This is a genomic window from Pseudomonas sp. Leaf127 (assembly GCF_001423155.1).
Lineage (GTDB): Bacteria > Pseudomonadota > Gammaproteobacteria > Pseudomonadales > Pseudomonadaceae > Aquipseudomonas > Aquipseudomonas ovata.
On sequence record NZ_LMOA01000012.1, the window covers coordinates 117843 to 175513 of the forward strand.

Consider the following 57671-nt stretch of genomic DNA (forward strand, 5'->3'; position numbering starts at 1 on the left):
CTGGGGACCGACGTGCGTGACAACCCCGGCAGCGGCGCAGCCGGCGGCATGGGCTTTGCGGCCAAGGCCTTCTTGCACGCCACCTTCCGCCCCGGCGTCGAAGTGGTCGCGGAACTGACCGGGCTTGAACAGGCGCTGGTTGGTGCGGACCTGGTGATCACCGGCGAAGGCCGCTTCGATGCCCAGACCCTGCGCGGCAAGACGCCGTTGGGTGTGGCCCGTTTTGCCGCCCGTCGCAAGGTGCCGGTGATCGTCCTGGCCGGCACCTTGGGCGAAGGCTACGAGCAGTTGTACGCACACGGTATCCACGCCGCTTTCGCATTGGCCAACGGTCCGCTGACCCTGGACGAGGCCTGCCGACACGCCGCTGCCTTGTTGCATGACCGCGCCCGTGACCTGGCCCGGCTGTGGGACCTGGCGGCCGGTAGGACCGACTTCAGTCGCGAACCAGGCACCGCCGATTCATGACCCTTCGCGGCTGAAGCGGATCGCCGCCCGGCCGCTACAGCAAAAGCGCATGCGGGTGGATAAATGAGGGCTATGGCCCTCAAGAAGTCTGAGCAGAGGCCGATAGGGTGGTGGGGTTGTACGACAACCTCGTTTCGATCCGCCACCTTATAAGAAAGAGCCGTAGCCATGAACCTACGCAACCTGACCATCGCCCGCCGTGCGGGTCTGGGCTTTACCTTGATCTCCCTGCTTGTGGCTGTACTGGGCTGGTTTGCGCTGGCTCAGATGCAGACCATCCGTGAAAGCGAAGTCGCCGTTGAAACCAACTGGGTGCCGAGCATGCGCGTGATCAGCGACATCCGTGAACTCATGCTGCGCATCCGCACCATTTCCCTGCGCATGGCCCTGGACCCGGATCCGGCCAACGTGGCCACCTACAAGGGGCAGATGGACACCCGTCTCAAGGACCTGGATGGCAAGCTGGTCATCCTCGACAAGTTCGATGACACCCCCGAAGAAAAGATACTGTCCGATCAGTTCCGCACCACCCTGGCCGAGTACCGCAGTGGTCTGGAGCGCTCGTTTGTGCTGGCGGCACAGAAGGACAACGCCGCGCTGATCAAACTGCTGCTGGTCGACATGAAGCAGATCGTCGATGGCTCGGGCAAGCAACTGTCCGACCTGGGTGATTTCTATGCCAAGCGCATCGAGGCCGAAGGCCTGGCGGCCGCCACCCAATACGATCATTCGCGCTTGATTGTGATGGCATTTGTACTCTTGGCCGCGCTGGCCACCATCGGGCTGGCACTGTGGCTGACCCGCAGCATTGTGCGCCCGCTTGAAAGTGCCGTGCGCGCCGCCGAGCATGTGGCCAGTGGCGACCTGACCCATGACATTCATGTCCAGGGCGAAGATGAAGTCACCCGCCTGCAACGGGCTTTGCAACAGATGCAGAACAACCTGCGCGAAGCCATGCGTCATATCGGCAGCTCGGCCACGCAACTGGCCTCGGCGGCCACCGAGCTCAATTCGGTCACCGAAGACAGCTACCGCGGACTGCACCAGCAGAATGCCGAGATCGACCAGGCGGCCACGGCCGTCAACGAGATGACTTCAGCGGTCGAAGAAGTGGCGCGCAACGCCGTATCGACCTCTGACGCCTCCAACCATTCCAGCACCTCGGCCAAGGCCGGTCAGCAGCGTGTGCTGGACACCGTGCAGTCGATCCAGACGTTGACCGATAACGTGCAGGCCACCTCGACGTTGGTGCAGAGCCTGGCCAACCAGTCCCAGGACATTGGCAAGGTACTGGATGTCATCCGTTCGATCGCCGAACAGACCAACCTGCTGGCGCTCAACGCCGCCATCGAGGCGGCGCGGGCGGGTGAGTCGGGGCGTGGCTTTGCCGTGGTCGCCGACGAAGTGCGGGCCCTGGCGCACCGCACCCAGCAGTCGACCCTGGAGATCGACGCCATGGTCAATGCCATGCGCAACGGCTCGGCCCAGGCCCTGGAGTCGATGCAGACCAGCCGCGACCGCGCCGGCTCCACCCTGGAAATGGCCCGTGGCGCCGGTGAATCGCTGAGCGAGATCACCCGCTCTATCAATCAGATCTCTGAGCGCAATCTGGTCATTGCCAGCGCCGCCGAAGAGCAGGCCCAGGTGGCGCGGGAAGTGGACCGCAACATTGTCAATATTCGCGACCTGTCGATGCAGTCGACCCAGGGCGCTAACCAGATCAGCGCCTCCAGCAACGAGCTGTCGCGCCTGGCGGGCGATCTGAATCAGGTGGTGGCGCGCTTCAAGGTCTGACCGATACACCGCTTGCCCATGGCCGGCCTTGGCGCGCATTATCGCCACGGTCGGTCAGGACGGCCTTGGGCAGCCTGATCATGGTCAGGTTCAAGAGGGCAGTGCGTCATGGACAAGCATCTTACCCCGCAGGTCACCCGCAGCTGGCTGCATGCACCGCGCCATCGCCAGTGGCTTGACCAGGAAGGCGCACGCCTGCTGGCGTTCGCCAGGGCCGCCAGGCTGGAACAGGGGTTCGGCGACCTGGACACCTATGGCCGGCTGCGCGTGGGTGCGCGGGCCCAGACCCTCAATACCTCCCGCCTGGTGCATTGCTTTGCCCTGGCGCATATCCAGGGCATTCCGGGGTTTTCCGAACTGATCGACCATGGCCTGGCCGCCCTGTCGGGGCCGCTGCGTGATGCCGAGCATGGCGGCTGGTTCGATGCGCCGCTGGACGAAGGCGGTGGCACCGACAAGCAGGCGTACCTGCATGCCTTCGTGGCACTGGCGGCCAGCTCTGCCGTGGTGGCCGGACGGCCGGCGGCCAGGGCGCTGCTCGAAGAAGCGACAAGCGTCATGCTTGAGCGGTTCTGGAGTGAAGAAGAGGGCGTGCTGCGCGAGTCGTTCTCCCGTGACTGGCAGATCGAAGAGGCGTATCGCGGCGCCAACAGCAACATGCATGGCCTTGAAGCCTTTCTGGCGCTGGCCGATGTCAGCGGCGACAGTCGTTGGCTGGAGCGCGGGCTGCGCATCACCGAGCGGCTGATCCACCAGCACGCGGCGGCCAATGACTTTCAGGTGGTGGAGCATTTCAGCCAGCACTGGGAGCCACTGCCGGACTACAACCTTGATAACCCCGCCGACCCGTTTCGTCCCTATGGCACCACCCCAGGCCACGGCTTCGAGTGGGCACGGCTGCTGTTGCACCTGGAAGCGGCGCTGCTGGAGTCTCGCTGCAATGCGCCGGGCTGGCTGCTCAAACAGGCCGGTGAACTGTTCGACAGCGCCTGCCGGCATGCTTGGGAGGTCGATGGGGCGCCGGGCATCGTCTATACCCTGGACAACGAGCGCCAGCCGGTGATTCGCCAGCGCTTGCACTGGACCCACTGCGAAGCGGTGGCGGCGGCCGGCGCGCTGTTGCAGCGCACCGGCGAGCCGGTCTATGAAACCTGGTATCGACGCTTCTGGGATTTCAATGACACCTGTTTCATCGACCGCGAGCACGGCAGCTGGCGCCATGAACTCGACGCGAGCAACCGCCCCAGCGCCGAGATCTGGCCCGGCAAGCCGGACCTGTACCACGCCTATCAGGCCGTGTTGCTGCCTATGCTGCCCCTGGCGCCCAGCCTGGCCTGCGCACTGGCCAGGCAGACCCAGGGTTGACGCAACCGGTCTGCAGCGTGGCGCGGCCGTGATGAAACGGCAACAGACCCTAGGCGGCGATCTCGACCCACTCGCCATTCAAGCGCACCGGCCACACCTCCAGCTTTTGCTCGGGGTATTCCAGGCAGCTGCCGTCGTGCAAACGGAAATGCTGCTTATACAGCGGCGAGGCAATCACCAGGTCGTCGCCCAGCTTGCCCAGCAGGCCACGGCCGATCACATTGGCGCCTGACTTCGGGTCACGGTTGTCCATCGCATACAGGGCCTGTTCCTGACCTGGCAGGTAGAACAGCGCCACCTGGCGGTCGTTGAACCAGGCCACCACGCCGGAGTTGGCGACCAGATCCTGGCGCTCGCACAGGGTTTGCCAGTGCAGGGCGGCGGTCTGGGCGTGTTGGGCATACGCTTCGTGGGTCTGGTTCATTACACCACCTCCTTGAACAGGGGAATCAGGTTGAGTTCATCGGCGCGTGCCGGGCGACGCTGCTCGCGCTCACGCACAAAGTGCACGTCCGGGTCCTGGCGCTTGTCGTTGACGAAGGTGCGGAAGCGCTTGAGTTTTTCCGGGTCCTTCAGGGCGTTGGCCCATTCGCATTCATAGCGGTCGACCACCAGTTGCATTTGCGACTCAAGCTCGGCGGCCAGGCCCAGGCTGTCGTCGATGATCACCGCCTTGAGGTAATCCAGGCCGCCTTCGAGCGACTCGCGCCATACCGAGGTGCGTTGCAGTTTGTCGGCGGTGCGGATGTAAAGCATCAGGAAACGGTCGATGTAGCGGATCAGCGTCTCGTCATCCAGGTCGGTGGCGAACAGCTCGGCGTGGCGCGGGCGCATGCCGCCGTTGCCGGAGACGTACAGGTTCCAGCCGTTCTCGGTGGCGATGATGCCCACGTCCTTGCTCTGCGCCTCGGCGCACTCGCGGGTGCAGCCGCTGACCGCGAACTTGAGCTTGTGCGGTGAGCGCAGGCCCTTGTAGCGATCCTCGATGCGCAAGGCCATGGCCACGCTGTCCTGTACGCCATAGCGGCACCAGGTGCTGCCCACGCAGGATTTCACCGTGCGGGTCGACTTGCCGTAGGCATGGCCGGTCTCGAAGCCGGCGGCGATCAGTTCGCTCCAGATGTCCGGCAACTCGTGCAGTTGCGCGCCGAACAGGTCGATGCGCTGGCCGCCGGTGATCTTGGTGTACAGGTCATATTTCTTGGCCACCGCGCCGATGGCGATCAAGCCGTCTGGCGTCACTTCACCGCCGGGAATGCGCGGCACCACCGAGTAGGTGCCGTTCTTCTGCATATTGGCCATGAAGGTGTCATTGGTGTCCTGCAACGGGATCAGCAACGGGTCGGTGATCGGCCGGTTCCAGCACGACGCCAGGATCGAACCCACCGCCGGCTTGCAGATGTCGCAGCCCTGTTCGCCCTTGCCATGGTGATGCAGCAGTTCGTCGAAGCTTTCGATGTTCTCGACCCGCACGATCGAATACAGCTCCTGGCGGGTGTAGGCGAAGTGCTCGCACAGGCTCTTGTCGACGCTCACCCCACGGGCGATCAGTTCATGTTCGAACACCTGCTTGAGCAGGGCCGCGCAGCCGCCGCATCCGGTGGCCGCCTTGGTGCAGGCCTTGATACCGGCCAGGTCCGTGCAGCCGCCGTCGATGGCCGCGCAGATCGAGCCCTTGCTGACGTTATGGCACGAGCAGATGGTTGCCGTGGCCGGCAGGGCATCGGCGCCCAGCGCCGGAGCGCCATCACTGTGCGGCAGGATCAGGCTGGCCGGGTCGGCGGGCAGGGCGATGCCGTTCTGGGCATATTGCAGCAGGGTGTCGTAGTAGCTATTGTCACCCACCAGCACCGCGCCCAGCACCTGCTTGCCATCGGCCGAAACGACAAGACGACGGTAGCTGGCAGTGGCTTCGTCGATGTAGCGGTAGCTGACCGCGCCAGCCAGGGCGCCGTGGGCGTCGCCGATGGAGCCGACATCCACGCCCAGCAGCTTGAGCTTGGTCGACATGTCAGCGCCGAAGAACGACTCGGCATCCTGTTCGCATAATTGCGCCGCCACGCTGCGGGCCATCTGGTAGCCGGGTGCGACCAGGCCGAACATGCTGCCATTCCAGGCCGCACACTCACCGATGGCGAAGATATCGGCATCGCTGGTGAGACAGTGTTCATTGATGTTGACCCCGCCACGCGGGCCCAGCTCCAGCTCGCACTGGCGCGCCAGGGCGTCTTGCGGGCGAATGCCGGCAGAGAAGACGATCAGGTCGGTTTCCAGGAATTCGTCGCCGGCAAAGTTCATGCGGTAACGGTATTCGCTGCCGGCGCTGATCGACTGAGTGGCGCGCGACAGGTGCACGCCGACGCCCAGGGCTTCGATACGGGCCTTGAGGGCTGCGCCGCCGAGTTCATCGAGCTGCACCGGCATCAGGCGTGGGGCGAACTCCACCACATGGGCTTCCAGCCCCAGGGACTTGAGCGCATTGGCCGCTTCCAGGCCCAGCAGGCCGCCGCCGACCACCACGCCACGGCGCGCCTTGGCGGCGGCAGCGCGGATGGTGTCCAGGTCGGCCAGGGTGCGGTACACCAGGCGCGAGTCGCCCTCGGCGCCTTCGATGGGCGGCACGAACGGGTAGGAACCGGTGGCCAGCACCAGCTTGTCGTAGGCAAAGCTGCCGTGGGCGGTGATGACTTCGCGACGGCTGCGGTCGATCTCCAGCACCGGCACGCCCAGGTGCAGGCTCAGGCCGGGCTGCTCGTAGAGCGCTGCGGCACTCATGGCCAGGGATTCGGCATCGCGGCCGCCAAAGTATTCCGACAAGTGCACGCGGTCATAGGCCCGCTGCGCTTCTTCGCCGAAGACATGGATGCGATAGCGTTCAAGTGCGCCGCCCGCAATCAACTGCTCGACGCAATGATGACCGACCATGCCATTGCCGATGACGATCAGTGTTTTTACATCGTTGTGAGTCAAGACTGTGGAGTTCATAGCACGTCCCGGCCTAGGCCAATCAGGTTTTGTGAAGCAAAAAAAAGGCGCCCGGAACCTTTCGGTTCCAGGCGCCTTTGCCTGTTCTGGTTATAGGGTGTCATCGGGGCGTCGTTGCCGGATGCACCTGGTGCCCTTTGACCTCTGCCGGCACATGCCTGGGCAAGAGTGGCGATCAGCGTCGATCGGCCGGGGCAGCCCGGCCACACGAAGGGCGGGGTTGGCAACAGCAATGCAGAGCTTGTGCCAGCTTGCGCAAAGCCTTGTAAACCGGGCATTTGCAGGTTTTGGTCAAGGTTTCAGGTTGATGCAAGGTTGCCTTTAAATGGTGCGCAACGGTCCATAAGGCTGTAAATCTGTGCATGAACAGGTCTATTAATCTTGTGTTTCAGACTGGTGAACTCAATCAATGCCCGAATCGATCCCGCAGATTAACCCTGCACGTCCCGCGGACATCGCCGCGATTCTTGCGTTCGTGATGCACGCCCGGGCGCAGATCTTTCCCATGCTCGACCCCGATGCACTGCCCGCCGACCTGGCCGGTTTCGAGCAGGTCTACCTCAATGATGCCGATGGCCATTTCCTGATTGCCAAAGTGCACGGGCAGATTGTCGCCGCCATCGGCTACCTGCCGTACGATCATCGTTTTGCGCAGCTCGATTACCAGGGCCGCAAGACCGTGGAAATCGTGCGCCTGTTCGTCGACCCTGCGTGGCGCAGCGCCGGGCTGGCCGGCCGGCTGTTTGAGGTCATCTGCGAGCAGGCGCGGGCCGATGCGGTCGACGTGCTGTACCTGCACACTCACCCGTTTCTGCCGGGCGCCATTCGCTTCTGGGAAAAGCACGGTTTTGTAACCGTGGACGTCGAAAGCGACCCGGTGTGGCAGACCACCCATATGGAGAAAGTGCTGGATGAACAGTGAACTGCAACACGAGCGCTGGCAGCGTCTATGGACGGCATTGGGCGCGCCACCGGCACCTGAGCGTTTCGAGCAACTGTGTACGCTGTACGCTGAGCCGGGTCGGCATTACCACAACGCCACGCATATCCTGGCCTGCCTGCAAGGCTTCGATGAACTGCGCGACCTGGCCGAAGCGCCGCTGCAAGTGGAATTGGCCATCTGGTACCACGACGCGATCTACGACCCGAGCCGCCAGGACAACGAAGCGCGCAGCGCCGATCTGGCAGGCGAGGTGCTGGCCTGCGCAGGACTCGATCACTGCCGCCAGGCAGTGATCGACCTGATCATGGCCACTGATCACCGGCAGCCGGCCAGCACCCATGATCAGCGGCTGCTGGTGGACATCGACCTGTCGATCCTGGGCGCCGACGCGTCGGCTTACCGGACCTACACCGAAGCGGTGCGGCGTGAATACGGGCGTTTTCCAGACGCGCTTTACCGCCCCGGCCGAGCTGCAGTGTTGAAGAAATTTCTCGAACGTCCGGTGATCTTCACCACCGAGCCGGGCAGGGCGCGCTGGGAGGCCCCGGCGCGGCGCAATATCGAAGCCGAGATTCGTGAACTTGAAGCGTAGGGCCGAGGCCTTTTCGCGACCGTTGGTCGCTCCTACGTAAAATCGCGGTAGCGCGCACATAACTTCGTAGGAGCGACCATCGGTCGCAAAGGCTGCACACCTGTTGCGTCACTGCGACCGCCATCGCTGGCAAGCGGGCACGGGCAAGCGGGCACCGGCAAGCCGCCTCCCACGGGGCTGAGATGCGTGCTTGCCGGCACCGATGAGTCCGTAGGAGCGACCACCGGTCGCGAAGGCTGGCTACATCAATGCGGGGCGTGGCGCTTGACGGTCTTGAGCAGGTCTTCAGGGCTGATATGCCCGACGATCCCGGCCTTGTCACTGCCCGGCAGCGGCAGGTCGAGGATATGGCCCTTCATCTTGCCCACCACATGCATCTCGCATGGCTTGCAATCGAAGGTCAGGGTCAGCACTTCATCGCCATGCACCAGTTGCATCGGGGCCACCTTGGTGCGTACGCCGGTCACGCCCTTGGCCTGCTTGGGGCACAGGTTGAACGAGAAGCGCAGGCAATGCTTGGTGATCATCACCGGCACGTCACCGGTTTCTTCGTGGGCCTCGTAGGCCGCATCGATCAACTGCACGCCATGACGATGATAGAAATCACGCGCCTTCTGGTTGTACACGTTGGCCAGGAACGACAGGTGCGACTCAGGGTAGACCGGTGGCGGGCTGGTCTCGGCCTTGCGTCCACCCCGTGGATGGGCTGCAAGGCGCGCGGTTTCCAGGGCCTCGATGGCTTCGCGGCGCAGGGCCTTGAGCTGCGAGTTGGGGATGAAGAATGCTTGTGGGGCGTCAAGCTTCACGTCCTGGGCATGGTAGATCGTGGTGCCCAGCTGGGTCAGCAGGTCACGCAACTGTTCCAGCGCCTGCTCGGGTTTGTTGGCCGTGCCGAACGGGCCTTCCAGCGTGACCGTGGCACTGACGCCTTCCTCGCTGATGGCACACAGGCTCAGACGCTCTTCACGCAGCTGCGCCTTCCACTGGATGCCGATGCGGCGCTCGGCCGAGGTGCGGGCCAGCGCTTGCTGCCAGTTATGGTCCAGGTTGCGGCTCAGCGGCTGGTTGGGGCGCACGCTGGCCAGGGCAGCCGGCATCTCGTTGGGTTCGACCCGGTAGCGCCAGCGCTTCTCGCCGTCCTCCTCGAACTCGCCCTTGAGCTCGGCGATGTTGGCGCGAAAGCCGACCACTTCACGCTTTACCTGCACGTTGAGGCCGTCGCCGTTGGACAGGGGCTCATGGGTCACGGCGATCAGGTCGCGCTTGTTGACCTTCTCGACGATGCCCACCGGCAGGCCGGTGAAGGTCGGGGTGTCGAAGGCACCGATGTCGATCTTGCGGTCGGACACGAAATAGTCAGTGCTGCCACGGTGAAAGGTCTTTTCCGGATCGGGCACGAAAAAGTGCGCGGTGTGGCCGCTGGAAGCGCGGGCCAGGTCCGGGCGATCGTTGAGGATTTCGTCCAGGCGCTGACGGTAGTAAGCGGTGATGTTCTTCACATAGCTCACATCCTTGTAGCGCCCCTCGATCTTGAACGAACGCACACCGGCCTCGACCAGCGCCCGCAGGTTGGCACTCTGGTTGTTGTCCTTCATCGACAGCAGGTGCTTTTCGAACGCCACCACACGGCCCTGGTCGTCCTTGAGCGTGTAGGGCAGGCGGCAGGCCTGGGAGCAGTCGCCGCGGTTGGCGCTGCGCCCGGTGTGCGCATGGGAAATGTTGCACTGCCCGGAGAAAGCCACGCACAGCGCGCCATGAATGAAGAACTCGACAGCGGCGTCGGTGCCGTCGGCGATCTCGCGGATCTGCTCAAGGTTCAGCTCGCGAGCCAGGACCAGTTGCGAGAAGCCGGCCTGGTCGAGAAACTGCGCCCGCGCCAGGGTGCGGATGTCGGTCTGGGTGCTGGCATGCAGCTCGATGGGCGGAATGTCCAGTTCCATGACCCCCAGGTCCTGCACGATCAGGGCATCGACACCGGCATCGTAGAGCTGGTGAATCATCTTGCGCGCCGGCTCCAGCTCATCATCGTGCAGGATGGTGTTGAGGGTGGTGAAGATCCGCGCATGGTAGCGGCGGGCGAACTTCACCAGCTCGGCAATCTCGCTGACCTCGTTACTGGCGTTGTGCCGTGCGCCAAAGCTCGGCCCGCCGATGTACACGGCATCGGCGCCATGCAAAATGGCCTCGCGGGCAATACTGACGTCGCGGGCAGGGCTGAGCAGTTCGAGGTGGTGCTTGGGTAAGGACATGACGAGCGAGATCCGGCGCAGGGCAAAGCGCGCATTGTAGAGGTACTGGCCGTGCACCGCACCCTTTGCCGGTCAGATGGACGTGGATCGACACCAATCACGTCTTTATGCGAGTGATTATCAACAATTTTAGGCTTGGTCATTTCTGCGAGTGTGCGTATTCATTGTTGTCCTCCAACTATCCGGATAGTCATGCACGCCCTGGTGGATAGCCGTGGCCCGCTGGTTGCGGCCTAATCGATACCGGGATTCACAGGGAGACGACCATGGCCACGCTCGACGACTATTACGATGTGCAGTACAACGCCCGCGCCAGCGTGGCCGACTATGAGCACTATCCCCGGCTGTACCGCAGCCTGAGCGAGGCCGCGCACGCCAGTTTGCCGGTGATCAGAGACGTGGCCTACGGCCCGGGCAGCGGCGAGCGGCTGGATGTTTTTCCGGCCGCGCAGCCTGATGCGCCGGTGCTGTTGTTCATTCACGGCGGGTACTGGCGCGCCTTGTCCAAGGCCGACTCGGCCTTCATGGCACCGGCGCTGACCCAGGCGGGCGCCTGTGTAGTGGTCATCGATTACGACCTGGCGCCGGCGGTGACGCTGGATCACATCGTCGACCAGACCCGGCGCGCCCTGGCCTGGGTCCATCGCCATATTGCCGAATTCGGCGGCGACCCTGCGCGCATCGTGGCCAGTGGCAGTTCGGCCGGCGGGCATCTGGTGGGCATGCTGCTGGCGGGCGGCTGGCATCAAGACTACGGCGTACCGCCCTCGGTGCTGCACGGCGCCTTGCCGATCAGTGGACTGTTCGACCTGCAGCCCTTGCTGGCCACCCATATCAATGCCTGGATGCACCTGGATGAAGTGTCGGCCCGGCGCAACAGCCCGCAGTTTCACCTGCCAGCACACGACACACCGCTGAAAATCAGCTACGGCGCGCTTGAAAGCGAAGCGTTTGCTCGCCAGTCCCATGACTATCTCGACGCCTGGTGTAGCGAGGGTTTGTCAGGGCAAGGGGTCGAGGCGCCGGGCCGCAATCATTTCGATGTGGTGCTGCAACTGGGCGAGCCCGGCACACCGTTGTACCTGGCGGCCAGGCAACTGCTGGGCCTCTGAGCGGTAACAGGGCTGTGTCGAGACTACCCAGCTTCTGGGCCGTACAGCCGCTAGACACGGTTTTCAGGCGTTTTTGTCAAGCGCTCGCCATGCGGCACGGCGTTGCCATGCCTTGAGGCAAGGACTGCTCTGTTCCGGGGCATTGCGCGGTGGCGGCGACGAGTGGGTCAACGCCGGTTCAAGGCATTGGCGCCCGCACTATCCGGATAGTGCGCGATTGCTATCCGCAAAGTGCGGGTTTGTTTGCGCGGGGGCGGCGTGGCCTGGCGCTTGCATCGAGGTCAGGCAGATGCGCCGCAGAGCGCACACCTGATAACCGCGAAACAGCCTTGATGACGAGTGCCATGATCAATTCCAAGCCTGAATCTCACCTGCGTGATATCCATGCCGACCATTTCGACCTGGCCGGTGCCTGCTCCTGGATGTCGCATATCTGCGGCCCTCACCAGCTCAAGGCCAGCAGCCCGGGGCGCATCCAGTTTCGCCACAGCGCCAACGTGCTCAAGTCGATGTCCACCACGCTGGGCATTGTCGAGTACGGCACCGATGTCACCGTGGGCATCGCCGATCTCGACAGCTTCAACAGCTACAGCGTCAGCCTGCCGCTGTGCGGCGAGCAGGAGCTGAACAAGGGCGGTGAACGCTTGCGCTCCGACGCCGAGCACGGGGTGATCATTGCCCCCAACGAAACCCAGGAGCTGAGCATCGCCGGCGACTGCCGCAAGTTGCAGGTGGTGATCAGCCGGGTGGCGATGAACCAGACCCTGGAAGACTTGCTCCAGCGCCCGATCGGCGAGCCCTTGCGCTTCGCCGCCGGCATGGACGCGGTCAACGGGGCCGCAGCTTCCTGGTGGCGCATGGCCCGGCACTTTATCGAGGAGATGGAACGCGGCGAGCTGTACGACCACCTGCTGTTCAGTCGCGACCTGGAAAACGCTCTGGTCAAGGGCCTGATCCTGGCCCAGCCCAATAACTATTCCGACGCCTTGCGTGACACCCTCGGGGTGCGCATGCCGCATTACCTGGTGCGCGCCAGGGACTACATTCACGCTCACGCCCGCGAAGACCTGTGTGTCGAGGACATCGAGGCCGCCAGCGGCGTATCACGCTTCAAGCTGTTCGAAGGCTTTCGCAAGTACATCGAACTCTCGCCGATGGCCTACCTGAAAAAATACCGCCTTACCGGCGTGCGCCAGGAAATCCTCGAGCGCCGGGGCACGCGCAATATCTCGGCGATTGCCATGGAGTGGGGCTTCACCCACTTGGGGCGCTTTTCCAGCGAATACCGCAAGCAGTTCGACGAAAGCCCGAGCACGACCTTGCAGCGGGCCGAAGTCCGGCGTTCGCGGTCGCATTGAGGCACGGTCGTTACTGTGCGATTTTGATGACGACCTTGCCGAAGGCACCCCTGGCCAGGTGTTCGTACGCCTCGCGTGCCTGATCGAACGGGTACACATGATCGATGATCGGACGAATCTTGTGCTCATTGAGGAATTCGTTCATTCGATCAAATGACGAGCGTGGAGCAACGGCTATGCCGCGAATCGTCGTTTGCCGGAAAATCATGGGCATCAGGTTCAAGGCGGAGGTCTGGCCTGTCAGGAAGCCGATCTGGGCAATACGCCCACCTGCCTTTGTTGCAGCAATCGATTGATTGATGCCGTCACCGCCTGCCACATCCAGCAGCAGATCCACGCCCTTGCCATCAGTGAGCTTCAGGACTTCCTCTTCCCACTCAGGGGTGGTGCGATAATTCACGCCGGCCACAGCGCCCAGTTTTTTTACCGCTTCCAGATTGGCATCACGGCTGGAGGTGACGATAACCCTGGCTCCCAGAGCGGTAGCAATCTGTGCCGCAAAAACAGAAACACCTCCAGTTCCCTGAACCAGAACTGTCTGGCCGGCTTCGATCTGACCATAGTCGACGAGCGCATACCACGCGGTCAGCGCGGCAATTGGAAGGGTCGCGGCTTCCTCATCCGACATGTTGTCGGGGGCCCGTACCGCGCTGTCTTCATGGATGATCATGTACTGCGCCAGACCACCAGGCAATGGCGAGCCAAAGCAGTAGTCGGGTTCATCCGGCCCGGGCATGCCGTCCAGCCAGCGTGAATAAAGATGTGAGTTGACCCGATCGCCAATAGCGAATCGGCTGACACCCTCACCCACGGCCACGACAGTCCCCGCCGCATCGCTGACAGGAATCAGCGGCTTGGGCACCTTGTGAGGTTCGTAGATACCGTCAACGATGGCTTTGTCCCGGAAATTGAGCGACACCGCGCCTACTTTTACCAGCAGTTCACCGGCTTGGGGTACGGGTGTTTCTGTCTCTTCCTGTACCAGATTATCCAGGCCGAAATCTTTCAACAGCCACGCTTTCATTTTCCGTCTCCAGTCGTTTTGAGGTGCAGAGCAGAAACGCTCCGTCAGGGCGCATTGTTCTGTGTTGCCGCACCGGGATAAATGCGCAGGAACCGACAGGATTGTTATGCTGGCAAGCAACAATCATCGCAGTGACAGGTTTCTTGGAGGAGAACTGATGGAGCTTCTACAGGCGATGCAGGTATTCGCCAGGCTGGCGGAACTGGAGAGCTTCACCAAAGTTGCAGAAGCCATGCAGACAGGGCGCCCGCACGTCACTCGTACCATTCAGGACCTTGAAGCTTCGCTGGGGGTTCGGCTCTTTCAGCGCACGACTCGCAAGGTAAAACTGACTGCGCAGGGCGCGCGATTTTACGAACGCGTCAAAGAAATCCTGGCGAACATCGCAGAGACGACGACCATGTTTGATCGCAATGGATCAGCATTACGTGGACGGCTTCGAATCGATATCCCCACTGCCTTTTCCCAGCACCGCTTCATGGAAAGCCTCAGGCGATTTACAGAGGCTTTTCCCGAAATCGAGCTGGCGCTGGGGGTGACCGACCGCAGGGTGGATCTCGTAGCCGAGGGCATCGACTGTGTCGTAAGAATTGGTGACCTTCCAGATTCAAGCATGGTCGCCAGAAAAATTGGCACCGTCATCATGGTGACCTGTGCGTCCCCGGTTTATCTTCGGGCCTGTGGGGCACCCAAGACCCTGCACGACCTGATGGATCACCGCTGTGTCAGCTTCCTTTCCGGTCAAAGCAACAGGCCGCTTCCCTGGCATTTCTCGGTGGACGGCGAGGATCATCCCTACACGCCCCACGGTGGCATCACTGTGAATGAGTCAAATGCCTACGTTCAATGTGGTGTTGCAGGCTTCGGTATTGTCCAGGCACCAGGAATCGCCGTTGAGACCTTCCTGGCAAATGGAGAACTGGTTGAGGTGCTCAGTTCCCATCGCCCACAGCCGCGCCTGGTGTCGGTGCTTTATCCAAGCAGAACGCATCTTGCTCCTCAGGTAGAAGCCTTTGTGGGTTGGCTGAAAGAACATTTTCCTGTGCTGCACCCTGACTGGTTCATTGCGCCATCACCTTCGATTGCAGGCTGACGGCGCAACGGCCGGATTTCGCGAACACGTTGCAAGTCGTGTTACAAGGCGCGCAAGCGCAGCAGCCGCGTGCCGTCGAGCGGGTCGGTCAGCCAGTGGCCGTGTACGCCAAAGGCACTGAGCAGGCGTTCGGGGGTCAGCACGTCGTGAGGCAGGCCCAAGGCAATCAGGCGCCCACCGTGGAGCAGGGCCAAACGGTCACATTCCAGCGCCTGGTTGAGGTCGTGCAGGGCGATCACGCAGGTGACCGGCAAGGCCTTGACCAGGCCGAGAATACTCAACTGATGCTGAATGTCGAGGTGGTTGGTGGGTTCGTCCAGCAGCAGGATCTGCGGCCGTTGCGCCAGGGCGCGGGCAATATGCGCGCGTTGGCGTTCGCCGCCGGACAGGGTCTGCCAGTGACGCTCGCGCAGGTGCAGCAGGTCGACGTCCACCAGGGCCTGGCGCACGATCTCATCGTCTTCGCCGCTCCAGGGTGCCAGCGCCGACAGCCAGGGCGTGCGACCCAGCTCCACGGCGTCGCGCACGGTGATGCTGTCGCTGGTGTCGGCCTGCTGCTCGACCACCGCCAGTTGCCGGGCCACGTCACGGCGCTTCATCTGTGCCAGCGGCTGGCCGGCCAGGTGCACGCTGCCGGCGCTGGGTGCCAGAATGCCTGACAGCAGCTTGAGCAGGGTGGATTTGCCCGAACCGTTAGGGCCGACAATGCCCAGGGTTTCGCCGGGCCGCACGCTGAGGCTGACGTCCTGCAGCAAGGCCTGGCCCTTGACGATATGGGTCAGCCCGATGCAGCCGAGCGCTGCGGTATCGAGCAAGGGAGAAAAGGCATTCATCGCGGGCTTTTTCCCCGGATCAGGATCAGGGCGAACACCGGCGCGCCGATCAGCGCGGTGATCACCCCGACCGGCAGGGTCTGGCCCTTGATCAATGTGCGCGACAGCACGTCAGCGGCAATCAGAAACAGCGCGCCGCACAAGGCGCTGACCGGCACCAGCCGGGTATGGCGCACGCCGACCAGCATGCGCACGGCATGCGGGATCACCAGACCGACAAAACCGATGGAGCCGACAATCGACACCATCACGGCGGTGATCAGCGCTGCGCAGGTGATCAGCAGTACTTGCACACGGCGTACCGCAATGCCCAGCGAGGCGGCCGAGTCGCTGCCGAACATGAACGCATCCAGCGCCCGGCGATGCCACATGCACACCAGCAGGCCGGCCAGCACCACCGGCACCGCCAGCCACACCGAATGCCAGCGCACGCCGCTGAGGTTGCCCAGCAGCCAGAACATGATCCCGCGTGCCTGCTCGGAGCTGGCCGACTTGGTGATCAGAAACGACGTCAGGGCATTGAACAGTTGTGAGCCGGCAATGCCCGCCAGAATGATATGCCCGGCCGCGCTTGAGCCTTGGGAAGAGCGGGCGAGCAGGGCGACCATGGCAAACGCGGCCATGGCGCCGGCGAATGCGCCGGCCGACAGCGAAATCGCCCCGGCACCGATGCCCAGCAGGGCGACCAGCACCGCACCGGTCGAGGCTCCGGCAGAAATACCCAGCAAATACGGCTCGGCCAGCGGGTTGCGCAGCAGCGATTGCAGCACCACCCCTGACAGCGCAAGGCCGGCACCGCAGGCGGCGGCGACGATGGCACGGGTCAGGCGGTAGTTCCAGATGATGCCTTCGTCGATGGGGTCAACCGGGAAACCGGCGCCCCATAGCTTGTTGGCCAGGATCTGCCCGACCACCTCCATGCTGATGTAGGTTTCGCCGATGGCGGCGCCGGCGATCACGGCCAGTACCAGCACAACGCTGACCCACAGGGCATGGCCCACCAACACCCAGGCTCTCATGGGGCCTTGTTGAACCGGTCAGCAGCGTCGGCCAGCTCTTCGATACCTGTGAACATGCGCAGGCTGGCCTGCATGGCGTCGGCGTCGATGATGACGATGCGGTCGTTCTTGACCGCGTCCATGTTGCGCGTCACCGGGTCCGACTTGAGGAAGGCCAGTTTGCGCGTGTAGTCGTCAGCCGGAAAGCGGCGGCGGTCCATGCGGGCGATGACCAGGATGTTCGGGTTGGCCTTGGCAATGGTTTCCCAGCCCACGGTCGGCCACTCTTCATCGGAGGCGACGATGTTGCGCAGCCCCAGGCTGTTGAGCATGAAATCCGGAATGCCTTTGCGCCCGGCCACATACGGGTCGATGTCGAGGTCGGCACTGGAGAACCAGAACACTGCCGAGACGTCTTTGGCCTTGTTGCGGTCGACGTTGGCCAGCGCCTTGGCCAGCCGCGCCTTCAGTTCGTCGACCACCTGACGGCCACGGTCCTGGACGTCGAAGATCTGTGCCAGTTGCTCGACGCTTTTATAGAGGGTGTCGATGCGAAACGGCTCCAGCCGCGTACCGTCGGCGCCGACCAGGTTGTCCTTGCCTTCACAGTCCGAAGGCAAGATGTAGGTCGGGATCTTCAGGTCATGAAACTGCTCGCGGGTGCCGACCACCCCCTGTTTGCCCACCATCCACTCCAGTTGCACGGCCACCAGCCCTGGGCGCTTGCCGATCACTGCTTCGAAACTGGGGTCGTTGTCGGCCAGGCGCTCGACCTTGTCGTTCTGGGCCTTGAAGCGCGGCAGTACGTCGTTGAACCACAGTGAAGTGCCGGCCAGGCGTTCACCCAGGCCCAGTTCATAGAGCATCTCGGTGCCGGCCTGGCCGATGGTCACCGCCTTGTCCGGGGCCTTGGCGAAGGTCAGCGGCAGGCCGCAGTTCTCGAGCGTCAGCGGATACCGGGTGGGGGCGGCAAGGCTCTGGGCGCAAAAGCCCAGGGTGACCATCAGCAGGGTCAGGCGCGGCAGCGACAGCAGGGGCGGCATGAAAGGGCGATCTCCATTTCGTACGAAAGCGGGACGCAGTGTACAGGCAGGAAATACATCGCGGTCGCGACCCGACAGGCAGGCCTCGGCAGAACACACGACAGCAAGGCGTGCGCGGATGTCCTTCCCGGACACCCCGCCGGTCAGTAAAAATTCAGGTCGGCAGGTCTCCTGACTGGCACGTCTGCGCCTTGCTCCAGCCTTCCCGGGGATGAAACCCAGTGGCGCCTATGAAGCGGCTCGATGCCTACAGTTGCGGGGGCAGTTTCGTTTGCTTTTACCTGAGCGGTGACTGCGCATCGGTGGTGCTGCGTTACAAACCGGATCGCAATGCTCATTTACTTGAGTAAACTCCGCTTGCTCGCCGCTTTGCGCCTTGCCTCACCTTCGCTCGTCGACTTCTCAGGCAAAACCAGGCGTTTCACGGCCTGCGAATTCCCTGTTAGTTCCTCTCGGAAACCGACGGCGGCGATGGTAAACCATCGACACACGAGTCGCTAACGGTTTGTGTCCAGCCGCTGCAGGCAGTTGATCAGGTGCAGGCGCATGGCCGCGCGGGCCGCGTCGCCGTCCTGATGGACGATGGCCGTGAAGATCTGCGCCTGCTCGCGGGCCTGGGCCTCGGGGTCTTCGGCATGCGCCAGCACGGGCTGGTTGCCGAACCCGGTGCCGATGCGTGGCAGGATGCTGCTGCCCAACTGGTTCATCACGTCGGTGAAAAAGCCATTGGCGGTGCACAGGGCAATATGGCGATGGAACTGGTAGTCGGCCTGTACCGTATCGACGCCTTGCCGGGCGCAATCCTGCAGATGCTGCAACGCCTGGGCGATGGCCTCCAGTTGTTCCGGGGTGCGGCGCCGGGCGGCGAGGGCGGCGGCTTCCGGCTCCAGGCTCAGGCGCAGTTCGAGCACCGCCACGGCGTCGTGGCGCGTGCCGACCGCTGGCTCGTCGGGCGTTGCGCTGCGTGCTTGTGCGGCATCGACCACGAAGGTGCCGATGCCGTGGCGGGTTTCCACCAGGCCCTCGGCCTGCAGGCGCGACATGGCTTCACGCACCACGGTACGGCTGACACCGGTTTCAAGGATGATGGCCTGCTCGGTGGGCAGTTTTTCACCGCTTTTGATCTCGCCTTCACGAATCCTGCGGGAAAACTCGGCGACCAGCTGCTGGGTCAGGTTCGAGCGACGGCCCGAGGCTGCGGATGGTTGGTCCATATCGATGGGTCAGGTCCTGTGGGGCGCTGAGTATAACCTCGTGACGCGCCGGGATGCGGGTGTGTTTGTCGTTCTGTGCGGCCTATAATCGGGTATCCGACAAGAACGAGGCTGTAATGTCCGACAACGCCGCTCCCGCGCAGAAAAACCATCGACGCCTGGCCGAAACCCTGGTCGACCGCTTTGCCCAGCGCATGCGCGACGGCGTGCTGCAGCGCGGCGAAAAGCTGCCCTCGGAAGTGCACATCATGGAAGCCGAAGGTGTCAGTCGCACCGTTGTGCGTGATGCCCTGTCGCGGCTGCAGGCTGCCGGTCTGGTCGAGACCCGGCACGGGGTCGGCACCTTCGTGCTCGACATGCCGGCGCCGGAAGGCTTCAGCGTGGGGCCGGCGACCATCGCCACCTTGTCCGATGTACTCAATCTGCTGGAGTTTCGCCTGAGCGTGGAAGTGGAAGCCGCCGGCATGGCCGCCCAGCGGCGCAGCCCCGAGGCGTTGCTGGAACTGAAGCGGGCCTTCGAGGCGCTGCTCGAAGGCCCGCAAAAATCCGGTACCACCATCAATGCCGACTTTCAGTTCCATCTGAAGATTGCCAAGGCCAGCGGCAATGCCTACCTGATCGACATCATGAAGCACTTGGGCACCAAGCTGATCCCGCGCACCCGCATGAACTCGGCCTACACCGGTCAGAGCGACCGTACCGCCTACCTCAAGGGCATCGATGCCGAACACCGGCAGATCTACGAAGCCATCGCCCAGGGCAACGTCGACGCCGCGCGTGCCGCCATGTACCTGCACCTCAACGGCAGCCGCATGCGCCTGCGCCGCACCCAGTCGCTATACGGCGACTGACCCCCCGTAGGAGCGCGCTTGCCGGAATGCCGGACCACCGCGACCGGCTGCGTTAGCAGTCGTAAATTTTCAGCGTTTCCAAAAATTTGCGAGCGCTACGCACTCGGTCGCCGGCAAGCGGGCTCCTACCGGACGGTGCCTGTCCGAATAGCCCACTCTGCCGGAATGCCGCGACCGGCTGCGCCAGCAGTCGTAAAATTTCAGCGTTTCCGAGAATTTGCGAGCGCTGCGCACTCGGTCGCCGGCAAGCGGGCTCCTACCGGACGGTGCCTGTCCCAATAGCCTGCTGGCCCGCACCTCAACGGCAGCCGCATGCGCCTGCGCCGCACCCAGTCGCTGTACGGCGACTGGGCCCCGGTAGGAGCGCGCTTGCCCGCGACCGGCTGCGTAGCAGTCGTAAAAATAGTGGCGTTTCCAAGATTTCTGCGAGCGCTACGCACTCGGTCGCCGGCAAGCGGGCTCCTACCGAACCGTGCCTGTCCGAATAGCCCACTCTGCCGGACCACCGCGACCGGCTGCGCCAGCAGTCGTAAAATTTCAGCGTTTCCGAGAATTTGCGAGCGCTGCGCACTCGGTCGCGGGCAAGCGCGCTCCTACCGGGCCGCAATCGCACGATCAGAGAAAGTTGTACTGCACCCCGACCCGCAACCGCAGCTGGCGTTCATCGTCGGTGGCGTTGACCTTGATGTCACCCACCTCGAAGAACGGTGTCCAGTTCTTGTCCCACTTGTACTTGAACGCTGCGTTCTGCTCGTAGTCGCTGGTGTCGTTGTCGTAGCGGATGTAGTCGGCATCGAAGTAGATGAACTGGTACTCGTACGCCCAGGCACTGCCCTTGGGCGCGTAGTTGAGCCACACGTCATAGCGGTTGACCGTCTGGTCGTCCGAGGCGTTGTAGGCCATGTTCTTGTTGACCTTGTCGCGGTCGAGTTTGATCGAGTCGAAGCGATAGCGGCCCGACAGGCTCAGCTCGTCGGTCAGCTTGTAGCCGACCTTCAGGCCGGTCTTGTACGCCGTCGATTTCTCGATACTTTCCAGCTGGAAGGACGGGGTGAAGGTCCACTTGCTGTCGAGCTTGTACTGGTAACTGACGGTCAGCTCATGGCCGCTGCCCACGGTGTTGTCGAATGCCACGTCCTGGCGGTCACCGGCGGTCTTGTACTTGAGCTCGCCTTCGAAGCCCCAGCCGCTTTCCAGGCGCGTGCCGAACTTGACCCGGTCCGAGTGCATGCGCGACTCCTCCGTGTACTGGTGCCGGTAGTTGACGTAACCGGTATTGCCGGCCTGAACCCAGGCACTGGTCAGCAGGGTGGTGGAAGTCAGCGCGATCAGAGAGATGATTTTTTTCATTTTTTTATTCTTGTGATTGAGTTGATTTTCAGGGTTTTTCAGCAAATCGCAGGCAGCCGGATCCCGTGGCCGTAAAGGCCGCAAATCAAACTGACAGCGGGAGAGGCAGCGGCAAGCGGTGAGCTTCAAGCGGCAAGAAGCGATGCAGCGTCCTCGCGTGGTTCTTGCGGCTTGTCACCTGCAGCTTGTCGCTCGGTATTCAACCAGTGGGGCGGGCGTCCAGGTCGCGGCTGGCCTGGATCAGCAGCCTCGAGTAGTCGTGATGCACCTGGTTGCCCAGCAATTGGTCGCTGTCCAGGGTCTCGACCACCCGGCCCTGTTGCATCACCGCCAGGCGATCACACAGGTGGGCGACCACCCCCAGGTCATGGGTGACCATCAGGTAGGTCAGGCCGCGCTGGCGGCGCAGGTCAGCCAGCAGGTTGAGAATCTCGGCCTGCACCGACACATCCAGCGCTGAGGTGGGCTCGTCGAGCAGCAGCACCTTCGGTTGCAGGATCAGCGCCCGGGCTATCGCCACGCGCTGGCGCTGCCCACCTGAAAGCTGGTGCGGGTAGCGGTAGCGGAAGCTGTCGTTGAGGCCGACCTGGCCCAGCACTTCACTGACCCGCTCGTTACGCTCGCCGATGCGGTGCACGCTCAGCGGTTCCTTGAGCGCGGTGTCGACAGTGTGCCGTGGGTGCAGCGAGGCGTAGGGGTCTTGGAACACCATCTGCACCGTGCGGTAGTGCTCGGCATCAAGCTTGCGCTGTACCCCTTGGCCGGCGACCTTCAGGTGGCCGCTCCAGTGGTGATACTGGCCGGCCAGGCAGCGCAGGACAGTGGTCTTGCCCGAGCCGGACTCGCCGACCAGGCCGAACGACTGGCCTTGCTCGACCTGCAGGTTGACATCGTGTAGCACCTGGTTGACGGCCGCGCCCGTGCCAAAGCTCAGGTTCAGTGAATCGACTTCGATCATCGCCATGGGATCAACCTCAGTGTGTGAGCCAGAGTGGGTCGCGTTGCAGCACCGGCAGGCTGGCGCGAGGGCGGTCCAGGCTGGGCAGGGCGGCGAGCAGGCCTTGGGTGTAGGGATGACGGGCGTGGTCCAGGTCCTTGGCGGCCAGCGACTCGACCACCCGTCCGGCGTACATCACCAGCACGCGGTCGCAGAAGTGGCGCACCAGGTTCAGGTCGTGGCTGATGAACAGCAGGCCCAGGTCGCGTTCGCTGACCAGTTCTTCAAGCACATTGAGCACCTGGCGGCGCACCGAGACGTCCAGCGCCGAGGTCGGCTCGTCGGCGATGATCACCTGCGGGTCGGTGATCACCATCATGGCGATCATGATCCGCTGGCCCATGCCGCCGGACACCTCATGCGGGTACAGCTCGAACACCCGCGCCGGGTCGCGGATCTGTACCTTGGCCAGCATGTCCAGGGTGCGCTCGCGGGCTTCGGCCTTCGAGACCTTGTGGTGCGCCAGGTAGGCTTCGGCGATCTGGTCACCGACCTTGATCACCGGGTTCAGCGAGTACTTGGGGTCCTGCATGATCATCGACATGCGCCGGCCGCGAATGCCCTGGATCTGCTTTTCATTGCAGCTCAGCAGGTCAGTGTCGCCAAAGCGCAGGGTCTTGGCGGTGATGCGGGCGCTGGCCGGGTGCAGGCGCAACAGGCTGCGGCCCACGGTCGACTTGCCCGAGCCGGACTCGCCGACGATGGCCAGCTTTTCCCGGCCCAGGGTGAACGACACATCGTGCACCGCGGTGGTGGTCTTGCCGGCGCTGGTGAAGTCGACGCGCAAATCTTCTACTGCAAGCTTGATCTGTGACATGGCGCTGTACCTTATTGTTGTTCTTTGAGCTTCGCGGCCCAAGCCGCTTTTACGGTCCGACCGTCAGGCATTGCGCGGGTCCAGCACATCGCGCAGGCCGTCGCCCAGCAGGTTGAAGGCCAGGCTGACCAGCATGATGGTCGCGCCCGGTGCCGCCACCAGCCACCAGCTTTCGAGCATGTAGCGTCGACCGCTGGAAATCATCGCGCCCCATTCCGGCAGCGGTGCCTGGGCGCCCAGGCCGAGAAAGCCCAGGGCGGCGGCGGTGAGAATGATGCTGGCCATGTTCATGGTCAGGCGGATGATCACCGACGACAGGCACATGGGGATGATGTGCCGGCCGATGATGCGCGTGGCCGACGCCCCTTGCAGTTTCACCGCCACCACGAAATCGGCGTTGCGCAGCGACAGGGTCTCGGCACGGGCCAGGCGGGCGATCGGTGGCCAGGCGGTGAGGGCGATGGCGATCACCGCATGCTCAAGGCCAGGGCCGAGGGCGGCGATAAAGGCCAGGGCCAGGACCAGGCTGGGGAACGAGATGAAGATGTCAGTGATGCGCATGAACAGGCTGTCGACCCAGCCGCCGTAATAGCCCGAGACCGTACCGACCAGCAGGCCGATGGGGCCGACGATCACGGTCACCAGCATGACGATGTACAGGGTCACGCGTGAGCCATACACCAGCCGGCTGAACACATCGCGGCCGTATTCGTCGGTGCCGAACCAGTGCGCGGCGCCCGGGCTTTGCAGGGCTGCCGAGAGGTTCTGCGCCAGTGGATCATGGGTGGCGATCCAGGGCGCGAACAGGGCGACCACCATCAACGTGCTGATCACCACCAGGCCGGCCAGCGTCAGCGGGTTGCGCACCAGAAAGCGCAACAGGCGCTTGCTGCTGGCCGCCAGGGCCGCCAGGCTGGAATCGGGCACCGATGCCAAGGGTTTTACGCGGCTTGCAATGGACGTATTCATCAGCGGGTTCTCGGGTCGAAGACTTTGTAGAGGGCGTCACTGATCTGGTTCAGGGCCACGAAAATCAGGCCGATCAACAACACGCAGGCCATCACCGCATTCATGTCGCCCAGCAGCAGGCTGCTGGTCAGGTACTGGCCGAAGCCGGGCCAGGCAAACACCGTTTCGATCAGCACCGCGCCTTCGAGCAGACCGCCATAGGCGAGGGCGACGATGGTCAGCAGCTGCACGCGGATATTGCGAAACGCATGACCCCAGACAATGCTGCGCTGCGACAGGCCCTTGACCCGGGCAGTGATGATGTATTCCTGCGACAGCTGTTCGAGCATGAAGCTGCGGGTCATGCGGCTGATGTAGGCCACCGAGTTGACGCTGAGGATCAGTGCCGGCAGCAGGATGTGGCGCAAGGCGCTGCGAAAGGCCTCCCAGTCGCCGGCCAGCACGGTGTCGATCAGCAGCAGGCCGGTGCGGGTCTCGATCAGACCGTCATACGCCAGGCCGATACGGCCCACGCCGCCAGCCCAGCCCAGCCAGGCGTAGAACACCAGGAAGGCCATCATGCCCAGCCAGAAGATCGGCGTGGAGTAACCGAACAGCGTGATCACCCGGGCAATATGGTCTCCCACGCGGCCCTGGTGGGTGGCGGCGTACACGCCCAGTGGCAGCCCGCCCAGCACGCCGAACAGAATGGCCAGGGTCGCCAGCTCCAGCGTGGCGGGGAACACCCGGGCAATGTCCTCGATCACCGGGTGGCCGGTGAGCAGGCCCTTGCCCAGGTCGCCCTGGACCAGGTCGCCGACATAGACGCCGAACTGGCTCCACAGCGGTTTGTCCAGGCCCATCTCTTTGTAAGCCTGGGCGTAGGCGGCGGCATCGGCGTCAGGGCCGACGACCGCCAGTACCGGGTCCAATGGCATGACCCGACCGATGAAGAAAGTGAGCAACAGCAAGCCGAACAGAGTCGCCACTACTGAACCGCTGCGACGGGTGCCGTTGGCCACCCGACTGCTCCAAAAAGAAAGTGATGCACTCGACATGATGATTCCTGCCTTGGCGTGAGCGGATGAACGTCGCGATCAACGTTGCTTGTAGACGTCCCGAAGGCGCGTGGTGGCGGCGCTGTGCCCCAGGTACTGACGGACATCGGCGTGGATCACCACCTCGTCGGTCATCTGCGACACCGGCATGATGGGCCCGGCCTGCTGGTCATACAGGGTCTGGATCTGCTGATACAGCGCCAGTTGCCGGCCCGGGTCGCGCTCCTGCTCGGCCTGCTCGATCAGGCTGTTGATCTGCGGGTCGAAGAACGAGGTGCGCCAGCCCTGGAAGTTGGTCAGCTTGGCCTGCTCGCGGTTGTCCGGGTTGTACACCAGGGCGCGCAGGCTCGAGTGCGGATGCCGCTCGGCACCGCCGCCGCCACGCCCGACCAGGATGTCGAACTTGCGGTCACGCATCGCACCGTAGATCTGGTTGCCGGTGCCGGTGATGATGTTGGCCTGGATACCAGCCTGGGCCAGGGTCGACTGCAGGCTGGTGGCAATGTTGATGAACGGCGAGTCGGTCAGCGAGCGGATGGTGATTTTGAAACCCTCCGGGTATCCGGCTTCGGCCAGCAGGCGCTTGGCCTGGGCGACGTTGAGGCGATAGCCCGGATCGTCCAGGCGGGCCTGCAGGCCCAGTTGCAGGGGGCGCTGGTTGATGATGCCGTAGTGCGGCATGACCACGTTGTTGATGCCTTCGTAATCGATCAGCGAACGCACCGCCTGCCGCACCTTGATGTCCTTGAACAGCGGTTGCTCCATGCTCATGGCCACGTAGTACAGCGTGCCACGGGGGATGGTCTGCACCTCGACATCGTCGGAGCGGGTCAGGGCCTTGATGTCGGTGGCAGCCATGCCGCGGGCCACATCGAGGTCACCGCGCTCGACCATCAGGCGCAGGGCCTGGGACTCGGTCATGTTGCGCATCACCACCCGGCGCATCTTGGCCGGCCCGCGCCAGTAATTGTCGAAGCGGGTCATCAGAATCACGTCGTTGGCGCGCCAGATGTCCAGCTTGAACGCACCGGAGCCCGCCGTGTGGGTGGTCAGCCAGGCGGCACCCTGGTCATCGCCCTGGGCGTGCTGCTGCACGGTCAGGCGGTCGACCACAAAGGCGCTGGGCGAGGTGGCCAGGGTATTGAGCACCAGCATCGGGTCGGTGGGCTTGGGCAGGTCCATGACGAAGGTCAGCGGCCCTTCGGCGCGCACCAGGCGGGTCACGTTTTCGGCACTGTAGCCGTAGGCTTTCCAGGTCGAGGCCAGGGCTTTGTTGAGGGTGACGACCCGTTGCAGCGACCAGGCGACATCCTGGGCGGTCAGCGGATTGCCGGAGTGGAACGTGACACCTGCGCGCAGATGAAAGGTCAGGCGCATGCGGTCCGGGCTGATTTCCCAGCGCTCGGCCAGGGCCGGCACCAGTTGGTCGGGACGGGCGGCGTCCTGTTCCAGCAGCATGTCATAGACGTTGGAATTGACTTCGGACACCTCAAGGCCGGTGGCGGCGGCAGGGTCCAGGGACAGCAGGTTGATCATGCTCATGCCGACCACCAGTTGGTCGACCGGGGTCTCGCCACGGGCCTGCACAGTGGGGGTGTGCAGAAACGTCGCCGTCAGGGCGAGGCAGAGCAGCCAGGGCAGGCGCTTGGGCCAGAGTTTCATGGGGCGGTCCTTTTTTATATTTATAAAGACTCATGTACCGGGAACGCTCTGATCGTTCCCGGGGTGCCGCGCTGTACGCAGGGAGCGGCTTTGGCCGCGAACCCTGCTACAGCACGCCCGGCTGAAGCCGGGTTTAATAGCGCTCTACGGTATGCGTCTCGATATAGCTGAAGTTGATGTCCTCACCCAGGCCTGGCTGCTGGCTCAGGTGCACATAGCCTTCGCTGTCCATCGGGTCGACCAGGGTATTGAGGTAGGCCGGTACGTCGTCGTACTCCAGGAACGGGTGCAGCAGGCCGCGCTCGTACCAGCGGCAGTTGCTGATGGCGCCGACCACGTTGAGGTTCGCGGCGCCGTTGCCGTGAACTTCACAATCCATGCCGAACGATTCGGCCAGGTGCGCCACTTTCAGGCACGGGCCGATACCACCGACCCCGGCCACACCGGCACGCAGAATATCGCACGCCTTGTTGGTGACCCAACTGGCACGGCTGTGGTATTTGCCGGCGACGGTTTCCGGGCCCAGCACCGGGATGTCCAGATTGGCGGCCAGCCAGGCATAGGACTCGGTGGACTCTTCCATCATCGGTTCTTCGAACCAGGCGAAATCGAGCTTTTCCAGCTCCCGGCCGATGTACAGCGCATCGACCCGGCTGTACCAGTGATAGCCGTCGAGCATCAGCGCGATGTCGGGACCGACCGCTTCACGCACCGCCGCGCAGGCCTGCACGTCCATGCGCGGGTTGGGGGCGAAGGAGATCGGCGGCATCCAGGTGTGCAGCTTGATTGCCTTGTAGCCGCGCTGCACCAGTTTTTCGGCAAACTGGCCGAACTCATCCGGGGTCGACAGCCCGCCCGGCAGGTCATCGCCGCACATGGTCGAACCGTAGGCCAGCACTTTGTCGCGGTAGCCGCCGAGCAACTTGTGCACCGGCTGCTTCAGGGCGCGACCGGCCAGGTCCCAGAGCGCCTGCTCGACCAGCGCCAGGGCGCGGTCGGTGAGCTGGCTGGCGCTGCCACGCTGCCAGTGGGCCAGCTCCTGCCAGATCTTCTCGCGGTTCATGGGGTTCTGGCCGATCAGCACCTTCTTGACGAAGGACTCGATGATATGCGGACGAATCAGCTCGGGCGGGCCGAAGGCAAAGCCTTCGCTGCCATCATCGCAGCCGATGCGCAGCATGGCGTGTCTGACCGGACGCTCTTCGCCGGGGTGAGCGTGACCGGCGCTGTCGACGGCGCGTCGGGTGGGGTAGGTGAAGACCTCGACATTGATGCGGGTGATTTTCATGGGGGCCTGCAATCTTGTAATTATTCGGGCTTTATCGGTATGTCGTCATACGACTTGGTGGCGATTATTTGCCCTGTTGTACGATGATGTCAAGAGGTGGTGTGACGACTTTTTGAGGTTATTTTGTTTTTATCTGAGTGTTTACAGGGTTTTCTGGTTTTTAGGGCGAGATGAGATGAGTTTTTTTCGAGACGTCATACTTCTCAAGGTGAGGGGCCTTGATAGCTGTCTACCGATCAGGCCTGTTGTTGATATGCCGCCAGGCCGGCTGGCCTGACGGACGATTCAGAGGGCGGGGCGGGCGGGATCAGCGGCGGCCTGCAGCCTGGCCAAGGCAGCCTGCAGCTCGGCAGAGGGCTTGGCCCATTGTTCGGGCGGCAGGGGTTTGGACCATTCGATGATGTCGGGGTGGTCGAGATCGGGGAGTGGGTAGAGTTTCTTGCGTTCCAGCAGGTCGGCCAGCAATGTGTTGAAAACGAACACGCCGAAAAATCCGTCCCACAGCAGGGTCATGAACCAGCCCTTGCGTTTGGCGGCATCGCGAAGATCATCAAGATAACTGGCCAGAATGCCTTTGGTTCGAGTGAACCTGCTGGTGTTGTCAGTGATGGCATCAGGGCCGACTTCCATGTAGGTGCGTACGCACTCCCACAGGGCCATGGCGGTTTCGCCGCCGCCGCAGTTAAAGCTCAATGTGACATCCGGGGTGTTATCGACTGCCTCTGGATCAGGATTTTCCAGGCTGATGATCAGCACGCCTTGAGTGATGCGTCCGCCCTGGCTTGTGCTCGAAACCTGGGAGGCAGTCGCAATGACACTCTCCCAGGGCACGATCCAGTACGCGCCGTTTTTGTGCAGATAACAGACTTCGCGACGTTGACGGTTGAAACGCATGGGAAGCGGGGCGGGGCGTGTGAGGATAAGAATCAGGAACAGAATGAACATGCCGACCATGACGGAGCCAAGCAATAACATTGGCCAAACCGCCAGGGGGGCGAAGTGATTAAGCGTGAATGTAAGTGCAAGGAAAAACGTTATTTGAAACCAGGCAAGAGCGACCGCCGAGCCAATGCTGTAATGACTGATATCCAGAAAGGTATCGTTTTTACGCCATATGATATTGAGGCAATCACTGGGTTTTTGTCCGGTGGGCAGAGGAAGGGGGGCCAGATAATCATCTTGAGAGAACATTGTTTTCTTGGAAGATCCTGCAGGAGGCCTACTCATTTTTTGACCTTCGGTTGCAGAAAACGTGAGCATTGCTGATCACCCAATCTGTGTTCGGTTGCCTGATTCAGGCTGGGTGCCTCGGTATCGCGTAGCGCAATCACGCCGCCATTGGCTGTAATCGTGAAAGCCAGGCCGTGTTCGCCGCCGATAAACTGGTTTATCTGCAACAGGGAGGTCAGAGGGGAGCTGTATTTCACGCGCAACGAGAGTGTTTGTGGCAGCGAAGCCAGCTTGACCGTCACTGGCTCGAATTTTCCGCTTAGACGCAGACCCTGACCCTCTTCTGGAGGAATCCATTCGCAGTGGCTGTTATTCAGCCAGTGAGCACCCATGTCGCGCATCCATCTAGGCGGTGTATGCAGCCCAGGCTGGCTACGACGCAGCCTCCAGGCTTCATGGTCGATCGGGTCGCCCATCAGGGAAACGTCCAGTCTTACGTTATTGGGGGTTGCGCCGGGTAAATCGATGCTCAGCGTTTCGATAGCGTGCTGATCCTGGAAGTAAAAGATCTTGTCTGAGTCGGGGTTTTCGATTTTTTTCGTGAAGCTGATTCGCGGCGAATAAAGGAGTGTCAGTAGCTGCTGCATTTCCTGCCGTTGTGATGCCAAAGCAATGGTTGAAAGATCGCGGGCTCTCTGTTTTGACCAGCAGCAATGGTACAAAAAAATGGGCAAGGGGTTTTTTTGAAAGAACCAGACCATTAAGTAAAGGCCGCCCAGGATGGCGATAACCCAACCCAGTCTGGCCATAACTGCAAGGTAGCCTGCAGTTGCAGCGCTGGCGGACATGACGCCTGTCAAGGCTGCCGAGGTATAGCCGAATCCCGCGATGGCCTGGATCGCATAGGCGATCATCTGTCCAATGACGATATGTTTTCGGGCTTTTAACCAGGGGTCTACCGAGTTATATGGACTTTCAAGTTGTTTTTGTAATGAGGCGAACTCAGTGGCTGCCGCCCCAAATGATAAAGAGCCGATGAGGCTGCCGAATAATGGCGCAAGAGGAACTTGTGTCTTACGTAATTCAAATTGCGATAATCCAGCCCCTTTCCGTACCCCACTGTCCACCACCGCCATCAGCGCCGCTGCCGTATACAAGACCGCAGAGATAACCTCGTAGAGACGCTGTTTGTCCGCCTGTTCTACAGCCGACACCTGACTTATATACCGACTGGCATTCCAGGTATTGAGCACCAGCACAAGCAGCGGGGTAAGGCCGCCGCTGTTCTGCACCGCCTTGCTGTTGAGGATATTGGCCGTATGCCCTTTGCTGATGGCCAGGGCGGTGCTTCTCGCCCATTGTTCCAGTTCGGCAACGCCTTTGCCAAAGGCCTGGAATACGCGGAAGTTCTGGTCGGTCGTCCACTTGAAGCCGATCTGCGCATTGGTCCTCACAAAAACCATCATCCCGATCCAGGGTTTGCTCAGTCGATCCACTTTGTCTCGAAGCAGTATCACCGCCGGACTGAGCCGGTTGACCATCGCTGTCCATTGACTGTCCCTGGTCATGACCTGCATATGGGCCAGCACTGGGCTGGCGGTCTCACCCAGTGCTCTGGACAGGCCAGCCCGGGTGTTGCTCATGTTCTCGTCGCTCAGCGCCGCCAATACTTCGCCCAAGCGGGTTTCGGTATTGAGCGCTGCTTCCAGGGTCGGACTCCAGGAGTAGAACAGTTGTCGCAAGGCGCCCTTGTCGGCACTGCGTACGTAGTCGGCATATTGCTCGGCGCCCTGGCTGTACAGGCATTGGGCGGTCAGGCAGCTTTTTGCCAGTTCGTCGAGCCAGAGACGATGTGCGGCATCGTCATAATTGACGAACCAGGTGCCGCTGTCATGGCGTGGTAGAAACAGGGCGCGGTCGGCATACAGCAGAGCATGGCGGGCTTCGACATGCTGGTAATGCGCCGGTGCCGTTTCGTCCAGCCAGGTGTTCATGGCCGGCAGGTCGATGTTTTCGTCGATCCTGCCGCTGAACTTGCCTTTTCGCTGGTTGTAGTCTTTCTGTTTTCGGTAGCGACGAACCTCGATGTCCACTGCGTCATGCAGTTCGCTATCGATAAAGTCCGCCATCGGTAACTGCAACTGCCTGATCTGCTCCCTGACATCGGCCAGCTGTTTCTTGCCCTCGGGTGTGAGCTGCACGATGTCGGCATGTGCCAGTCGAGCCTCTTCAAGGCGCAGGGGTTCGACCTCGGGATTGATTTGCAGAAGGATCTCGCCCTGTTCCGGTGTAAGCCCGAGGTTGCGCTCCATATACCTGTAGTTGATCAGGTTCGCCACCTCCGCCCCGTCTTCGGTCAACAGGCTGCGAATGAACCCGCCCACCGTCAGGCGGATCTGGTTGTCACCGATCCACTGCTGATGGCTGATTTCCAGATGATCCTGTTCGTGATCAATGTCGCGCAGCACGCCCAGGTCATCGTCCAGGCAGGCGAGTACCGCCCACAGCTCTTTTGCTTCCTGCCTCGCCGCTCGCAGCCAATGGTAGGTGGTNCGCTCGAAGCCTTGGCTTACCCGATCCACTGCTGATGGCTGATTTCCAGATGATCCTGTTCGTGATCGATGTCGCGCAGCACGCCCAGGTCATCGTCCAGGCAGGCGAGTACCGCCCACAGCTCTTTTGCTTCCTGCCTCGCCGCTCGCAGCCAATGGTAGGTGGTCAGGGCATTCCAGGGGTGGGCGCTCCACTGGCCGGGGGCAGGGCGGTCTTTGTCGGCGTCGGGATACCTGGCGAGGATGTCCTCGCGTGTGCTGATCCGGTTCATGGCAGCGGTGTAGGCCCTGGCGGTTTCAACCGTGTGGTGCTTGACCATCGTGTCGTACAGTTGTTCGGCCTTGCGGCGCTCGGCCTCGCCACGACGTTGATGTTCGCTGGCCGCCCCCCGGCTGAAGGTTTCCGGCATTAGTTCAGCGATGACTTTCTCGGCGTCTCGCAGCGGCGGGCAATGGGGGGCCTGCAAATGATTGGCGACCTGCGGCAGGTCGATCAGGCGCATGCGTCTTTGCCGGGTGGCCGGTTGGGCAAGTTCCGCGCAGCGTTGCAGGTCGAGGGGGTATTCGGTGTACATCAGCCAGGCCGGCTGGTGTTTGTTCAGGACCAGACCGGTCAGGGTGCCGCGCTGGATCAGCGTGTCATCGCCATCCAGAGGGTCCGGGTCCAGCCTGCCTTCCGGGCACACGCCAAAGCGTTGCAGCGGGCCGTTGCCCTGCCACAGGTAGAGGTAGCCGGCGCGTAACCGGCGGGTGGCCATGGCGTGGGATCTGGGGTCGACGCCCGGCTGGCAGGCCGGTTGGCTGGCGGCCTGTTCGGCCAGGGCGTAACGCACCGGCACCACGAAGATTGTGTCTTGCCTGGCTGGGCAGGCGGCCACCGGGCTGTCGATGTCTTCATGGGGCTGCTCCCTGGCCGCGCGCTCGGCATTGCACAGGTTGAGCAGGGCGGTTTCGCTTGGGTCGGTGCTCATGCAGTGTTCCAGGTCAAGAATGAAGACCTGGCAGGCTAGCCCTTGACCCGGCCTGAAAAAGCCGGGCATTTCTGCTGTGCTTGTAGGAATTGCGCGTGATAGGGCAACAGAAAAAATACTCGGAAAAAGAGGAACGCGTTTTCGAGGGGTCTTACGAATTGCCGATCCGGCTTTGCAAAGGACTGTCACCATGACCCCGGAACCGCATCATGCGCGCACCTTCGACACCGATCTGCCGGCCCGTCTGGACCGCCTGCCGTGGAGTCGCTTCCATACCCTGCTGGTGTTTGCCCTGGGGATTACCTGGCTGCTCGACGGCCTGGAGGTGACCCTGGCCGGGTCTGTGTCCGGGGCGCTCAAGGACAGCCCGGTGCTGCAGATGAGCAATGCCGATATCGGCCTGGCGGGCGCGGCCTATATTGCCGGGGCGGTGCTGGGCGCGTTGTTCTTCGGCTGGCTGACCGACCGCCTGGGGCGGCGCAAGCTGTTTTTCATCACCCTGTTCGTGTACATCGCCGCCACCGCCGCCACCGCGCTTTCCTGGAACCTGTGGAGCTTTCTGCTGTTTCGCTTTCTCACGGGCGCCGGCATCGGCGGCGAGTACACGGCCATCAACTCGACCATTCAGGAGTTCACCCCGGCGCGCTTTCGCGGCTGGGTCGACCTGACCATCAACGGCACCTTCTGGGTCGGGGCCGCCTTGGGCGCGGTGGGGTCGATCGTGTTGCTGGACCCGGACTTTGTCGGCAGTGAAACCGGCTGGCGCCTGTGCTTTGGCATCGGTGCGGCGCTGGGTCTGGTGATCATGCTGATGCGCCTGTGGATCCCGGAAAGCCCGCGCTGGCTGCTGATCCACAACCAGCCCGACGAAGCCCGGCGCATCGTCGAGGGCATCGAGCGCCACTACCTTGAGCGCGGCATCGCCTTGCCGCCGGTCGAGGGACCGCCGCTGCGCCTGCAGGCCCGCGACCATACGCCACTGCGTGAGGTGTTCACCAGCCTGTTCGTGGTCCATCGCCGGCGTGCGGTGGTCGGCATGAGCCTGCTGACCGCCCAGGCGTTTTTCTACAACGCGATTTTCTTCACTTACGCGTTGGTGCTGACCGACTTCTACAATGTGCCCTCGGCGCACATCGGCTGGTACGTGTTGCCGTTCGCGCTGGGCAATTTCTGTGGCCCGTTGTTGCTGGGGCGGCTGTTCGATGTGGTCGGGCGGCGGGTCATGATCAGTGCCACATACTTTATCTCCGGTGTGCTGCTGGCCATCAGCGGCTGGCTGTTCGCTCAAGGACTGCTGGATGTGATCGAGCAAACGCTGGCCTGGATGGTGATTTTCTTCTTTGCCTCGGCGGCGGCCAGTTCGGCCTACCTGACTGTGGCCGAAACGTTCCCGCTGGAAATCCGTGCCCTGGCCATCGCCGTGTTCTACGCCTTCGGCACCGGACTGGGCGGCATCGTCGGCCCGACCCTGTTTGGCCAGTTGATCGAAAGCGGCGAGCGCTTCAACGTATTCATCGGCTACCTGATCGGCGCGGCCCTGATGATCATGGCCGCGCTGGTGCAGGCGGTGTGGGGTGTGGCGGCCGAGCGCAAGTCGCTGGAGCAAGTGGCGCGGCCGCTGTCGCAGGTGCCGTAGAGGATCTGGAGAGTGGCGACGTCAACAAGGCCGCCGGCGCCGGCAAGCCGTTTCCCACTTGCCGCGCCGAGCGAGGTAACGCCAATCAATGACTCAGTTGCCGCGGTAAGTCGAGAAGCCATAGGGGCTGAGCAGCAGCGGAATATGGTAGTGGGGCACACTGCCGTCGGCTTCGAAAATCACCGGGACTTCGGGAAAGAAGGTGGCCGATTGATGTTTCTTGAACCAGTCACCTGTCTTGAACGTGACCCGATAGATGCCTTTTTCCAGCACCTTGTCTTGCGGATAAAGTGCAGGCACACGGCCCTGTTCGTTGGTCACGGCAGTGCTCAGCTTGCTCCAGTCCTGGCCGTCCTGTTTTTCGAGTGTCACGCTCACGCCAGGCGATGGCAGGCCGTCCTGTAAATTCAGCACATGCACGCTCAGAGGGTTGGTCGCGGCAAAGACCGCAGAAGACAGCAGGCTCAACACGGCGCCGGCAACGAGGGTTTTCAATACAGTCATGATGATCTCCTGATCAGTTGAGGGAAGTGGGTAAAACCTGGGCGATCGCCTTGAGCGCGCAGCCTTCATCGATCTGCCCCCCGCCGGCCCCGGCAACGCCGACGGCCCCGATGACCTGGTCGCCTGCCTTCAGCGGTACGCCACCGCCCAGCAGCAACAGTTCAGCGAGCGTATTGAGGTTTTCAGCTTCGGGGTTGCTGCGGGCACGCTCAGCCAGCAGGCCGGTCGCGGTCTTGGTCGAAAGTGCGGTAAAGGCCTTGCGTTGTGCCGCTACGGTGTTGTGTGGCCCGACATTGTCATCGCGTTGTACGGCGACCAGATTGCCGGCGCGGTCCACCACGGCTGCGACTGCGGTACGGCCATCGGCATGGCAGGCGGCCAATGTGGCGTCCAGTAGCTGGTTGGCCATGGCCAGGGTGACATCCGCACGTTGGGCCACTTTTGCCGTGTCGGCCCACGCGGTACTTGAACCGATCGCCAGGGCAAGGAGTGAGGTGGTGAAGCTTCTTGCGATGTGCATGGATCCTCCCGTTCAAAGCTCGGTCGAGCTGTTGGCGGCCATACTGCATAAGCGTTGCGCTCAGACAGATTGCGAGAGGATTACCAATTTGTAATGGGGCGACACTGTCTATAAGCCTAGACTACGCCCCTGTGCTGGAGGACGAGATGCGTATCCTGGTTGTCGAAGATGAAGCGAAGGCGGCGGATTATCTGCGTAAAGGGTTGAGTGAGTCCGGCTATCAAGTTGAAGTCGCCTTGAATGGGCTGGATGGTCAACATTGGGTGCAGGAGTGCGAATTTGACCTGATCATCCTGGATGTCATGTTGCCTGGGCTGGACGGCTGGCAACTGCTGCAGATCATCCGCCGCAAGTGGCAGACGCCGGTGCTGTTCCTGACGGCGCGCGATGCCATCGAAGACCGGGTCAAAGGGCTCGAGCTCGGGGCGGATGACTATCTGGTCAAGCCGTTCTCTTATGCGGAGTTGCTCGCGCGCGTGCGCACGCTGCTGCGTCGCGGTCCGCCCAGAGAAGTCGAGCAGTTTCAGGTTGCCGACCTGCATGTGGATTTGCTCAAGCGCAAGGTCACCCGCAGTGGCGAGCGCCTGACCCTGACCAACAAGGAGTTTGCGTTGCTGCATCTGTTGCTCTGCCGCGAAGGTGAGGTGCTGTCACGTACGCTGATCGCATCGCATGTCTGGCAGATGAATTTCGACAGTGATACCAACGTCGTGGACGTCGCCATTCGCCGTTTGCGGGCGAAGGTCGATGACCCTTATCCGCTCAAGCTGATTCACACCGTGCGCGGCATGGGCTACAGGCTGGATGCTCAACCATGAACCTGTGGCCACGCCGGCTCAGCCTGCGCCTGGCATTGATGTTCGCCCTGGTCAGCGTGCTGCTCCTGGGGGCTGCAGGGGTCTATCTGTATCACTCCCTGCAGCGCGAAATTGCCTGGCGCGACGACCAGGCGCTGCTGGGGCGCCTGCAGCACATGCAGGCCTTGATCGGCGACAGCCCGAGTATCGATGCGCTGCGCTCGCGCCCGCGGTTGTACGAAAACATGCTGGGCAACCGCGATAACATGCTCTGGATCATCGACAGCAGCGGGCAGATGCTGATCGAAATAAACCCGCTGGCGCTGCCATTGCCAAGCCTGCCGGCATCGTCCGTGCCCAGTCTGGCAGACAGCCCCGATAATCCCGCGTTGCGTTTTGCCTGGGTCAGTCTTTCCAGTGCTGATCGTCGTCTGACCCTGATTGCCGGCAAGGACCTCACTGAACGCGAGCAGATGCTCAGCGCCTATCGCTGGAAAGTCTTGATGGCGGTGACAATCGGGACCTTGTTGGCGTTTCTGTTCGGCTGGCTGGTCAGCCAGCGCGGGCTCAAGCCTGTGCGTCAACTGGCAACACGCGCCGCCACCATTGATGTGCAGCACCTGCATGTGCGTCTGCAGCCGTCCGGGCAACTCAGCGAGCTGAGCGCTTTGAGCCATGCCCTCAATCAAATGCTTGGCCGTCTGGAGCAGGGGTTCGCCCAGCTTTCACGCTTCTGCGAAGACCTTGCGCACGAAATGCGTACGCCCCTGAGCAACTTGATGGGGCAGACCCAACAGGCGCTGGGGCGCACGCGCTCGACTGAGGACTACCAGAATCTGCTGGTGTCCAATCAGGAAGAGTACGAGCGCCTGGCTCGAATGATCGACAGCATGTTGTTTCTTGCACGCACCGAGCAGCCCAATGCGTCGATCAGGCGCGAATCTGTCGATCTGCAGGCACTGGCCGGCCAGCTCTGCGAATATTTCGAAGGCATGGGCGAGGAGCGCGGCATTGCACTGATCAACAGGGCCCGCGGCACGCTGAACGCTGACGCGCAGTTGCTGCGCCGGGCGCTGGCGAATCTGCTGGCCAATGCGCTGCGTTACGCCGCCCCTGACACGTCGGTGACGATCAGCACCCTGAGCACCGGGGGCAGGCTGGAAATCAGCGTGCACAACCAGGGTGACGAGATTGCAGGCGAACACCTGCCGCACTTGTTCGAGCGGTTTTATCGGTGTGACCCTTCCCGCAATCAGCCCGATGACTCCGGTGGGCTGGGACTGGCCATCGTTCGCTCGATCATGCAGGCCCATGGTGGAACGGTCAGTGTGACCAGCGACCCTTCAGGCACGGTCTTTACGCTGGTTTTTCCGGACTGAAGACGTTGCCGCTGTCTGTCCGTCATCGTCGGCAAGCGGGCGCCGACAAGCGGGTGCCGACAAGCGGGCACCGACAAGCCGCCTCCCACGGGGTGCGGCTGCGTTCAGGTGGTCAACGTGCTGGTACCAGCCCGCCAGGAGGCCCGATCAGGTTACCGCCCCCTGAGCGGTTCTTTCCTGGTTTGTATTCGCACGCCGGGTAGTTGGAGCAGGCCTTGAAGTCGCCATAACGCCCGGTGCGGGTGACGATTGCGCCTTGCCCGCAGGCCGGGCAGGAAATGTCATCAATGACCTGGCCCTCGATGTCGGTGATCGTCAAGACCTGGTCCCTGACCAGTTCCTGGACGAACACCGAGCGCATGCCCTGCACGGTGAACAGCGTCACGCTGCGCCGGGCGCGGGTCAGGGCCACGTAGAACAGCCGGCGTTCCTCGCCCTGCGGGAAGTCGTCGGCGCCGGGCATGGCCATGCTCAGCACCGGGTCCTCGCTGCGGGTGTTGGGAAAGCTCAGGCGGCGGGCGTGGCTGATCATGGCCGGCAGGATCACATAGTCGGCTTCGCTGCCCTTGGACCGGTGGATGGTCATGAACGACAACTCGATGCGCTGGCCGTAGCGGGCCTGCCAGTGCTCGGGCATGTACACCTGATCAGCGTTATAGCGGCCCAGGATCACCACCGAAGCCTTGTCATTGGCCGCACCAAGGTCCTGATACAGCCGTTGCAGGAACCCATTGATGGCGTCTCTCAGTTCCTCGCGGTGTTTGACTTGCAACCCTTGCAGCACCGGGCCGTGCGCGGGCGTCTCCGAGCGTACCTGCTTGTCGAGCTGCGCCGGGTTCTTGCTGACAAAACCGCTGGAAACATCACACAGCGCCTGCGGGCAACGAAAGGTGCGCTCCAGCTTCAGCACCTGGCCGTGGCCGAACCACTCGGCAAAGCCGGTCATCACCGAGACGTCGGCGCCGGCAAAGCGGTTGATCGACTGCCAGTCATCGCCCACGGCAAACAGATGCCGCCCCGGCTGTTGCACCAGGGCACGGCACAGTCGGGCGCGGGCACGGGAGGCGTCCTGGAATTCATCAGCCAGCACCAGGGTAAAGCCTGCGTCGTAGCGCTCCTGCTCCAGGTGCTCGGCGGCCAGGTTGAGCATGTCTTCGAAATCGATGCTGTGTTCGGCCGCCAGCGCCTGGTCCCAGGCCTGCAAGACCGGCTCGACCAGTTGCAGGAACAAGCGATAGCGCAGCTTGAAAAAAACGCCCGGCAGTGCGTCCAGCCGCTCGGCCATTGCCTGGGCATCAAGCCCGTTGCTCTTGGCATGACTGATGAACGTGCGCAGCAGCACCACCAGTTCGGTGCTTTGCAGCGGCGGTTGGCCGTTGGCCGGGGTGGGGCGTTCAGGGTCCGGCTTGAGCTTGATGCCGCGCTGGGTCAGGGCCAGGCTCAGGTCCGCCATCCAGTCCTGGTTGCGCAACTGCCAGGAAGTGGTTTCGATCAGGTCGGTGCCTTGCTCCTGATGCAACTGGCGCTTCCAGATCACGCCCTCCAGATAACCGTCGAAATGCGGCGGCGGCTGGCCATTGGCATCCAGCGCCAGGTGTTCGTGATACAGATCGATCGCCGGGTAATAGAAATCAGGCTTGTACTGGCGATGGTCGGCGCTGGCGGTATCGATCACATAGTTGCGTTCGTACTCATATTCAACACCGTTATAGAACAGCCAGTTGGCGATCATGCACTCTTCCTGGCTGCGCACCCGCTCGCCGTTCTGGGTGGTGATCAGGCCCTGGCCACTGGCATTCCAGGCATCGGCCGGGGCGTCATCGCCGAAGTTGGCCAGGTGCCGGCCAAACACCAGGCGGAACATGTCCCATTTGACCCGAAACAGCAGTGAATCAGACTTGAGCTGCTCGATCAGTCCGGTCAGTTTGCGCAGACCGCTTTGCGCGTCCACAGCCCAAGTCGGGATGTCCGGTTTGCGTCCGGTCGCCTGGCCGATGATGTGCAGGCCCAAGGCATGAAAGGTCGAGGCTTCGACCTGGGTATCGTCCATCCCCAAGCGTTTGAATGACTGTGCTGCGCGCATTTTCAATTCATCGGCGGCCTGCTTGTTGAAGGCCAGCAGCACGATCTGCCCAGGCAGCATCAAGCCACGATCAATGGCATAGGCCGCCTTGGCGATCATGGTCGAGGTCTTGCCGGAGCCGGCGGCGGCCACCACCTGGACCCGGTTGTCGAAGCAGATCACGGCACGCGCCTGTTCTTCGGTCAGCGGCTTTTTCTCGACGTGATCGAACAGGTGCTTGCAGGCTGCCAGTTCCTGGCGGGTATGTTGTTCGTTCAACGCGTGCCAGGTGGCCGGCCAGTCGGCTTGCCAGGCGTTCAGGTCCTGCTCGACGGTCTCGACAAGGCCATTGACGGCCCAGTGATCCTGGACGGATGACGTTCTGAACAGCGCCCACAACGTGTCGTCCGGTAACGGCAGCAGCGGTCGACTGTCCAGCAGGGTCTGCTGGTGTTCCTGAGTGATCCAGCGCCGTTCGCCGGCCGCACTGGCCAGTTGTTGGGAAACGACGGTCAACCAGTGCTTGATCTGTACATAGGCTTGATTGAAACGCTCGACGGTCTGGCGCTCGCGTTGTTTGACCACCACTTCATCAATCGCCGCCTGCAATGACCTGGCCTGGGCATTGGGTAATCCGTTCAGGGTAATTCCCGGCAGGATTACTTCACTCCAAAGCAGCCCCTTATTGATCAGCGGCGGCAAGCGTTCATCAATGACAATCGCGTAGCGTTGTTCATTGACGATCAAATCGAGTTGTTCTTCGATCAGTGTTAATTGCCAGGGCGAAGAACGAGTTATGCGCCGACCCCAAAGGGACGGGGACCATGAATGCGTCATCCGGAAATTATGCCTTGGGGGTTGAGGTGTGGGGGGCGACTGGGGTGTCTGGTACGGGGAGGGCAGAGCAGAAAGAGCCAGGAATCGGATAATGGCTTTCGGGCTTGCGGTAAGACGCAAGGATACTACCCAATAATGGCCTATTGATAAAGCGGCGGACTATTATCAATAGCTACACAGGGCGCCTGACAAAAGGCTAAAGGGCGGGCACACGATCATCGTGATGATTCGTTTATAAGAGACGGTGCCCTCACAGCCAAAACAGCCGTGCCCCTGAATAAACAGTATCAGACGACTGTTTATTCAGGGTGTGTTGATCAATAAGAGTGGAGCCGGTTGCGCGGGTAGGGCTTGGCAGGCGGTGGACGCTTTCTCAACGCTGCGGATAATCGGCCACCACCACCCGTGCGCCTGCGCCATCGACGCCGATCACCTGATAGGCGTCCTGGCGCTCGCCGTGCTCCATGCCCGGCGAGCCGACCGGCATGCCCGGCACGGCGATGCCGATCAGTTCCGGGCGCTTGTTCAGGTCGAGGATCGGCTGCACTGGCACATGGCCTTCGACGAATTGTCCGTTGATCACGCCGGTGTGGCACGAGCCCATGCCCGCCGGCACCCCCAGGCGCTGCTTGACCGCCGCCATGTCGGTCTCGACATGGTCGTTGACGGTAAAGCCATTGCTTTCCAGGTAGCTGATCCATTTGCTGCAGCAACCACAGTTCGCGTCGCGGTGCACATCGATGACCGGGGCGGCCAGGGTCTGGCTCATCCAGCCGGCGGCCAGTGCCAGCAGTACAGGACGCAGGGGCTTATTGAGGTTCGAGAATCGCATAGGTCTTGCTCGTTCGTTGGAGGGGTGACAGGCGGGCGCCGTCGTGGGGGAAGATCAGGCGGAAGGTGGTCAGGCCATCGGGTTCGCTTTCAACCGCGACCTGGCCGTCGTGCACGGTCATGATCGAGCGCACGATGGCCAGGCCCAGGCCGGTGCCGCCCTCGTGCCGGGCGCGGCTGGTGTGTACGCGGTAGAACCGGTCGAACAGCCGTGGCAGGTGCTCGCCGGCGATGCCAGGTCCCGGATTGCTCAGCGCCAGCACCGCGTGGCCGGCCTGCTGCATCAGGTCCAGCGTCACGCGGCTGCCGGGCGGAGCGTGGCGGATGGCGTTGGACAGCAGGTTGGAGATGGCCCGCTGGATCATCAGCCGGTCACCGCGGGTGCAGGCATTGCCGCTCACGGACAAAGCGATGGTCTTGTCTTCGGCTTGCAGGTCGAACAGCTCGACCACCCTGTCGGCTTCTTCGCGCAGGTTGACCGGCTCGCTGGCCAGGGGCGTCGAGGGCTGGTTGACGCTGGCCAGAAACAGCATCTGCGCGACCATGCGCGACAGCCGTTCCAGTTCTTCGGTGCACGACTCCAGCGCCTGTTTGTACTCGCCGGCCGGGCGTTCCCGGGACAGCGTCACCTGGGCCTTGCCCATCAGGTTGTTCATCGGCGAACGCAGCTCATGGGCCAGGTCGTCACTGAATTGCGCCAACTGGCGGACATCATCGTCCAGGCGTTGCAGCATGATGTTGATGGCCTGGGCCAGCTGTTGCAGCTCATCGGGCAGGCCGCTGACGACCATGCGCTGCGACAGGTCGCGCGCCGAGACTTTGCCGGCCACCTTGCCAAAGGCCTTGAGCGGGCGCAGTGCCCGCTGCACCGCCCACCAGGCACCGCCACCGACCAGCAGCAGAATCAGCGGCACCGCCAGCAGCGAGGACTGTACATAGGCCAACAGCAGCGTGGTGTCGTCCTGCCGGTCCATGGCCAGCACCGCCAGCACCTGTTGGCCGCTGGGCAGCGCTATCCGTGTGGACGTCACCAGCAGCTCATGGCCCTGGGCGGCATTGATACGCTCGAATTCGCGTTCCTGGCCGGTAAGGCTCAGGGTGGGCAGCGGCGTGTTTTCGTTCTGGCCGATGACCAGCAGGCGCGTGTGCGGGGGACTGGCATCGAGCAGGGTCAGGGTGAAGTTGTCATGGCCGACGATCTGATCGCGCAGGCTGTGCGAGTTGAACTGGCTGTCGGTGACCGACCAGGTGCTTTCGCTCAGGCTGTGGCGCACCTGCCTGAGCTTGTCGCTCAGCGCGTTTTCGGCGCGCTGGTCGAGCTGGCGCGAGATGGTCACACACGACAGCGTGGTCATGCCCAGCACCAGCAGGGCGCACAGTGCGCTGACCGTCAGGCCCAGGCGCGTTGAAAGGCGCACGGTGACCGGAAGCGACCCGCGCGGGGCACTCATGGGCGTGCTTCCAGCACATAGCCGACGCCGCGCAGGGTGTGGATCAGCTTGCACTCGAACGGATCGTCGATCTTGGCCCGCAGGCGGCGGATCGAGACCTCGACCACGTTGGTGTCGCAATCGAAGTTCATGTCCCAGACCTGGGAAATGATGCGCGTGCGTGACAGCACCTCGCCGCTGTGACGCATCAGCAGGTGCAGCAGGGCAAATTCCTTGGTGGTCAGGTCGATGCGCCGGCCGGCGCGAAAGGCCCGGTGCCGACCGTGATCCAGCTCCAGGTCGGCAATGCTCAGCACTTCGGGCGTGCCCGGTTGCTCGCTGCGCCGCAGCAGCGTGCGCACCCGGGCCAGCAGCTCGGGAAACTCGAACGGCTTGACCAGGTAATCGTCGGCGCCCATGTCCAGGCCCTTGACCCGCTCTTCGAGCCGCCCGCGTGCGGTGACCATCATCACCCGCGTCGGACGCGCCTTGCGCAGCGCCGCCAGCACTTCCCAGCCCTCCATCAGCGGCAGGTTCACATCCAGGATGACCAGTTCGTAATCCTGCGTGCAGGCCATGTGCAGGCCATCGATGCCGGTGCTGGCGATGTCCACCACATAGCCGCTTTCGGTCAGGCCCTGATGCATGTATTCGGCCGTCTTGGGCTCGTCGTCGACAACAAGAATGCGCATAGAAAGATCCAGGTTCAGGGAGTATCGCCGCCAGCAAGCGTCTCAGGCGCTGTACCGGGCGCGATTGTGAAGTCTGGAGTGGCTATAAGGTCAAGCGCTGGACGGGATCTTTATCGGGTACTCACCAGAGTTTGAAGGTGTAGTCCACGTTTACGCGGGTTTCATTGTCGTTACGAAACGTTGCAGCGCCGCTCAGGTCACTGCGATAGAACGCATGACGCACCCGAAATGCCAGCCCCTTGGCAACACCGGCTTGCACCACGTACGACAGCTCAAGGTCCTTGGACGATTCCGCCAGGCTGTTGCCGCCCAGCCTGGGCAGGTCGATATGGTGCCCGCGCAGATAACGCAGCATGCCCTTGAGGCCGGGCGCGCCGACGGCTGCAAAATCATAGTCGTAGCGTGCCACCCAGGTGCGTTCTCCGGGGTTGACGAAATCGGCGCTCAATGTGCCGTCGCTGAGCACTGCCGGTTCGCCACCGCCCAGGTAGGGCATGGCGGTGTCTCCGCTCAGGTGCATGTAGCCCAGCCCCAGCGTCTGCGCGCCCAGTTGATAGCTGAGCATGAGCCCGGCATTGAGGTTATCGACAGGGCCCGCCTCGGCCCGACCGTTCTCGCGGCTGTCGAACAGGCGCAGGTCGCTCTTCAGACGGCCCGGCCCCAAGGGCCAGGTGTGCAACGCCCCGACGAAATCCTGGGTGTAGATGTCCTGCAAGCGGGCATGGTAATAGCGCAGGGTCAGGGCATCGGTGGCTCGGTAGTCACCGCCGATGAAGTCGAACCGCTCAGACAACGCACCGGCCCTGAAGCGGCCGTTGGGCGAGGCCACCGCCATCGATTGTTCATCGGTCGAGTCACGCAGGTTGACCCGGTCCATGCGTCCGGCGTGCAGGGTCAGGCGCTCAATGGCATCGCTGGTGACCTGGGTGCCACGAAACGATTGCGGCAATAGCCGTGCCGGGCTGGCCGTGATCACCGGCAGGTTCGGGAACTGGGTGCCGTAGCTGAATCGGGTCTGGTCGAGGCGGGCCTTGAAGGTCGCCCCCAGTTCCGAGTATTCATCCCGGGCCTGGCGGGTCTGCGGGTCGAAGGGCAGCAACTGGGTGCCGGTGTGCTGCGCCGATGAGTCGAGCCGCAGGCCCAACAGGCCGGTCAGGTCGAGGCCAAAACCGGCCCGGCCTTCGGTGAACCCCGATTGCGCCTTGAAGATGAAACCCTGTGCCCATTCGCGTGCGGCCGGGTAGGGGGTGTCACCCTTGAAGTCGCGGTCCAGGTAGTAGTTGCGTGCCGTCACGCTGACACTGGACTCGTCCAGAAAGCCTGCCACGGCGCTGTACGACGCGCAGGCGGCAGCCACGCCCAGCCCATACAGGCTGGCGATTCGATAGCGAGAGATCATTGCATGTGCCCTTCTTATGGGGGTTGTCGGCTGCCGTTTACAGGTTGGTCGCGCTGCGCAGGGGCTGGGCCGGTTGGGCCTTGAGCAGGCTGACGATAAGTGCGGCGAGCACAAAGGCCAGGCCGAACAGCCCATACAGGTCGGCCGGTTGCCAGTGCGCATCGATCAGTTGGCCGGCCACCAGCGGTGAAGCAATCGCACCCGCCCGGCCGATGCCAATTCCCCAGCCCAGGCCGGTGACCCGCTGGCCGGCGGCGTAGATCGTCGGGGTCAAGGCGTAGAGGCCGGCGACGCAGCCATTGACGAAAATGCCGATCAGCACCACCAGCGCGAAGGTCACGGCCAGGTTGTCGGTGAACCTGACAAACCCGGCCACCAGCACCGCATTGATCAGCAGGTAGGCCATCAACACCCGTGACAGGCGAAAGCGCGCTGCCAGCAGGCCGACCAGGGCGGTGCCGAAGATGCCGCCCACGTTGAGCAATACGCCGCCGGTGATGCCTTGCTGGTTGGACAGCCCGGCCGCCACCAGCAGGCGCGGGGTCCAGCTCATGACGAAGTAGAAACCGAACATCACCAGAAAAAAGGCCGCCCAGATCAGCAGCGTCGAGCGCAGCAAGGGCGCCGAGAACAACCGGGCAAAGGTGGTGCGCAAGGACGGGCTGGCGCTGTGGGTGATAGTCGGCAGGTATTCGATGCCGGCCAGCTTCACCGCGCGCAACAGGCGATTGACTCGCGCCAGCGCCCCGGTCGGCTGGCGCGACAGCAGGAAGGCCAACGATTCGGGCAACCACAGCCATAGCACTGGCAAGGTCGCCAGCGTGACCAGTCCGCCGTACAGGAACACCGAGCGCCAGCCCAGCGCCGGGATCATCTGCGTGGCGATCAGCCCGCCAAGGGTCGCGCCCAGCGCATACGCGGTGCTTTGCAGGCTGATGGCCAGGCCGCGCCAGCGCTTGTTGGCGTACTCGCCGGCAATCACATAACTGCTGGCCAGGATGCCGCCGATGCCCAGCCCGGTCAGCAGCCGCCAGGCGCCCAGCACCAGCGGCGAGCCGGCCTGTGACGAGGCGACCATGCCGGCACCGGCCACGCCCACGCACAACAGGATCAAAGGGCGGCGACCGAAGCGGTCGGCCCACGGCGCGATAAACAGCGAGCCGATGGCCATGCCCACCAGGCCGGCGCTGAGCAAGTAGCCCAGGCGGGTGCCGGACAGGCTCCATTCGGCCGACACGGAGGCGGCGGTAAACGCCATGACCAGCACGTCAAAACCATCGAGCATATTGATCAGGAAGCAGAGCGCGACCACGCCCCATTGAAACCTGACCATGGGTTTTTCATCCATCTGCAGTCCGATCGATGCGGGCATGGCGTCAGGCTCCGTTCAGGGTGTGCAGGGCAACAGGCAAATGGCGGGCGGCCGAAGCCAGCCCACGGCGAATGGGGCAAATGAGGAACATGGCGATACCTTTTTGTTGTTGTGGTCAGTGGCGCATGCAGGGCGGCTCGGAATGAGCCTGTTTCAGCGGTCTACACCGGGCTCACGAGGCCAGGCGCAACCGTTCGATGATCCGTCGTGCGCGGTTGGCGCCGGCGTCGACGTGAATGTCGATCATGGGGCGTGTACCGAAGCGGCACATGTTGCGGTACTGGGCCTCGATGATCTGTTTGTCTTCGTCGAAGGTCAGGATGGTCTGCTCGATGACCTTGGCCTTGACCGCCTCGGCATCGTGTTCAGGGTTGGTGGCCATGGTCCAGAAGTAATGGCTGGTGGTGTCGGTCTCGGGCGTGACGCCATGAAAGCCGCGCATGTGAAAGCCGCCACGCTGCGGGTCATTGAGATCGTCGCTGCCAGCATCGACCGCGCCGGTCCAGATGCGCAGGTGACTGACGTGAAACTCGATTTCCTGCCAGCGATCGATCTTGTCCTTGAACGGATAGGCGGCGCTGTAGGTCGGTGGCGGCACCGAGTCCGGCATATGGCGCACCACGCGCACGACGTGGTCGTCACCTTCGACACGCATGTGCGCATTCATGTGGATGCCGGCATTGCCGCCGATGGTGCGCAGGTGCACATAGCCCAGGTGGCTGAGGTCCATCAGGTTGTCGTGGATCAGTTGATAAGGCGCGTCGTAGTGGTACACACTGCCGTCGAACAGGTATTTGCCGCTGCTGTGCACGTCATAGACCGGTGGCTCGCACAACGGCTCGGGATGCGCGGCGCTGCCAAACCAGATCCAGACGATCTGATCCTGTTCGCGCACCGGATACGCCGACACCCGCGCCTTGCCGGGAATCTTGTCCTGCCCCGGGATCTCGATGCAGCGGCCGCCTTCGTCGAACAGCAGACCGTGATAGCCACAGCGCAGGCCGCCAGCTTCAAGCGTGCCGTTGGACAACGGCAGGGCGCGATGACAGCAGCGGTCCTCCAGTGCCGCGACCTGGCCGTCGGCGGTGCGAAACAGCACCACGGGGGTGTTCAGCAAGGTACGGCCCAGCGGTTTGTCCTGCAGCTCCCAGGCCAGGGCCGCGACGTACCATTGGTCCAGGGCAAAGCGTGGCGTGGCCGGTGCGGCGGCGTCATGGGCGAGCGCTTGAGCGGTGGATGAAGTCATGAGGGTCTCCAGGGGCACGGTTGTTGTTTTGAGGGGGCGATCAAAGGTCCAGTACCAGGCGCGTGGAGTGCGCCCGTGAACAGCAGGGCAGAAAGCAGTCATTGGCGGCCTGCTCGGCGGGGGTCAGAAACTGATCCCGATGATCCGGAATGCCTGCCAGTACGCGGGTCAGGCAGGTGCCGCAGACGCCTTGCTCGCAAGAGGAGTCGATCATGACGCCGGCTTCATCGAGCACCTCGAACACCGTCCGCTCGGGCGGTACGCACAGCACCCGGCCGCTGCTGGCCAGCTCGATTTCGAACGCGGTATTGGTCGCAGGATCGGCCGCCGTGGCGGCGAAGAATTCGCGGTGCACCTGCGCTTCGGGCCAGCCGGCTGCGCGGGCGGTGTCGAGGATGTGCTGCATGAAGCCGCCCGGGCCACACACATACAGGTGGCTGCCGGCCGTCGGTGTACCCAGCAGGGCCGGCGCGTCGAGCTTTTGCAGGAGGGCACCGCTGTCATCGTGCAGACAGACATGACGGGCGAAGGCGCACTGTTCGAGCATCGGTACGAAGGCGGCGCGGTCACGGCTGCGAAAGCAGTAATGCAGCTCGAAGTCGGCGCCCCGGTGATGCAGTTCATGTGCCATCGCCAGCATCGGTGTGATGCCGATGCCACCCCCAAGCAGCAGGTGGCGCGTGCCGGTGGGCGCCAGGGCGAACAGGTTGCGTGGCGTGCCGAGGGTCAGCGTCTGGCCGACATGCAGCGTATCGTGCAGGGCGTTCGAGCCGCCGCGCGAGGCCGGGTCGCGCAGCACGCCGATCAGGTAGCGATGCCGCTCGCGCGGGTCGTTGCACAGCGAGTATTGCCGGGTCAGCCCCGGCGCGATGTGCACATCGACATGCGCACCGGCCTCGAAGGCCGGCAGCGGCCCGCCATCGATGGCCCGCAGTTCGAAACTGCAGATGCCCAAGGCTTCGACGGTCTTGCCCGTAACATGGACTTCAAGCATGACGTGCCCCTCCATACTCAAATGGCTGTTGAAAAAACAGGTTGAAAAACGCATCGGGTCCGGTCAGCGCAGGCTGGCCGGACCGGTCACTTGAGGTGCCGGGGCGGGGAGAGGGTGTGGCGGTCGGACGGACTCATGGCAGGCACCTGATCATTATTGTTGTGAGGTTGGGTATGCTGATGAGGCAGATCCTCTATCCAATTGGTTGCGGTGTCAACTAATTTTCGTGTGCTACTGACCCAAGGTATTTTCGCCATGTCCTCCGACGCCCAGCTCGACCTTGCCCGCTATGTGCCAGGCCTGCTTACTTTCCTCACCAACAAGCTCGGCACCGGTGCCTCGCAGTGCTACCGCAAGCATTTCGGCATCGGTGTGGTGGAGTGGCGGATGCTGTCCATGCTGGCGGTCGAGAGCGACATCACCGCCAACCGTATCTGCCAGGTCGTCGGCCTGGACAAGAGCGCAGCCAGTCGTTCGTTGCAGACACTGGAAGCCGCCGGGCATATTCGCAGCCAGGTCGACCCCAGGGATGCCCGGCGCTACACCATCAGCCTGACCGACAGTGGCCAGGCGCTGCATGACCGGGTGATCAAGGTGGCGCTGGAGCGCGAGCGGCGTCTGCTCGGCGATTTGTCGCCGCAAGAGGTGGACACCCTGATCGATCTGCTGGGGCGTTTGCAGCGTCAGGTGGGCCATGTGAATGACTACGATCCGGCGGTGTAACCGCATATAACGAAATTGTAATGTTCAGGCAATCCTGCCGATAACGGCAGTTCCCTACAGTCCCTCGCACTCAATATTCGGCCCGCTCAGGGCCTGGCCAGTGTGTGACGGGGAGCTGTAAACGTGCCTGCAGATCAAGACCTTTTCCTGAAAACCGGCTGCCGCAGGCGTCTGGTCCGGTTTGGCGTGCTGTGTGTGATGCTCGTGTCCGCCGGCTACCTGCAAGCCGCCGACCTGACGCTGGCGCAGGCCATTGACGGCGCCTTTGCGCGCAATCCCGAGCTGGCTGCCGTGCGCCAGGACCTTGGCATCGCCGACGGCGAGCGCCAGCAGGCCGGGCTGATGCCCAACCCCGAGTTGTCGTGGGAAGTCGAAGACACCCGCCGCGCCACCCGCACCACCACGGTGATGCTCAGCCAGGCACTGGAGCTGGGCGGCAAGCGCGGGGCCCGTATCGATGTCGCCGAGCGCGGCCAGGACACTGCCCGGCTTGAGCTGGAGCGTCGCACCCATGAGCTGCGCGCAACGGTGACTCAGGCATTTTATGCGGCTGCACGCGCGCAGACCGCCGTCGAACTGGCCGAGCAGTCGCGCCGCCTGGCCGAGCGTGGCCTGCACGTCGCAGATGGCCGGGTACGTGCCGGGCAGGTCTCGCCCATCGAGGCCACCCGCGCCCAGGTGCAACTGGCCGAAACCGAACTGCAACTGCGCAAGGCCCGCACCCAACTGGCCGACAGCCAGCGGCAACTGGCCCGGGTGACCGGTACGCTGGAACATGAAGGGCAACGCCTGGGCTTTGCTGATCTCGCGCCGCCCTCGGCGCCGGCGGCCGCACGCTTGCTGGCCGTGCTTGAGCAGGTGCCGGCCATGCGTCTGGCCGAGGCGCAGATCCGGCAGCGCGAGGCCTCGCTGGGCTCCGAGCGGGCCCAGCGCATCCCCAACCTCACCGTCAGCCTCGGCAGCCAGTACAGCCGCGAAGAGCGCGAACGCATCAATGTGGTCGGCCTGTCGGTGCCGCTGCCGCTGTTCGACCGCAACCAGGGCAATGTGCTGGCCGCCTCGCGCCGCGCCGACCAGGCCCGCGACCTGCGCAATGCCGTAGAGCTTGACCTGCGCACCCAGACCCGTTCGGCGCTGGACCAGTGGAACAACGCCGCCAGTGAAGCGGCGTCCTTTACCGGCGTGATCCTCCCGGCCGCGCAACAGGCCGTAGACACCGCCACACGCGGTTTCGAGGTCGGCAAGTTCGGTTTCATCGACGTGCTGGACGCCCAGCGCACCCTGATCGATGCCCGCAGCCGCTACCTGGACGCGCTGGCCTCGGCCACTGAAGCCCAGGTGGCCATCGAGCGCATCTACGGCGATTTCGGTCGCGTCGCCACTCATCCCTGACCCTCGATTTTCGGCCGTGGAGCCAGCCATTGCTGGCCGGCCATGACCTGGAGCTTCCATGAACAACACACGCAGCCTTGCCCTTGCCGTGGCGCTGGCCGGCCTTGTCGGCCTGGGCAGTCTGAGCCTGAACGCCGAAGAGTCCCATGACGATCATGATCACGATCATCCGCAGCCGGCCGCGCCCGTGACCCCGGCCAAGGCGCCGGCCACGCCCAAGGACGACGACCATGAGCATGACCAGGCCGGTCATGAAGAGAAAAGCCATGGCGATGAGAAAACCGCCAAGGCCGATGACGGCCATGCTCATGAAGAACAGGGGCATGAAGAAGAGGGCCACGAAGCAGGCCAGCTGGCGTTGTCGACTGAGCAGATCACCAGCGCCGGCATCGAACTGGCCGTCGCCACGGCTCGGCCGATGGGCGTGGCTGTGAGTTTTCCCGGCGAGATCCGCTTCGATGAAGACCGCACCGCGCACCTGGTGCCCCGGGTCGGTGGCGTGGTGGAGCGCGTGCTGGTCGAGCTGGGGCAACCGGTCAGAAAAGGCCAGGTCCTGGCCATGATCGCCAGCCCGCAGATCGCCGATCAACGCAGCGAGCTGAGCGCCGCCCAGCGCCGGCTGGAAACCGCCCGCAGCACCCTGCAGCGCGAAAAGACCCTGTGGCAGGACAAGATCTCGGCCGAGCAGGATTACCAGTTGGCCCGACAGGCCTTTGAAGAGGCGCAGATCAACGTCACCAATGCCCGGCAGAAGCTGGCGGTGATCGGCGCCGGGCTCAACCCGGCCGGCGGCAACCGCTATGAGCTGGTGGCGCCGTTCGACGCCATGATCGTCGAAAAGCACCTGACCCAGGGCGAAGTGGTCAGCGAGGCCAGCAATGCCTTCACCTTGTCAGACCTGACCCGGGTCTGGGCCACCTTCGGCGTCACCGCCAAGGACCTGGACAAGGTGCAGGTGGGGCGCTCGGTCACGGTGACCGCGCCTGACCTCAATGCCCGGGTCGAAGGGCGGGTGGGTTATGTCGGCAGCCTGTTGGGCGAGCAGAGCCGCGCCGCGCCGGTGCGGGTGACCCTGGCCAACCCGCAGGGCGCCTGGCGCCCGGGGTTGCTGGTGAATATCGACGTGACCGTGGCCCAGGCCCAGGCCGCCGTCACCGTGCCGGAGGCGGCACTGCAGACGGTGGAAAACCGGCCCTCGGTGTTCGTGCGCAACGCCGAGGGCTTCCTGTTGCAACCGGTCAGGACCGGCCGTCAGACCGGCGGGCATGTAGAGATTCTTGAAGGCTTGCAGCCCGGTAGCCAGGTCGCAGCCGCTGGCAGTTTCGTCCTCAAATCCGAGCTGGGCAAAGGTTCGGCCGAGCACTCCCATTGATCCGCTGCCCACGAGTACGCCTGCATGTTTGAACGCCTGATTCAATTCGCCATCGAGCAGCGCATCGTCGTGATGCTCGCGGTCCTGCTCATGGCCGGGCTGGGGATCGCCAGTTATCAGAAACTGCCCATTGACGCCGTGCCGGACATCACCAATGTCCAGGTGCAGATCAATACTGCCGCACCTGGTTTTTCGCCGCTGGAAACCGAGCAACGCATCACCTTTGCCATCGAGACCGCGATGGCCGGGCTGCCCGGTCTGCAACAGACCCGCTCGCTGTCGCGCTCCGGGTTGTCGCAGGTCACGGTGATCTTCAAGGAGGGCACCGACCTGTTCGCCGCCCGCCAGTGGGTCAGCGAACGCTTGCAGAACGCCCGCCAGCAATTGCCGGCCGGGGTCGATGCGGTCATGGGCCCGGTGTCCACCGGCCTGGGCGAAATTTTCCTGTGGACGGTCGAGGCCCGTGACGAGGCGCGCAAGCCCGATGGCACGCCTTACACGCCCACCGACCTGCGGGTGATCCAGGACTGGGTCATCAAGCCGCAGCTGCGCAACGTGCCCGGTGTGGCCGAGATCAATACCATCGGCGGCTTTGCCCGGCAGTTCCAGATCGCCCCCGACCCACGCAAGCTGGCGGCCTACAAGCTGACCCTCAATGACCTGCTCACGGCTCTTGAGCGCAACAACGCCAACGTCGGCGCCGGCTACATCGAACGCAGCGGCGAGCAGTTGCTGATTCGCGCGCCCGGCCAGTTGGGCAGCCTGCAAGACATCGCCAATGTGGTCCTGACCCATGTGCAGGGCACCTCGGTGCGGGTCAGCGACGTGGCCGAGGTCATGATCGGCAAGGAGTTGCGTTCGGGCGCGGCCACCGAAAACGGTCGCGAAGTGGTGCTGGGCACGGTGTTCATGCTGATTGGCGAAAACAGCCGCAGCGTTTCGCAGGCCGTGGCCGCCCGCCTGGCCGAGATCAACCGCACCCTGCCCGAGGGCGTCAGCGCCGTCACCGTCTACGACCGCACCCATCTGGTGGAAAAGGCCATCGCCACGGTGAAGAAAAACCTCATCGAAGGCGCGATCCTGGTCATCGCCATCCTGTTTCTGTTCCTGGGCAATATCCGTGCGGCGCTGATTACCGCGATGGTCATTCCGCTGGCCATGCTGTTTACCTTCACCGGCATGTTCGCCAACCGCGTCAGTGCCAACCTGATGAGCCTGGGCGCGCTGGACTTCGGCATTATCGTCGATGGTGCGGTGGTGATCGTCGAAAACGCCATACGCCGCCTGGCGCATGCGCAGCACAAGCATGGCCGGCTGCTGACCCGCTCGGAGCGCTTCCACGAGGTGTTCGCTGCCGCCAGGGAAGCCCGCCGGCCGCTGATCTTCGGCCAGTTGATCATCATGGTGGTGTACCTGCCGATCTTTGCCCTGACCGGGGTCGAGGGCAAGATGTTCCACCCCATGGCCTTTACCGTGGTCATCGCCTTGCTGGGCGCGATGATCCTGTCGGTGACCTTTGTGCCGGCGGCGATTGCGCTGTTCGTGACCGGCAAGGTCAAGGAAGAAGAGGGCCTGGTGATGCGCAAGGCCCGCCAGGGCTATGCCCCGGTGCTGGACTGGGTGCTGGCACATCGCAGCATCGCCTTTGCGTTGGCCGTTGTGCTGGTGGTGCTGTCGGGCTTGACCGCCAGCCGCATGGGCAGCGAGTTCATTCCCAGCCTGAGCGAAGGCGACTTCGCCTTGCAGGCCCTGCGCGTGCCGGGCACCAGCCTGAGCCAGTCGGTGGACATGCAGCAGCGTCTTGAAAAGGCGATCATGGCGAAAATGCCTGAGGTCGAGCGCGTGTTTGCCCGCACCGGCACCGCTGAAATTGCCGCTGACCCGATGCCGCCGAACATTTCCGACGCCTATGTGATGCTCAAGCCGCACAGCGAGTGGCCGGACCCGGGCAAGTCCCGCGAGACGCTGATTGCCGAGCTGCAACAGGCCGCGGCCAGCGTGCCGGGCAGCAACTACGAGTTGTCACAACCCATTCAGTTGCGCTTCAACGAGCTGATTTCCGGGGTGCGCAGTGACGTGGCGGTCAAGGTCTATGGCGACGACATGGACGTGCTCAACCAGACCGCCGCCACCATCGCCAGCACTTTGCAGACGGTGCCCGGTGCCTCGGAAGTCAAGGTCGAGCAGACCACCGGCCTGCCGGTGCTGACCATCAATATCGACCGCGACAAGGCAGCGCGTCATGGCCTGAATATCGGTGACGTGCAGGATGCCCTGGCGATTGCCGTGGGCGGCCGTGAGGCCGGCACGCTGTATGAAGGCGACCGGCGCTTCGACATGATGGTGCGCCTGCCCGAAACGCTGCGCACCGACCCGCAGGCGCTGGCCAGCCTGCTGATCCCGGTGCCCGGCAGTGCGGGGCAGCAGATCGGCTTTATCACCCTGAGCCAGGTTGCCAGCCTCGACCTGGCGCTGGGCCCCAACCAGATCAGCCGTGAAAACGGCAAGCGCGTGGTGGTGGTCAGTGCCAACGTGCGGGGCCGTGACCTGGGCTCGTTCGTCGAGGAGGCCGGGCTGACCCTGCAGGAAAAAGTGCGCATTCCGACCGGTTACTGGACAGCGTGGGGTGGGCAGTTCGAGCAACTGCAATCGGCGGCCCAGCGCTTGCAGGTCGTGGTGCCCATTGCCTTGCTGCTGGTGCTGACCTTGCTGTTCATGATGTTCAACAACCTCAAGGATGGCTTGCTGGTGTTCACCGGTATCCCGTTTGCCCTGACCGGCGGGGTGCTGGCGCTGTGGCTGCGTGATATTCCGCTGTCGATTTCGGCCGGCGTGGGTTTTATCGCCCTGTCGGGTGTGGCGGTGCTCAATGGCCTGGTGATGATCGCCTTTATCCGTGCCCTGCGCGAAGAGGGACGCTCGTTGCAGAACGCGGTCCATGAAGGTGCCTTGACCCGCCTGCGTCCGGTGTTGATGACCGCGCTGGTGGCCTCGCTGGGCTTCATTCCCATGGCCCTGGCCACCGGCACCGGCGCCGAGGTGCAGCGTCCGCTGGCAACGGTGGTGATCGGCGGCATCCTGTCCTCGACCATGCTCACGCTGCTGGTGTTGCCGGCGTTATATCAATGGGCGCATCGGCGCGACCCTGATTGATTCCCTAAGGTAAAGAACCCGCGCCATGTCGCGGGTTTTTTCATGCAGCGGTGTGCACAAGGCCACATGACGAAATGGTCATGTTCACGCCATGCTCCGGCAAGCGACCGGTGGTTAATCTGGCTTCATCTTTTGAAGGAGAACCCCGATGAAACTGTCCACCGCCTTGTTGACCGCCCTGGTGATGTCCATGCCCCTGGCCGCCCAGGCCTCCCGGCCCGACCATTCGGTATCGACCCAGACGTTGAGCAACTATCAGCGCATCGTGCAGGACCACGCCAGCCGGCAGAACCTGCCTGCGCCTGACATTGTCGAGTACCGGTATGGCATGAAGCTGGACGTCGCCCGCATCGTGTTCAAGTCGCCCTTGCAGAAAACCTGTGAAGTCGCCCCGCGCCTGATGATCTACAAGGACTCCAGAGGCGAACTCAACGCGCTGCAATACCGGGCCATGAGTGAGTGTCGCAGCAATTCATAAGCCCTTGACCCGCTCATTTGATGCTCAGCCGGGCTTTTTACGATACTCGTACTACGATTAACGCAATCGGGTGCAGGTGCATGCAGGTTTGCACCCGGGCCGTTGAACAATGCCACCATGGAGGAGCATCGTGTCGAGCCCGTTCATGCCCCTGGTCCTGAGCACCCTGATTCTGAGTGGTTGTGCCTACCAGAGCAGTGACCTGAATGCCACGAATTCACTGGCAGTCAACTCGCGTCTCGTGGGCATCTGGGCCCTGCAGCCGCTGCAGGACGGCACGGCCACCGTGGCCGAGTACCGCGCCGATGGCGCCTTGTTGTTGCACCCGTTCAATTGCAGGCACCCGCGTGCGCAACCGGTGCAAACCTTCGACTACCGGCTGGCCGAAGACGGGCAGACGATCCATGTCTCGTCACCCTTGGGCACCTACGAATTCAATGTCCTGTCCCTTTCGGCAGAACGCCTGCAACTGGTGCGTGAAGTGGGGCCTCGGCGGTTGACATTCGACTACCGCAAGGTCGACAGGATCGCGGCGTCATGCCCGCACGATCGTGCCCGGGGCACCGAACTGGCGCGACGCACGCCTTATCAGCCCGATGATTTTGTGCCGGCACCGACCTTGCCGGACCACCCCGACATGGGCCGCTACGTCGGCAAGTGGGCCGGGGCCGAAGACCAGATGCTGCTGGAAATCGTCCGTGACGCTAACGGCCGCTATTACCTGCTCAATGCCGGTGATGAAAACTGGCATCACCTGTTCAACGATGTCCGCTGGGTCGGCGATGAGCTGCATTTCCAGAGTTTTGCCTATTCCGACAACCCCTTGCTCTTTCGCCATCCGTTCCACAAGTCGAACAACACCATTGTCCTGCAACCCACCCCTGATGCCCGATTGCGCTACAGCTTTTTTCTCGATGGCCAGCGGGTCAGTGAAGTCATGACCCGGATCAACGACTGATCAGCGTACCCCGATCTCATCGAGCAGCCACTTCTTGAACACCTCCGAGGCCTCGTGCCGGGTGCGCCGCCTGGGGTACACCAGGTAATGCCCGATGTACTGGATCTCATGGGTCACGCTGCGCAGCGGCGCCACCAGGGTGCCGCTCTGCAATTCGCCTTCGGCCAGCAAGGTCGACTCCAGCACCACACCCATGCCGTTGACGGCCGCCGCGATGGCCATGGCGCTGCGGTCGAAGCGCAACGCGTAGTGATGGGGCGCGAACAGGTGGTTGGCCTCGAACCAGCCTTTCCATTGCAGCATCTGCACTTCGCACTGAATCAGGGTGTGCTGGTAGAGGTCTTGCGGGCTGCGAATGCGGGCAGCGATCTGCGGGCTGCACAGCGGCGTAAGGTGCTCGACGGCCAGCGGCACCTTTTCATTGAGGCTGCCCTTGGGTTCGCCGTAGACAATGTCCAGGTCGAAGTCGTCGTTCTCGAAGCGGGCGTATTCAGTGCTGGCCGAAAAGCGCAGGTCGATATTCGGGTGCGCAGCCACGAAACGCGCCAGGCGTGGCATCAGCCATTGCGTACCGAAGCTGGGGGCGGTGTGCAGGCGCAGCGGGGGTGGCTCGTCGGCATTGACCAGGGCAAAGCCGCGGTGCATTTCGTCCAGCCCGCGCTGCACATGCTCCAGCAGCAGGCGGCCGCGCACGGTGAGGTTCACCTCGCGAGTGGTGCGTTCGAACAGCACCAGGTCGATGGCGTCTTCGAGCTTGCGAATCGAGTGACTGACAGCGCTCGACGACAGGCCCAGCTCGTGTGCGGCCACGGCAAAGGAGCCGCTGCGCCCGGCCGCCTCAAACACGCGCAGCGATGACAATGGCACTTTGCGCAGTCGGGCTATTGATGAATTTTGTTCATTCATTATTGTAAAAATGCCTTTTGTAAGGGTGTAAACCTCAGTGATAGCGTGGCTCTACGTTCCGGCTTGAACTATTTGATGAATATTTAACATCAGTTCAGCACGGGGCCATTTCTATCGCAAGCAGGAAACCACAATGACAATAATTCCTTCAGGCGCCATTGCGCCCCCCGAGCCTCTTGCCGCGCTGGCTCATCACGCCTGGCGCATCCGGCGCTTTGCGCTGCGCATGGGTGAAGTCCAGGGCCAGGGCTACGT

Annotated in this window: 48 protein-coding genes and 1 riboswitch (2 of these 49 cut by a window edge); of the genes, 19 read left to right on the forward strand and 29 right to left on the reverse strand. The window is 63.0% G+C overall.

The window, feature by feature from the left end; genetic code table 11:
* From ASF84_RS08365 to ASF84_RS08375, 3 genes are all read left to right on the forward strand, one after another.
* Positions 1–468, forward strand: the end of a protein-coding gene (locus tag ASF84_RS08365; RefSeq protein WP_056837142.1) for a glycerate kinase. Its footprint begins 708 nt before the window's first position; the window shows 468 of its 1176 coding nt (coding positions 709–1176); its start codon lies beyond the left edge, outside the window; its stop codon occupies positions 466–468.
* Between the two features lie 168 nt (positions 469–636).
* Complete coding sequence (locus ASF84_RS08370; RefSeq protein ID WP_056837144.1) at positions 637–2262, forward strand: methyl-accepting chemotaxis protein; 1626 nt, start codon at positions 637–639, stop codon at positions 2260–2262.
* A 108-nt stretch (positions 2263–2370) separates the two neighbouring features.
* Positions 2371–3627 carry a D-mannose isomerase gene (locus tag ASF84_RS08375; RefSeq protein ID WP_056837147.1) on the forward strand — a complete coding sequence of 419 codons (1257 nt, stop codon included), beginning with the start codon at positions 2371–2373 and terminating at the stop codon, positions 3625–3627.
* A gap of 49 nt (positions 3628–3676) precedes the next feature.
* Here ASF84_RS08375 and nirD read toward each other — a convergent pair whose 3' ends face one another.
* Both nirD and nirB read right to left on the reverse strand, forming a co-directional pair.
* Positions 3677–4051, reverse strand: a complete 375-nt coding sequence (gene nirD / locus ASF84_RS08380; protein ID WP_056837154.1) for a nitrite reductase small subunit NirD — start codon at positions 4049–4051, stop codon at positions 3677–3679.
* Entirely contained in the window at positions 4051–6612 is a 2562-nt protein-coding gene (nirB, locus tag ASF84_RS08385) for a nitrite reductase large subunit NirB (protein ID WP_056837156.1), read from the reverse strand. Before nirB ends, nirD begins: the two co-directional genes overlap by 1 nt.
* 409 nt (positions 6613–7021) lie before the next feature.
* Between nirB and ASF84_RS08390 the strand changes: the two genes are divergently transcribed.
* Positions 7022–7534 (forward strand): GNAT family N-acetyltransferase, encoded by a 513-nt coding sequence (locus tag ASF84_RS08390; RefSeq protein ID WP_056837158.1) that lies wholly within the window; start codon positions 7022–7024, stop codon positions 7532–7534.
* The gene (locus ASF84_RS08395; RefSeq protein WP_056837160.1) at positions 7524–8147 is read left to right on the forward strand and encodes an HD domain-containing protein; all 624 of its coding nucleotides are present in this window, start codon (positions 7524–7526) and stop codon (positions 8145–8147) included. Before ASF84_RS08390 ends, ASF84_RS08395 begins: the two co-directional genes overlap by 11 nt.
* Positions 8148–8392: 245 nt before the next feature.
* Here the strand turns inward: ASF84_RS08395 and ASF84_RS08400 are convergent, their stop codons facing one another.
* On the reverse strand, positions 8393–10396 hold the full coding sequence (locus ASF84_RS08400) for a peptidase U32 family protein (protein WP_056837953.1): 2004 nt from the start codon (positions 10394–10396) through the stop codon (positions 8393–8395).
* 266 nt (positions 10397–10662) lie between these two features.
* On the opposite strand from ASF84_RS08400, the gene ASF84_RS08405 reads away from it, so the two are divergent.
* Both ASF84_RS08405 and ASF84_RS08410 read left to right on the forward strand, forming a co-directional pair.
* Positions 10663–11508 (forward strand): alpha/beta hydrolase, encoded by an 846-nt coding sequence (locus ASF84_RS08405; protein ID WP_056837162.1) that lies wholly within the window; start codon positions 10663–10665, stop codon positions 11506–11508.
* Positions 11509–11852: 344 nt separating this feature from the next.
* On the forward strand, positions 11853–12866 hold the full coding sequence (locus tag ASF84_RS08410; RefSeq protein WP_177339458.1) for an AraC family transcriptional regulator: 1014 nt from the start codon (positions 11853–11855) through the stop codon (positions 12864–12866).
* Between the two features lie 10 nt (positions 12867–12876).
* On the opposite strand, the gene ASF84_RS08415 is transcribed toward ASF84_RS08410, so the two are convergent.
* A complete protein-coding gene (locus tag ASF84_RS08415; RefSeq protein ID WP_056837164.1) occupies positions 12877–13890 on the reverse strand; it encodes a zinc-dependent alcohol dehydrogenase family protein in 1014 nt (337 codons plus the stop codon).
* 175 nt (positions 13891–14065) lie between these two features.
* Between ASF84_RS08415 and ASF84_RS08420 the strand changes: the two genes are divergently transcribed.
* Positions 14066–14983, forward strand: a complete 918-nt coding sequence (locus ASF84_RS08420; RefSeq protein ID WP_056837957.1) for a LysR family transcriptional regulator — start codon at positions 14066–14068, stop codon at positions 14981–14983.
* A gap of 41 nt (positions 14984–15024) precedes the next feature.
* On the opposite strand, the gene ASF84_RS08425 is transcribed toward ASF84_RS08420, so the two are convergent.
* The 4 genes from ASF84_RS08425 to ASF84_RS08440 form a co-directional block, all read right to left on the reverse strand.
* On the reverse strand, positions 15025–15816 hold the full coding sequence (locus ASF84_RS08425; protein ID WP_056837166.1) for an ABC transporter ATP-binding protein: 792 nt from the start codon (positions 15814–15816) through the stop codon (positions 15025–15027).
* The gene (locus ASF84_RS08430) at positions 15813–16835 is read right to left on the reverse strand and encodes a FecCD family ABC transporter permease (RefSeq protein ID WP_056837168.1); all 1023 of its coding nucleotides are present in this window, start codon (positions 16833–16835) and stop codon (positions 15813–15815) included. The genes ASF84_RS08425 and ASF84_RS08430 overlap by 4 nt, the downstream gene beginning before the upstream one ends.
* Positions 16832–17845: an ABC transporter substrate-binding protein gene (locus ASF84_RS08435; RefSeq protein WP_056837959.1), complete on the reverse strand. Its 1014-nt coding sequence runs from the start codon at positions 17843–17845 to the stop codon at positions 16832–16834. Before ASF84_RS08435 ends, ASF84_RS08430 begins: the two co-directional genes overlap by 4 nt.
* A gap of 156 nt (positions 17846–18001) precedes the next feature.
* A riboswitch (cobalamin riboswitch) is annotated at positions 18002–18336 on the reverse strand.
* Positions 18337–18354: 18 nt separating this feature from the next.
* Positions 18355–19071 carry a FadR/GntR family transcriptional regulator gene (locus ASF84_RS08440; RefSeq protein WP_056837170.1) on the reverse strand — a complete coding sequence of 239 codons (717 nt, stop codon included), beginning with the start codon at positions 19069–19071 and terminating at the stop codon, positions 18355–18357.
* 116 nt (positions 19072–19187) lie between these two features.
* On the opposite strand from ASF84_RS08440, the gene ASF84_RS08445 reads away from it, so the two are divergent.
* The gene (locus tag ASF84_RS08445; RefSeq protein ID WP_056837172.1) at positions 19188–19922 is read left to right on the forward strand and encodes a FadR/GntR family transcriptional regulator; all 735 of its coding nucleotides are present in this window, start codon (positions 19188–19190) and stop codon (positions 19920–19922) included.
* 615 nt (positions 19923–20537) lie between these two features.
* Here the strand turns inward: ASF84_RS08445 and ASF84_RS08450 are convergent.
* From ASF84_RS08450 to ASF84_RS08495, 10 genes are all read right to left on the reverse strand, one after another.
* Positions 20538–21272, reverse strand: a complete 735-nt coding sequence (locus ASF84_RS08450) for an oligogalacturonate-specific porin KdgM family protein (RefSeq protein ID WP_056837173.1) — start codon at positions 21270–21272, stop codon at positions 20538–20540.
* A 199-nt stretch (positions 21273–21471) separates the two neighbouring features.
* Positions 21472–22236, reverse strand: a complete 765-nt coding sequence (locus tag ASF84_RS08455; RefSeq protein ID WP_056837176.1) for an ABC transporter ATP-binding protein — start codon at positions 22234–22236, stop codon at positions 21472–21474.
* A gap of 10 nt (positions 22237–22246) precedes the next feature.
* Positions 22247–23086: an ABC transporter ATP-binding protein gene (locus ASF84_RS08460; RefSeq protein ID WP_056837177.1), complete on the reverse strand. Its 840-nt coding sequence runs from the start codon at positions 23084–23086 to the stop codon at positions 22247–22249.
* Positions 23087–23149: 63 nt separating this feature from the next.
* On the reverse strand, positions 23150–24055 hold the full coding sequence (locus ASF84_RS08465; protein WP_056837179.1) for an ABC transporter permease: 906 nt from the start codon (positions 24053–24055) through the stop codon (positions 23150–23152).
* Positions 24055–25092 (reverse strand): ABC transporter permease, encoded by a 1038-nt coding sequence (locus ASF84_RS08470; protein WP_056837181.1) that lies wholly within the window; start codon positions 25090–25092, stop codon positions 24055–24057. Before ASF84_RS08470 ends, ASF84_RS08465 begins: the two co-directional genes overlap by 1 nt.
* Positions 25093–25131: 39 nt before the next feature.
* Complete coding sequence (locus tag ASF84_RS08475; protein ID WP_056837182.1) at positions 25132–26754, reverse strand: ABC transporter substrate-binding protein; 1623 nt, start codon at positions 26752–26754, stop codon at positions 25132–25134.
* A 133-nt stretch (positions 26755–26887) separates the two neighbouring features.
* Positions 26888–28042: a mandelate racemase family protein gene (locus tag ASF84_RS08480; protein ID WP_056837184.1), complete on the reverse strand. Its 1155-nt coding sequence runs from the start codon at positions 28040–28042 to the stop codon at positions 26888–26890.
* Between the two features lie 285 nt (positions 28043–28327).
* Positions 28328–29269 carry a DUF6708 domain-containing protein gene (locus ASF84_RS08485; RefSeq protein ID WP_056837186.1) on the reverse strand — a complete coding sequence of 314 codons (942 nt, stop codon included), beginning with the start codon at positions 29267–29269 and terminating at the stop codon, positions 28328–28330.
* On the reverse strand, positions 29266–31764 hold a 2499-nt coding region (locus ASF84_RS29655; RefSeq protein ID WP_236709394.1), incomplete at its 5' end, for a hypothetical protein. The genes ASF84_RS29655 and ASF84_RS08485, both read right to left, overlap by 4 nt.
* Positions 31765–31781: 17 nt before the next feature.
* Complete coding sequence (locus ASF84_RS08495) at positions 31782–32735, reverse strand: toxin VasX (protein ID WP_056837188.1); 954 nt, start codon at positions 32733–32735, stop codon at positions 31782–31784.
* 190 nt (positions 32736–32925) lie between these two features.
* On the opposite strand from ASF84_RS08495, the gene ASF84_RS08500 reads away from it, so the two are divergent.
* The gene (locus ASF84_RS08500; RefSeq protein ID WP_056837190.1) at positions 32926–34371 is read left to right on the forward strand and encodes an MFS transporter; all 1446 of its coding nucleotides are present in this window, start codon (positions 32926–32928) and stop codon (positions 34369–34371) included.
* A 93-nt stretch (positions 34372–34464) separates the two neighbouring features.
* Here ASF84_RS08500 and uraH read toward each other — a convergent pair whose 3' ends face one another.
* Positions 34465–34875 (reverse strand): hydroxyisourate hydrolase, encoded by a 411-nt coding sequence (uraH, locus tag ASF84_RS08505; protein WP_056837192.1) that lies wholly within the window; start codon positions 34873–34875, stop codon positions 34465–34467.
* A gap of 13 nt (positions 34876–34888) precedes the next feature.
* Positions 34889–35395, reverse strand: a complete 507-nt coding sequence (locus ASF84_RS08510) for a GlcG/HbpS family heme-binding protein (RefSeq protein WP_056837194.1) — start codon at positions 35393–35395, stop codon at positions 34889–34891.
* A gap of 146 nt (positions 35396–35541) precedes the next feature.
* Between ASF84_RS08510 and ASF84_RS08515 the strand changes: the two genes are divergently transcribed.
* Both ASF84_RS08515 and ASF84_RS08520 read left to right on the forward strand, forming a co-directional pair.
* On the forward strand, positions 35542–36213 hold the full coding sequence (locus ASF84_RS08515) for a heavy metal response regulator transcription factor (RefSeq protein WP_056837196.1): 672 nt from the start codon (positions 35542–35544) through the stop codon (positions 36211–36213).
* Positions 36210–37571: a heavy metal sensor histidine kinase gene (locus ASF84_RS08520; protein ID WP_056837198.1), complete on the forward strand. Its 1362-nt coding sequence runs from the start codon at positions 36210–36212 to the stop codon at positions 37569–37571. The genes ASF84_RS08515 and ASF84_RS08520 overlap by 4 nt, the downstream gene beginning before the upstream one ends.
* Before the next feature lie 112 nt (positions 37572–37683).
* Here ASF84_RS08520 and ASF84_RS08525 read toward each other — a convergent pair whose 3' ends face one another.
* The 8 genes from ASF84_RS08525 to ASF84_RS08560 form a co-directional block, all read right to left on the reverse strand.
* Entirely contained in the window at positions 37684–40380 is a 2697-nt protein-coding gene (locus tag ASF84_RS08525; RefSeq protein ID WP_330219666.1) for a UvrD-helicase domain-containing protein, read from the reverse strand.
* A 463-nt stretch (positions 40381–40843) separates the two neighbouring features.
* A complete protein-coding gene (locus ASF84_RS08530) occupies positions 40844–41239 on the reverse strand; it encodes a DUF411 domain-containing protein (RefSeq protein WP_056837963.1) in 396 nt (131 codons plus the stop codon).
* Between the two features lie 40 nt (positions 41240–41279).
* On the reverse strand, positions 41280–42752 hold the full coding sequence (locus tag ASF84_RS08535) for a heavy metal sensor histidine kinase (protein WP_082481454.1): 1473 nt from the start codon (positions 42750–42752) through the stop codon (positions 41280–41282).
* Positions 42749–43423, reverse strand: a complete 675-nt coding sequence (locus ASF84_RS08540) for a heavy metal response regulator transcription factor (RefSeq protein WP_056837202.1) — start codon at positions 43421–43423, stop codon at positions 42749–42751. The genes ASF84_RS08535 and ASF84_RS08540 overlap by 4 nt, the downstream gene beginning before the upstream one ends.
* Positions 43424–43544: 121 nt before the next feature.
* The gene (locus tag ASF84_RS08545; protein ID WP_082481456.1) at positions 43545–44822 is read right to left on the reverse strand and encodes an OprD family outer membrane porin; all 1278 of its coding nucleotides are present in this window, start codon (positions 44820–44822) and stop codon (positions 43545–43547) included.
* Between the two features lie 37 nt (positions 44823–44859).
* Positions 44860–46194, reverse strand: a complete 1335-nt coding sequence (locus ASF84_RS08550) for an MFS transporter (RefSeq protein ID WP_056837204.1) — start codon at positions 46192–46194, stop codon at positions 44860–44862.
* Positions 46195–46366: 172 nt separating this feature from the next.
* A complete protein-coding gene (locus tag ASF84_RS08555; RefSeq protein WP_056837206.1) occupies positions 46367–47440 on the reverse strand; it encodes an aromatic ring-hydroxylating dioxygenase subunit alpha in 1074 nt (357 codons plus the stop codon).
* A 40-nt stretch (positions 47441–47480) separates the two neighbouring features.
* Positions 47481–48434 (reverse strand): PDR/VanB family oxidoreductase, encoded by a 954-nt coding sequence (locus tag ASF84_RS08560; RefSeq protein ID WP_056837208.1) that lies wholly within the window; start codon positions 48432–48434, stop codon positions 47481–47483.
* A gap of 255 nt (positions 48435–48689) precedes the next feature.
* On the opposite strand from ASF84_RS08560, the gene ASF84_RS08565 reads away from it, so the two are divergent.
* The 6 genes from ASF84_RS08565 (at position 48690) to ASF84_RS08590 (ending at position 56510) form a co-directional block, all read left to right on the forward strand.
* Positions 48690–49157, forward strand: coding sequence for a MarR family winged helix-turn-helix transcriptional regulator (locus ASF84_RS08565; RefSeq protein ID WP_056837210.1), 468 nt, complete (start codon positions 48690–48692; stop codon positions 49155–49157).
* 198 nt (positions 49158–49355) lie between these two features.
* Positions 49356–50549 carry a TolC family protein gene (locus ASF84_RS08570; protein WP_056837212.1) on the forward strand — a complete coding sequence of 398 codons (1194 nt, stop codon included), beginning with the start codon at positions 49356–49358 and terminating at the stop codon, positions 50547–50549.
* Positions 50550–50607: 58 nt separating this feature from the next.
* Positions 50608–51921 carry an efflux RND transporter periplasmic adaptor subunit gene (locus ASF84_RS08575; protein WP_056837214.1) on the forward strand — a complete coding sequence of 438 codons (1314 nt, stop codon included), beginning with the start codon at positions 50608–50610 and terminating at the stop codon, positions 51919–51921.
* A 24-nt stretch (positions 51922–51945) separates the two neighbouring features.
* Positions 51946–55074 carry a CusA/CzcA family heavy metal efflux RND transporter gene (locus ASF84_RS08580; protein ID WP_056837216.1) on the forward strand — a complete coding sequence of 1043 codons (3129 nt, stop codon included), beginning with the start codon at positions 51946–51948 and terminating at the stop codon, positions 55072–55074.
* A gap of 148 nt (positions 55075–55222) precedes the next feature.
* Positions 55223–55552 carry a DUF2790 domain-containing protein gene (locus ASF84_RS08585; RefSeq protein WP_056837218.1) on the forward strand — a complete coding sequence of 110 codons (330 nt, stop codon included), beginning with the start codon at positions 55223–55225 and terminating at the stop codon, positions 55550–55552.
* A gap of 130 nt (positions 55553–55682) precedes the next feature.
* On the forward strand, positions 55683–56510 hold the full coding sequence (locus ASF84_RS08590) for a hypothetical protein (RefSeq protein WP_056837220.1): 828 nt from the start codon (positions 55683–55685) through the stop codon (positions 56508–56510).
* Here the strand turns inward: ASF84_RS08590 and ASF84_RS08595 are convergent, their stop codons facing one another.
* Positions 56511–57416 carry a LysR substrate-binding domain-containing protein gene (locus tag ASF84_RS08595; RefSeq protein ID WP_056837222.1) on the reverse strand — a complete coding sequence of 302 codons (906 nt, stop codon included), beginning with the start codon at positions 57414–57416 and terminating at the stop codon, positions 56511–56513.
* Positions 57417–57549: 133 nt separating this feature from the next.
* Between ASF84_RS08595 and ASF84_RS08600 the strand changes: the two genes are divergently transcribed.
* A protein-coding gene (locus ASF84_RS08600; protein ID WP_056837224.1) for a transketolase crosses the window boundary here: on the forward strand, positions 57550–57671 show its start. The gene runs 751 nt beyond the window's last position; 122 of the gene's 873 nt are visible here — the first part of the coding sequence; the start codon lies at positions 57550–57552; its stop codon lies beyond the right edge, outside the window.

Excerpts from the sequence above, each read along its gene's own strand:
- ASF84_RS08495 (WP_056837188.1), bottom strand. The coding sequence starts at position 32,735 with ATGAGCACCGACCCAAGCGAAACCGCCCTGCTCAACCTGTGCAATGCC.
- ASF84_RS08420 (WP_056837957.1), top strand. The coding sequence starts at position 14,066 with ATGCAGGTATTCGCCAGGCTGGCGGAACTGGAGAGCTTCACCAAAGTT.
- ASF84_RS08410 (WP_177339458.1), top strand. The coding sequence starts at position 11,853 with ATGATCAATTCCAAGCCTGAATCTCACCTGCGTGATATCCATGCCGAC.
- ASF84_RS08535 (WP_082481454.1), bottom strand. The coding sequence starts at position 42,752 with ATGAGTGCCCCGCGCGGGTCGCTTCCGGTCACCGTGCGCCTTTCAACG.
- ASF84_RS08440 (WP_056837170.1), bottom strand. The coding sequence starts at position 19,071 with ATGGACCAACCATCCGCAGCCTCGGGCCGTCGCTCGAACCTGACCCAG.
- ASF84_RS08445 (WP_056837172.1), top strand. The coding sequence starts at position 19,188 with ATGTCCGACAACGCCGCTCCCGCGCAGAAAAACCATCGACGCCTGGCC.
- nirD (WP_056837154.1), bottom strand. The coding sequence starts at position 4,051 with ATGAACCAGACCCACGAAGCGTATGCCCAACACGCCCAGACCGCCGCC.
- ASF84_RS08560 (WP_056837208.1), bottom strand. The coding sequence starts at position 48,434 with ATGCTTGAAGTCCATGTTACGGGCAAGACCGTCGAAGCCTTGGGCATC.
- ASF84_RS08415 (WP_056837164.1), bottom strand. The coding sequence starts at position 13,890 with ATGAAAGCGTGGCTGTTGAAAGATTTCGGCCTGGATAATCTGGTACAG.
- ASF84_RS08515 (WP_056837196.1), top strand. The coding sequence starts at position 35,542 with ATGCGTATCCTGGTTGTCGAAGATGAAGCGAAGGCGGCGGATTATCTG.
- ASF84_RS08540 (WP_056837202.1), bottom strand. The coding sequence starts at position 43,423 with ATGCGCATTCTTGTTGTCGACGACGAGCCCAAGACGGCCGAATACATG.
- ASF84_RS08565 (WP_056837210.1), top strand. The coding sequence starts at position 48,690 with ATGTCCTCCGACGCCCAGCTCGACCTTGCCCGCTATGTGCCAGGCCTG.
- ASF84_RS08485 (WP_056837186.1), bottom strand. The coding sequence starts at position 29,269 with ATGAGTAGGCCTCCTGCAGGATCTTCCAAGAAAACAATGTTCTCTCAA.
- ASF84_RS08480 (WP_056837184.1), bottom strand. The coding sequence starts at position 28,042 with ATGAAAATCACCCGCATCAATGTCGAGGTCTTCACCTACCCCACCCGA.
- uraH (WP_056837192.1), bottom strand. The coding sequence starts at position 34,875 with ATGACTGTATTGAAAACCCTCGTTGCCGGCGCCGTGTTGAGCCTGCTG.
- ASF84_RS08375 (WP_056837147.1), top strand. The coding sequence starts at position 2,371 with ATGGACAAGCATCTTACCCCGCAGGTCACCCGCAGCTGGCTGCATGCA.
- ASF84_RS08595 (WP_056837222.1), bottom strand. The coding sequence starts at position 57,416 with ATGAATGAACAAAATTCATCAATAGCCCGACTGCGCAAAGTGCCATTG.
- ASF84_RS08395 (WP_056837160.1), top strand. The coding sequence starts at position 7,524 with ATGAACAGTGAACTGCAACACGAGCGCTGGCAGCGTCTATGGACGGCA.
- ASF84_RS08425 (WP_056837166.1), bottom strand. The coding sequence starts at position 15,816 with ATGAATGCCTTTTCTCCCTTGCTCGATACCGCAGCGCTCGGCTGCATC.
- ASF84_RS08455 (WP_056837176.1), bottom strand. The coding sequence starts at position 22,236 with ATGGCGATGATCGAAGTCGATTCACTGAACCTGAGCTTTGGCACGGGC.
- nirB (WP_056837156.1), bottom strand. The coding sequence starts at position 6,612 with ATGAACTCCACAGTCTTGACTCACAACGATGTAAAAACACTGATCGTC.
- ASF84_RS08450 (WP_056837173.1), bottom strand. The coding sequence starts at position 21,272 with ATGAAAAAAATCATCTCTCTGATCGCGCTGACTTCCACCACCCTGCTG.
- ASF84_RS08550 (WP_056837204.1), bottom strand. The coding sequence starts at position 46,194 with ATGCCCGCATCGATCGGACTGCAGATGGATGAAAAACCCATGGTCAGG.
- ASF84_RS08545 (WP_082481456.1), bottom strand. The coding sequence starts at position 44,822 with ATGATCTCTCGCTATCGAATCGCCAGCCTGTATGGGCTGGGCGTGGCT.
- ASF84_RS08465 (WP_056837179.1), bottom strand. The coding sequence starts at position 24,055 with ATGAATACGTCCATTGCAAGCCGCGTAAAACCCTTGGCATCGGTGCCC.
- ASF84_RS08555 (WP_056837206.1), bottom strand. The coding sequence starts at position 47,440 with ATGACTTCATCCACCGCTCAAGCGCTCGCCCATGACGCCGCCGCACCG.
- ASF84_RS08510 (WP_056837194.1), bottom strand. The coding sequence starts at position 35,395 with ATGCACATCGCAAGAAGCTTCACCACCTCACTCCTTGCCCTGGCGATC.
- ASF84_RS08530 (WP_056837963.1), bottom strand. The coding sequence starts at position 41,239 with ATGAGCCAGACCCTGGCCGCCCCGGTCATCGATGTGCACCGCGACGCG.
- ASF84_RS08520 (WP_056837198.1), top strand. The coding sequence starts at position 36,210 with ATGAACCTGTGGCCACGCCGGCTCAGCCTGCGCCTGGCATTGATGTTC.
- ASF84_RS08500 (WP_056837190.1), top strand. The coding sequence starts at position 32,926 with ATGACCCCGGAACCGCATCATGCGCGCACCTTCGACACCGATCTGCCG.
- ASF84_RS08370 (WP_056837144.1), top strand. The coding sequence starts at position 637 with ATGAACCTACGCAACCTGACCATCGCCCGCCGTGCGGGTCTGGGCTTT.
- ASF84_RS08580 (WP_056837216.1), top strand. The coding sequence starts at position 51,946 with ATGTTTGAACGCCTGATTCAATTCGCCATCGAGCAGCGCATCGTCGTG.
- ASF84_RS08405 (WP_056837162.1), top strand. The coding sequence starts at position 10,663 with ATGGCCACGCTCGACGACTATTACGATGTGCAGTACAACGCCCGCGCC.
- ASF84_RS08585 (WP_056837218.1), top strand. The coding sequence starts at position 55,223 with ATGAAACTGTCCACCGCCTTGTTGACCGCCCTGGTGATGTCCATGCCC.
- ASF84_RS08460 (WP_056837177.1), bottom strand. The coding sequence starts at position 23,086 with ATGTCACAGATCAAGCTTGCAGTAGAAGATTTGCGCGTCGACTTCACC.
- ASF84_RS08570 (WP_056837212.1), top strand. The coding sequence starts at position 49,356 with ATGCTCGTGTCCGCCGGCTACCTGCAAGCCGCCGACCTGACGCTGGCG.
- ASF84_RS08575 (WP_056837214.1), top strand. The coding sequence starts at position 50,608 with ATGAACAACACACGCAGCCTTGCCCTTGCCGTGGCGCTGGCCGGCCTT.
- ASF84_RS08390 (WP_056837158.1), top strand. The coding sequence starts at position 7,022 with ATGCCCGAATCGATCCCGCAGATTAACCCTGCACGTCCCGCGGACATC.
- ASF84_RS08475 (WP_056837182.1), bottom strand. The coding sequence starts at position 26,754 with ATGAAACTCTGGCCCAAGCGCCTGCCCTGGCTGCTCTGCCTCGCCCTG.
- ASF84_RS08470 (WP_056837181.1), bottom strand. The coding sequence starts at position 25,092 with ATGTCGAGTGCATCACTTTCTTTTTGGAGCAGTCGGGTGGCCAACGGC.
- ASF84_RS08430 (WP_056837168.1), bottom strand. The coding sequence starts at position 16,835 with ATGAGAGCCTGGGTGTTGGTGGGCCATGCCCTGTGGGTCAGCGTTGTG.
- ASF84_RS08400 (WP_056837953.1), bottom strand. The coding sequence starts at position 10,396 with ATGTCCTTACCCAAGCACCACCTCGAACTGCTCAGCCCTGCCCGCGAC.